General features: G+C 57.9%; 44 protein-coding genes and 2 pseudogenes (1 of these 46 running past the window's edge). 19 read left to right on the top strand and 27 right to left on the bottom strand.

Translation table 11 applies throughout. The features are described 5' to 3' along the window. Nucleotides 1-83, top strand: the end of a protein-coding gene (gene hemN, locus GGD62_RS27645; RefSeq protein WP_183711263.1) for an oxygen-independent coproporphyrinogen III oxidase. Its footprint begins 1255 nt before the window's first position; only the last 83 of its 1338 coding nucleotides appear in the window; its start codon lies off the left edge, out of view; the stop codon is at nucleotides 81-83. A 406-nt stretch (nucleotides 84-489) separates the two neighbouring features. Here hemN and GGD62_RS27640 read toward each other — a convergent pair whose 3' ends face one another. Further along, nucleotides 490-1008: a hypothetical protein gene (locus tag GGD62_RS27640; RefSeq protein ID WP_183711261.1), complete on the bottom strand. Its 519-nt coding sequence runs from the start codon at nucleotides 1006-1008 to the stop codon at nucleotides 490-492. A gap of 669 nt (nucleotides 1009-1677) precedes the next feature. Next, a complete protein-coding gene (locus tag GGD62_RS27635; RefSeq protein ID WP_183711259.1) occupies nucleotides 1678-1860 on the bottom strand; it encodes a hypothetical protein in 183 nt (60 codons plus the stop codon). A 478-nt stretch (nucleotides 1861-2338) separates the two neighbouring features. Between GGD62_RS27635 and GGD62_RS27630 the strand changes: the two genes are divergently transcribed. Both GGD62_RS27630 and GGD62_RS27625 read left to right on the top strand, forming a co-directional pair. Next, a complete protein-coding gene (locus GGD62_RS27630; RefSeq protein ID WP_246800314.1) occupies nucleotides 2339-3742 on the top strand; it encodes a carbohydrate porin in 1404 nt (467 codons plus the stop codon). Between the two features lie 313 nt (nucleotides 3743-4055). Next, nucleotides 4056-6182, top strand: a complete 2127-nt coding sequence (locus tag GGD62_RS27625) for a hypothetical protein (RefSeq protein ID WP_183711255.1) — start codon at nucleotides 4056-4058, stop codon at nucleotides 6180-6182. Between the two features lie 1203 nt (nucleotides 6183-7385). Here the strand turns inward: GGD62_RS27625 and nolL are convergent. Continuing rightward, entirely contained in the window at nucleotides 7386-8489 is a 1104-nt protein-coding gene (gene nolL / locus GGD62_RS27620; protein WP_183711252.1) for a nodulation factor fucose acetyltransferase NolL, read from the bottom strand. A gap of 670 nt (nucleotides 8490-9159) precedes the next feature. Between nolL and GGD62_RS27615 the strand changes: the two are divergent. Next, a pseudogene (locus GGD62_RS27615) lies at nucleotides 9160-10099 on the top strand (IS630 family transposase). A 105-nt stretch (nucleotides 10100-10204) separates the two neighbouring features. Here GGD62_RS27615 and GGD62_RS27610 read toward each other — a convergent pair. After that, nucleotides 10205-12115, bottom strand: a complete 1911-nt coding sequence (locus GGD62_RS27610; RefSeq protein WP_246800313.1) for a hypothetical protein — start codon at nucleotides 12113-12115, stop codon at nucleotides 10205-10207. A gap of 1008 nt (nucleotides 12116-13123) precedes the next feature. Continuing rightward, nucleotides 13124-14845, bottom strand: coding sequence for an NEL-type E3 ubiquitin ligase domain-containing protein (locus tag GGD62_RS27605; protein ID WP_210317950.1), 1722 nt, complete (start codon nucleotides 14843-14845; stop codon nucleotides 13124-13126). Nucleotides 14846-15529: 684 nt separating this feature from the next. Here GGD62_RS27605 and GGD62_RS27600 point away from each other — a divergent pair. Further along, nucleotides 15530-17356, top strand: a complete 1827-nt coding sequence (locus GGD62_RS27600; RefSeq protein WP_183711250.1) for an NEL-type E3 ubiquitin ligase domain-containing protein — start codon at nucleotides 15530-15532, stop codon at nucleotides 17354-17356. A gap of 717 nt (nucleotides 17357-18073) precedes the next feature. Here GGD62_RS27600 and GGD62_RS27595 read toward each other — a convergent pair. After that, nucleotides 18074-18352: a hypothetical protein gene (locus GGD62_RS27595; RefSeq protein ID WP_183711248.1), complete on the bottom strand. Its 279-nt coding sequence runs from the start codon at nucleotides 18350-18352 to the stop codon at nucleotides 18074-18076. Between GGD62_RS27595 and GGD62_RS27590 the strand changes: the two genes are divergently transcribed. Beyond that, complete coding sequence (locus GGD62_RS27590) at nucleotides 18336-18596, top strand: hypothetical protein (protein ID WP_183711246.1); 261 nt, start codon at nucleotides 18336-18338, stop codon at nucleotides 18594-18596. The two genes, GGD62_RS27595 and GGD62_RS27590, sit on opposite strands and share 17 nt — an antisense overlap. Before the next feature lie 560 nt (nucleotides 18597-19156). Next, complete coding sequence (locus GGD62_RS27585; protein WP_183711244.1) at nucleotides 19157-19780, top strand: J domain-containing protein; 624 nt, start codon at nucleotides 19157-19159, stop codon at nucleotides 19778-19780. Between the two features lie 263 nt (nucleotides 19781-20043). On the opposite strand, the gene GGD62_RS27580 is transcribed toward GGD62_RS27585, so the two are convergent. The 4 genes from GGD62_RS27580 to GGD62_RS27565 all read right to left on the bottom strand — a co-directional run bounded on the left by GGD62_RS27580 (nucleotide 20044) and on the right by GGD62_RS27565 (nucleotide 24232). Continuing rightward, nucleotides 20044-21045 carry a pectinesterase family protein gene (locus GGD62_RS27580; protein ID WP_183711242.1) on the bottom strand — a complete coding sequence of 334 codons (1002 nt, stop codon included), beginning with the start codon at nucleotides 21043-21045 and terminating at the stop codon, nucleotides 20044-20046. A 255-nt stretch (nucleotides 21046-21300) separates the two neighbouring features. Next, nucleotides 21301-22599, bottom strand: a complete 1299-nt coding sequence (locus GGD62_RS27575; protein WP_183711240.1) for a glycoside hydrolase family 28 protein — start codon at nucleotides 22597-22599, stop codon at nucleotides 21301-21303. A 477-nt stretch (nucleotides 22600-23076) separates the two neighbouring features. Further along, nucleotides 23077-23277, bottom strand: coding sequence for a hypothetical protein (locus tag GGD62_RS27570; RefSeq protein WP_183711238.1), 201 nt, complete (start codon nucleotides 23275-23277; stop codon nucleotides 23077-23079). A 655-nt stretch (nucleotides 23278-23932) separates the two neighbouring features. Next, a complete protein-coding gene (locus GGD62_RS27565; RefSeq protein WP_183711236.1) occupies nucleotides 23933-24232 on the bottom strand; it encodes a hypothetical protein in 300 nt (99 codons plus the stop codon). A gap of 834 nt (nucleotides 24233-25066) precedes the next feature. Between GGD62_RS27565 and GGD62_RS27555 the strand changes: the two genes are divergently transcribed. Then, on the top strand, nucleotides 25067-25549 hold the full coding sequence (locus tag GGD62_RS27555) for a hypothetical protein (protein WP_183711382.1): 483 nt from the start codon (nucleotides 25067-25069) through the stop codon (nucleotides 25547-25549). Between the two features lie 746 nt (nucleotides 25550-26295). Continuing rightward, on the top strand, nucleotides 26296-27996 hold the full coding sequence (locus GGD62_RS27550) for an outer membrane beta-barrel protein (RefSeq protein ID WP_183711232.1): 1701 nt from the start codon (nucleotides 26296-26298) through the stop codon (nucleotides 27994-27996). 385 nt (nucleotides 27997-28381) lie between these two features. On the opposite strand, the gene GGD62_RS27545 is transcribed toward GGD62_RS27550, so the two are convergent. The 10 genes from GGD62_RS27545 to GGD62_RS27520 all read right to left on the bottom strand — a co-directional run bounded on the left by GGD62_RS27545 (nucleotide 28382) and on the right by GGD62_RS27520 (nucleotide 37150). Further along, nucleotides 28382-28750: a hypothetical protein gene (locus tag GGD62_RS27545; protein WP_183711230.1), complete on the bottom strand. Its 369-nt coding sequence runs from the start codon at nucleotides 28748-28750 to the stop codon at nucleotides 28382-28384. Between the two features lie 465 nt (nucleotides 28751-29215). Beyond that, on the bottom strand, nucleotides 29216-29422 hold the full coding sequence (locus GGD62_RS27540) for a cold-shock protein (protein WP_183711228.1): 207 nt from the start codon (nucleotides 29420-29422) through the stop codon (nucleotides 29216-29218). 216 nt (nucleotides 29423-29638) lie between these two features. Further along, a complete protein-coding gene (locus tag GGD62_RS27535) occupies nucleotides 29639-29932 on the bottom strand; it encodes a hypothetical protein (RefSeq protein ID WP_183711226.1) in 294 nt (97 codons plus the stop codon). 204 nt (nucleotides 29933-30136) lie between these two features. Then, entirely contained in the window at nucleotides 30137-30700 is a 564-nt protein-coding gene (locus GGD62_RS40990) for a prolyl oligopeptidase family serine peptidase (protein WP_283813332.1), read from the bottom strand. Next, nucleotides 30642-31094: a prolyl oligopeptidase family serine peptidase gene (locus tag GGD62_RS41560; protein ID WP_283813331.1), complete on the bottom strand. Its 453-nt coding sequence runs from the start codon at nucleotides 31092-31094 to the stop codon at nucleotides 30642-30644. Before GGD62_RS41560 ends, GGD62_RS40990 begins: the two co-directional genes overlap by 59 nt. A gap of 199 nt (nucleotides 31095-31293) precedes the next feature. Continuing rightward, complete coding sequence (locus tag GGD62_RS40985) at nucleotides 31294-31761, bottom strand: hypothetical protein (RefSeq protein ID WP_246800312.1); 468 nt, start codon at nucleotides 31759-31761, stop codon at nucleotides 31294-31296. 29 nt (nucleotides 31762-31790) lie between these two features. Continuing rightward, a complete protein-coding gene (locus tag GGD62_RS40980; RefSeq protein WP_246800311.1) occupies nucleotides 31791-32102 on the bottom strand; it encodes a hypothetical protein in 312 nt (103 codons plus the stop codon). Between the two features lie 1152 nt (nucleotides 32103-33254). Continuing rightward, the gene (locus GGD62_RS27525) at nucleotides 33255-35111 is read right to left on the bottom strand and encodes a trehalose-6-phosphate synthase (RefSeq protein ID WP_246800310.1); all 1857 of its coding nucleotides are present in this window, start codon (nucleotides 35109-35111) and stop codon (nucleotides 33255-33257) included. Nucleotides 35112-36525: 1414 nt separating this feature from the next. Beyond that, nucleotides 36526-36717: a hypothetical protein gene (locus GGD62_RS41900; RefSeq protein ID WP_409333969.1), complete on the bottom strand. Its 192-nt coding sequence runs from the start codon at nucleotides 36715-36717 to the stop codon at nucleotides 36526-36528. 220 nt (nucleotides 36718-36937) lie between these two features. Further along, complete coding sequence (locus tag GGD62_RS27520) at nucleotides 36938-37150, bottom strand: response regulator transcription factor (protein WP_018321443.1); 213 nt, start codon at nucleotides 37148-37150, stop codon at nucleotides 36938-36940. A 601-nt stretch (nucleotides 37151-37751) separates the two neighbouring features. Between GGD62_RS27520 and aepX the strand changes: the two genes are divergently transcribed. After that, complete coding sequence (gene aepX, locus GGD62_RS27515; RefSeq protein WP_183711358.1) at nucleotides 37752-38609, top strand: phosphoenolpyruvate mutase; 858 nt, start codon at nucleotides 37752-37754, stop codon at nucleotides 38607-38609. Nucleotides 38610-38923: 314 nt separating this feature from the next. Then, a complete protein-coding gene (locus GGD62_RS27510; RefSeq protein ID WP_183711356.1) occupies nucleotides 38924-39715 on the top strand; it encodes a phosphocholine cytidylyltransferase family protein in 792 nt (263 codons plus the stop codon). A 254-nt stretch (nucleotides 39716-39969) separates the two neighbouring features. On the opposite strand, the gene phnF is transcribed toward GGD62_RS27510, so the two are convergent. Continuing rightward, the gene (gene phnF, locus GGD62_RS27505; RefSeq protein ID WP_183711224.1) at nucleotides 39970-40770 is read right to left on the bottom strand and encodes a phosphonate metabolism transcriptional regulator PhnF; all 801 of its coding nucleotides are present in this window, start codon (nucleotides 40768-40770) and stop codon (nucleotides 39970-39972) included. A gap of 16 nt (nucleotides 40771-40786) precedes the next feature. Continuing rightward, nucleotides 40787-42286 carry an alkaline phosphatase family protein gene (locus GGD62_RS27500; protein WP_183711222.1) on the bottom strand — a complete coding sequence of 500 codons (1500 nt, stop codon included), beginning with the start codon at nucleotides 42284-42286 and terminating at the stop codon, nucleotides 40787-40789. Nucleotides 42287-42477: 191 nt separating this feature from the next. Here GGD62_RS27500 and GGD62_RS27495 point away from each other — a divergent pair, with 191 nt between their 5' ends. From GGD62_RS27495 to GGD62_RS27470, 6 genes are read left to right on the top strand one after another with little or no spacing between them, the layout of a single operon-like run. Next, nucleotides 42478-44088 (top strand): ABC transporter substrate-binding protein, encoded by a 1611-nt coding sequence (locus GGD62_RS27495; RefSeq protein WP_183711220.1) that lies wholly within the window; start codon nucleotides 42478-42480, stop codon nucleotides 44086-44088. 54 nt (nucleotides 44089-44142) lie between these two features. Beyond that, on the top strand, nucleotides 44143-45165 hold the full coding sequence (locus GGD62_RS27490; RefSeq protein ID WP_183711218.1) for an ABC transporter ATP-binding protein: 1023 nt from the start codon (nucleotides 44143-44145) through the stop codon (nucleotides 45163-45165). Beyond that, nucleotides 45162-46064 carry an ABC transporter ATP-binding protein gene (locus tag GGD62_RS27485; protein WP_183711216.1) on the top strand — a complete coding sequence of 301 codons (903 nt, stop codon included), beginning with the start codon at nucleotides 45162-45164 and terminating at the stop codon, nucleotides 46062-46064. The genes GGD62_RS27490 and GGD62_RS27485 overlap by 4 nt, the downstream gene beginning before the upstream one ends. Before the next feature lie 3 nt (nucleotides 46065-46067). Next, on the top strand, nucleotides 46068-47003 hold the full coding sequence (locus GGD62_RS27480) for an ABC transporter permease (protein ID WP_183711214.1): 936 nt from the start codon (nucleotides 46068-46070) through the stop codon (nucleotides 47001-47003). After that, nucleotides 47004-47906, top strand: coding sequence for an ABC transporter permease (locus tag GGD62_RS27475; RefSeq protein WP_183711212.1), 903 nt, complete (start codon nucleotides 47004-47006; stop codon nucleotides 47904-47906). Between the two features lie 9 nt (nucleotides 47907-47915). Then, nucleotides 47916-48647, top strand: coding sequence for a peptidase C39 family protein (locus GGD62_RS27470; RefSeq protein ID WP_183711210.1), 732 nt, complete (start codon nucleotides 47916-47918; stop codon nucleotides 48645-48647). A gap of 399 nt (nucleotides 48648-49046) precedes the next feature. On the opposite strand, the gene asnB is transcribed toward GGD62_RS27470, so the two are convergent. From asnB to GGD62_RS27450, 4 genes are all read right to left on the bottom strand, one after another. Next, the gene (asnB, locus tag GGD62_RS27465) at nucleotides 49047-50939 is read right to left on the bottom strand and encodes an asparagine synthase (glutamine-hydrolyzing) (protein WP_183711208.1); all 1893 of its coding nucleotides are present in this window, start codon (nucleotides 50937-50939) and stop codon (nucleotides 49047-49049) included. Nucleotides 50940-51184: 245 nt separating this feature from the next. Then, the gene (locus GGD62_RS27460; RefSeq protein ID WP_183711206.1) at nucleotides 51185-51970 is read right to left on the bottom strand and encodes a formyltransferase family protein; all 786 of its coding nucleotides are present in this window, start codon (nucleotides 51968-51970) and stop codon (nucleotides 51185-51187) included. A 29-nt stretch (nucleotides 51971-51999) separates the two neighbouring features. Continuing rightward, nucleotides 52000-52611, bottom strand: a complete 612-nt coding sequence (locus GGD62_RS27455) for a CDP-alcohol phosphatidyltransferase family protein (RefSeq protein ID WP_057030381.1) — start codon at nucleotides 52609-52611, stop codon at nucleotides 52000-52002. Nucleotides 52612-53168: 557 nt separating this feature from the next. Beyond that, on the bottom strand, nucleotides 53169-54383 hold the full coding sequence (locus GGD62_RS27450) for an MFS transporter (RefSeq protein ID WP_183711205.1): 1215 nt from the start codon (nucleotides 54381-54383) through the stop codon (nucleotides 53169-53171). A gap of 801 nt (nucleotides 54384-55184) precedes the next feature. Between GGD62_RS27450 and GGD62_RS27445 the strand changes: the two genes are divergently transcribed. Beyond that, complete coding sequence (locus GGD62_RS27445; protein ID WP_183711204.1) at nucleotides 55185-55556, top strand: hypothetical protein; 372 nt, start codon at nucleotides 55185-55187, stop codon at nucleotides 55554-55556. A 226-nt stretch (nucleotides 55557-55782) separates the two neighbouring features. Here the strand turns inward: GGD62_RS27445 and GGD62_RS27440 are convergent, their stop codons facing one another. After that, nucleotides 55783-56289 carry a hypothetical protein gene (locus GGD62_RS27440; RefSeq protein WP_183711203.1) on the bottom strand — a complete coding sequence of 169 codons (507 nt, stop codon included), beginning with the start codon at nucleotides 56287-56289 and terminating at the stop codon, nucleotides 55783-55785. 790 nt (nucleotides 56290-57079) lie between these two features. Between GGD62_RS27440 and GGD62_RS27435 the strand changes: the two are divergent. Further along, nucleotides 57080-57576: pseudogene (locus GGD62_RS27435) on the top strand (transposase); the annotation flags it as partial. Nucleotides 57577-57671: the final 95 nt, after the last annotated feature.

The following is a 57671-nucleotide window of genomic DNA, read 5'->3' as shown; positions in this document are numbered from 1 at the left end:
GGGTCAAGCAGGAACACCGGTTTGTCATTCGCGCCGTTGCTGCCGCGTTCGACACTTATCTCGACCGCATCCCTATTAACTAAGCCACGCATGTGAGCAGATCCCAAAGCTCTAAGATCTTTGTGAGGCAGCGATCGGAAGAAGCGCCTCGGGACAGGCAGATTTCGAAGAAGCAGCGGCGGTGTGATGACACGAGCCTCCAGGTATAGTCTCAGAACTGGCGAGGGCTGATTAAAAAGGGAGCTGATCGCAAGGAGAGGCGCAGCGCGCTCAGCCGCTCAGGGCCACGCCTCGATCATCCAGAAAGTGCTCTGCCCCACCTTCCCTGGAGTGCTCTCGATGATAGTGACGGCCTCAGTGACATGCCGCTGGAGACGACGGCGCCCGCACAAGCTTCGGGTATTTGACGACCGGTGCAGCTTTGCGAAGCTACGGTCGACCTCATCGAGCACAGTTGGAGACTCGACCACGCCTGCAGCGTCTCAGACCTCAAGGCTCGGCTGCCTTCGGTCCGGCGATCACTGGCGCGCCTCCGACGGAAACAGGTGCCTGTGGTTTGGACCGCCCGAAGCGTTTCCTGACGACGCTCGAAACCGCCCGGGCTGGCGCCGAAGGAGGCTCGGAAGCAGCAGAAGGGACAGGTGTTAAACTCTGCAGCGAATCGATCCGCGAAGTCAGCATGGTGATCTGATCGAGGATCCCTTTGAGGTCGTCCCGCTGGGCATTGATCCGGCTGTTGAGTAATGCGATCTCATCGCCAGTTTTCCGCTGTGCCCAGTTTATCTCAAACAAGGCTGCTCTGTCCTCCAGTGAGAGGCTCATCGTTGAAGCGACGTCCCGGGCTTCCGGCGTCTCGACAAACGCTTCAAAGTTAGCCCAAAGCCAGACGCCAGCAGCACACGAGCTGACGAGGACAAGCGGGAGCACCAAAACCGGGAGAATTCGTCTTGACGGCCCGCGCAAGAGCGGCCGCAAGTCTGAAGCGGCCGCTTGATCGATCAAGTCCATTTTCCCTCGCCTAAGATCCCATCTAGCAGGCTTGTTTTGTCGACGCCATAGGCCGCGATGCTCACGCGCTCCAGGAGCTGCGAGCGTCGACGATAATCAATCTTGCCGAGCTTCCCGATCGGCTGCCCTGCTCCTATGAAACGCTACTTCTTGAGGAACGCAACGCGACAATTTGCGCGCGTTCTCCATGATAGCGTCACCAGCGAGCAATGGTATTCATCTTCGCCGGCGATGGCGCAGCATTTTTTCGCCATTCAGAAGAACCCTGGAGATTTTCTTACCCACGGCACGAATGCACACCGTTCACTCATTCCTGCAGTGTGTTCGATCGAGCCCCCCTCACGGCTTGCCGAGACCAGCAACTTCCTCTGGGACTCGCCACGTAAGCGCAACGGCTGATCGGCCGAGCAGCAATTGCCGATCGGACAGGCAAACACTGCAGCTGGTCAACTACCAATTCCGGCAGATTGTTCGAGATGACGGGCACGTGGCAAGCGTGACCAACGAAAGCCGCGCACGTCAAGGATTCGGATGCAAGACAGATTTTGCGGCGCTGACGGCAGCCAGCAACTGCTCGCCGATACCCGCCAAAGCTGCTCGATGGCCGATTCCTCCGGTCTCCTGGGCCGTCACGTTGGATGTTGTGGTGAGGTTGCCGCGCGCGCAACTTCAAGCCTGGCGATTGTCTCGTGTTTCGCTGACAACGATACCGCTAAAGCGCTTCGCGAATCCAAGCCTCTTGCATGGCGAGCCTTGCTTTCCGGTAGCTGCCGTTTCGTCCAGAATGCCGCCTTCGATGCAGATGCGCGACACCGCCAGACCCGCCTGACCCACAGTGAGCAGGGCGGACATTCGCAATGTTTGTGGCCAGGAAAGCATGCCCTCGCGCGCTCATCGTGAGCATTTGCCGAGGCAGTGCCCTTCTCTGGCTCTCGGCGCACCGGCGTTATGCACCAGCAGAGTTTCGGACCAGATCATCATCGCGCTGGGGGCTGAGAGGTTCAGCAAGCCTGAGTGGTCCTCTTCGGATGGATCGCGTTCTGGCTCGTCCCCCTCGCCCTCGGACGCGAAAACGTCGGGAGCTCACTCTGGGCCAATCAGGCGCAGTTCAACCTATTCATGGCCAGCAGACATGGACCCGAAGTACGCCATGCGTGATTGCCTTCTTACGACGACCTCGCCTCGGACATACTCGGCTACGGCAGCGCTTTCTTTCAATTTCAGACCCAGGGGAACTCAATCTGCGCTTGTTATCGCATTTTCGCTAGCGGCTTGTCTGGTCGGCAATTCCGTACTGGGACAAACCGCGGGCGGACTTGATCCCAGTTCTATGGATCAGGCCAGCAAAAGAGGAAAGACCTCCGATCGGGCCGCAAGGCTCCGGATCGACCTGATCCGTCAGGCAATCCGCCCTCCTGCTCCGGCGCCAGCAGCAGGTCCCGGAGTGCCTTTTGAGAAGCGCGGCAATGCGGGCAGGGGTGCCCAGAAGAGACCGCAAAAGACGATCGATCCCTTCGAAAGGTACGACAAGCTGCGTGAAAAAGGGTTGTGGTTCAACATACCTGGCCCTGCCGACACGATTGATCAGGACAATGACGGCGTTAGATCGGCGCTGGCAGACGTCGGCATCGGCTACATCGGCTGGACGCACAACAGCTTTGTAAACAACCAGCTGCCGAATGCGGCCAGAAGCACTATCGCAAACCAGCTTTATATGGGCCAGAACCCGACCTTCGCGTCGGCAAACTTCATGATCGTCACCTACGATCTCAGCCGGTTTGGCATTGCCGACGGACAGATTGTCGTAGGAGCCGAGCAGCAATACTGGACGTGGGATCGACCGGGACCAGATCGAGCGGGAATCAATACGCTCGCCTACTACCAGACTTTCTTCGACAGGACGCTAGAACTCAAACTTGGCTACCTCAGAAACCAAAATGAGTTCACCGGCACATTATTTGGAGGGATTACAGGATCGAACATGTCTGCCTTGTTCCAGGCAGGGATGAGCACCAATGCTGCGCCGACGCCGGCGGTTAACTTGAAGTACAATTTTGACGATCGCTTTTACAACAAGGTCTCCGTCCAGCGCTCAATCAGTCCAGATGGTGCCTATGCCCACATAACCGAGAATCCCACCGGCTTGAACTGGAGCACGGCCAATGCGGGCATCCTTCTCGTCGACGAAGCCGGCTACAAGAGCAAGGCTGCTGCAGGCGTACCCGACACGTGGCTACGGGCGGGCGCTGGTTTGAACAGTAGCCGCTACACGAATTTGGCGGATCCCAAGCAACAAAGGGAGAGCGGGAATAATTTTCACTACATCGCTGCGGACAGGCAGCTCTGGCAGATTGACGCGAGTGGGACGCCGTCTCGCGGCATCTATGGCGGCTTCTCCATCATGGGAGCTCCGCCTGTCCTCAACAAGATCAGCCAATATTACGAGCTTCGTCTCTATGCGAAAGGGCCCTTTGATAGCCGGCCCAGTGATCTGATTGCACTCGTTGCTAGCAAGACGAGCTGGAGCAAATTTGCGGTGGATGCTGCCCTGGCTAAAGGCCAGCTTGCGCATCGTGATACCACGGCAATCACCGGAACATATACCGCCCATCTTGCTCCGGGGATATATGCAGGCGTGGGATTATCATACGTTCATAACCCCACAAGCATCACGCACACGCCTCAAACTGAACACGCGCTCAATCTGTTGGTATCTACGTTGATATTCTTCTGATCATCGCAAACGCCATTTTGGTTCCATCATCTCGTGCCGCATGGGACTTGAGCTTCGCGATCTCGTTGAAGGGACCGGCGCCAGACGAGCCCGTTGGGATTGCGCCAGCTGTAAGAGCTTATGGACAAAAGATGTCCTTGGATCCCAGGCAGGGTGAGGCGGATTGTTCAGGAGAGCCTGGTCCCGAACGCGGTCATTTCCGAGGTTGGCCACCGCGATTAACTCTCCGCCGCGGAACCATAGCCAGGTCAGGTTCTCGAAAGCTTGCCCGACTAGGCAGACCTGTTCAGGTGATCCTGGAGGTGAGGTTAGTGTGGACCCGCAAGATCTTGATCCGTTTAACGTGCCAGCTTGTTCGCAAGTGCAGCACGCCGTCTCGCAAGAGCCGCAGACAAGCCAGGCCGGGCAAGATGGCTTTGAGCAGCACTTGGCTGAGGCAAGGCAGGCCCAACCCGCGCCCGTCGGCGCTGGACGCTCCTATCCACATCTATCTACAGAAGACCGGGACCTTATCGACAGGGCGGTTGCTCAATATACGGCTCAGAAGAACCCACAACCGAACACGGTCAAGCTTTATACTCAGGCACTTCGTCGACTGGCGAATGATCTCCGCGCCCGTGGCCAAACGACTGATCTAAGGGACCACCAGTCCCTGGTTAATCACCTGGATACTTACTTTCCGAAAGACGCCCTCATGAAGACAGGCGTAAGCGTGCTTCGTGCGTATCATGATTCCGGCCATTTGGTTTCTCGCGGGCGACCGCGCGCGCTCCCCTCGGCGAAAGACGCATCTAACGATGGCCAGCAATCCCCGGATGAAGCGATGGATCCAAGTGCCCGGAGCAATCTTCTGGCAAGCGAGGAGGCCCCCATCAATCATGAACATGACGCAACTCAATCGAGAGCAGCGAAAAGACAGAGGACGCTGAACGATCTGGAAGAAGTTCTGGTATATCGGAAACCGAGCGCAAGCGCCGCCTCAGGAGGAAGTGGCGGAGCAATGCCGGTCGCCTCAACGGGCGTCATAATCCGGGGGCAGTGGGACAGGCGGCCTCTTTATCCCGAGGATGCTGCCGATATCTTCAGGCTTGAGGAGGCGCTTATTGAGGGCGGGACGGCCGCCGTTACGGCGAAGCAGCATGCAGGTTCTCTTATTGGCTATAGCCGTTGGCTCTTCGCAAACAACAAGCCAAGCATTGTTGCTCGGCTAGACGGCAAATCGCTGAGCGATGGCAGTGACGTGCGCGAGTTCAGCGGTTCCTCTAATAGCAACAGACTCGTTAAAGCATTAGAGCATCTGCGGACCTTTCGGTCGACGGGCGTAGTCGTGCCCATCGTGCGTCCAGGGCGCACTCGCGCTAAGCTCAATCCTCCCAACGTGCCTCCAATCAATCCCGAAACCGCGTCACTGACGGACCCGATACGCATCGACGGCGCCGCTGCGCAGCACCGCGCGTTGCAGGAAGCTGAGCGGCAAGAGGAGCATCAGGACTTGCAGGAAAATCTACCCGTCCCGTTGGCGTCGGCTCTCCTCCAAGGACAGGTCGCGGTCGATCCAGAGCAGCTTCCTCAGGAGCAGCTTCGCCGCGGACTGGACCATCTTGATGACGAAGCAATCCCTTTGCCAGTTCCCGTCCGTTCAGAGGAGGAGCTTCAACGACTGGAAAAGAACTTGCACGACGAACTTCAGGGACGATTGGAGGATCATGCAGCTCCTTCGTTCTTCATTGATCCGGAGGAGTTTACTTTCGATCCAGACCAGTTCTCTCAAGTGGAGTTTCGGCGGCTGCTGGAGGATGAAGACGCACAGGAGGTTACCGAGGGGCGAGATGATCAACCCGCCACCTCGGCGTTCGTCCAAGAGCAAGTCGCATCCGATTCGGAGCAGCTACCTCAGGCAGATCTTCGACGAGTACTGGATCATCTCGATGATCAACCCAGCGACTCGCCAGTCTCCGTCCCTCCAGAGGAGCTGCGGCAACTGGAAAAGGACTTGCACGACGCGCTTCACGGACTACGGGATGATCACTTCGCTCCTCCTGTTTCCATTGATTCAGAAGAATTTACGTTCGATCCAGGGCGGTCCCCTCCAGAGGAGCTTTGGCAACTGCTTGATGATGGGTCCGCAGAGCAGCTACAGGAAAGGCACGATGATCAATTCGCCTCGCCGTCTCTTATCCAGGAGCAAGTCGCATTCGATTCAGAGCAGCTTCTTCAGGGGGAGCTTCGGCGAGTACTGGATCTTGTCGATAATCAACACGTCCCAGTCTCCGTGCCTTCCGAGGAGCTCCAGCAACTGGAAAAGGACTTACATGACGAGCTTCACGGACGAGGGGATAATCACCTTGCCGCTCCAGCGTCTATTGATCCAGAAGACTTTGCTTTGGATCTGGAGCAATTCCCTCCAAGTGAGCTTCGGCGCATGCTTGATGATGAATAAGCAGAGGAGCTTTCAGAAAAGCCGAGATGATCAACCCGCCCCCGTCCGCTTTCGTGCAAGGGCACATCGCGATACGGGGTACCGCCAATTTATATCGCGAAGGACTCCAGCGAGCCTACCATGATTGATGGCAGCCTTGATCGACTACCTTCGTCTAAGCTGGTTGCCGATCTAGGAGAGACTCGAATGGCCAAACGCACGCATTCGTTGCACTAACAAGAAGGACGGAAAGAACCCTCACGAAAGGATCACACACGTCGGCGGACTAAACCCCGACGTAAACGCAGCGGAAGCGATCCATCGATCAGGCAATCAAAGACATCGAGAGCGGCGAATGGGAGTTCTATGTCGAAGAATACGGCCGCACGGTTGATGTGGTGTGAGCCACTCACGACGGACCCGACAATGTCCTTTCGCTACTAGTCGAGTGTCGCTGATGGATCGCCGGTCCGCACTGCGCTCTCAAGGGGGTCTGCCCGATAGGTAGGCCGAGCCCCTCCCAGATACCAGTCAGCGCCTTGCGAGCGTAAAGGCGGAATGCGCGGGATGCCCCCCGAACGCATCCTCGGGCAACCGCAAAAGGCGATTGCGTCGGCATTTGACGATGGCCCCAAGTTCATCTGGTCAGGGCGTAATATCCGCCCCAAGCGCCTCATCTCGGCGGGCGAACGCTTGTCCCGTTTATGATCACCATCCACTTCGACCAAAGTGGAAGTTAGCGGCAACGTGATTCGGCGCTTTGTCGGCCCTGAAAAGCGCTGTCCCTACCACGCGCCGCTAACTTGGCTGGGCTGCCTTGCCATAACAAAGCTACCACCTCGCCTTCCCAGGAGTGTCGTCAAGCTCCACGGGCTGCGAATTGTAGCGCCAAGAGCGCACGTGGGATGCCTACCAGGATTGGTGGCTGGCCTTCACTTCATGAGGAGCGCGATAAAGTGAGGTTTGGCCGCAGAAGATCGGCACAAGCACATCAAATCGGCACAAGCACATCAAGATGACACCGTGCTTGCGAGCAGGTCGGCTGACTTCGCCCCAGCCTCATGCTCCTTCAATACGCGATAATCTGTCTTCCGTGAACCTGGCGCGCTTCATTTGTCCGTCCTTCTTCGGGCCGTCCCCTAACTCCTTCCGGAGCAAATACTCAGTCGCAGGTCAAATCTACGATGGCCTGCGAGAGCCTTTCTGACCAGACTTCGGTTACAGCTACTTATCGGCAGGGCTGGTTCGACAAACGAAGGAGCGGGGTGGCACTCCGAGCATGAGCTGGGACAGATAAGGAATGTCGCGCACGGTCCAGCGAACCGCAAGCGCGACGGCAACAATCATTGCCCCGAGAAATGTAGCCGCGGCCGCCCTCGTTGTGGGGCTCCACAATTCTCCATACTGTATCGAATCCATTAGACGGAATACCGTACCCTGGATCAAGTACAGCACCAGCGTGCTCGGTCCCAGTTTCGCGGCGATAAAGCGGACCACCCGATTTGAGCGGCCAATATTCCATGTTCGAAGTAGGATCTCAATCATCACCGCTGAGGCAGCTGCTGAGCCAAGAAACATCAGAAGCACATTCTTTGCGGACTGCAAATCCTGGACCAAAGCAAGATTGTTGTAGACATAAGTGTCATTGCGCCAGATCAGAAAGCAAATCATCGCCACCATTGAGGCAGACATAATCAAGAACGGCCCCTGAGAGCGCACTATGCTCGTCCACCGCTCCGACTGCGCAAATGCGAGTCCCAAGCAGAAAAACGGGTACGTATACTTTATGAGAGGGAATATGGAAAAGGTCAGAGGTGCGAGGACGACCAGAATGACCGATACCAAGAAGACCCAGGACGAGGAATGATTGAAGATCGAAATAGTTTTGGCGAGAAGAAAGCAAATGAACGCGGCCCAGACGAACCAGTATGTGCCGGCGAAATCATTCAGGAACTGCAAAACGCTGTCTGCTGCGCCCGCCGGTCGGGGAAACACGGTCAACTTTAATGTCTCCAGGAGAGAGCACCAAAACAGCATAGGCAACAGGAGCTGCATCGCACGATCGCAGATGGCTTTCGTGAAGGGCTTTCCCGTTAGCGCTCGGCAGGAAAGATAACCGCTTATCGCCATAAAGAGAGGCATGTGGAACATGTAGATCCATTTGAAACTTGCCGAATCCCAAAACCCTTCATTTCGGTAGAGGATATATTGGATCAGGTGGCCGACGATCACTAAAATAATGAGCACTCCTTTGGTGAAGTCCAAAGCGAGATCGCGATCGTGCGCTGTCTCAGGCATGACCTTTCCTGTTACATGATGTATCAACATCTCGCCACGCTTTTCCAATTAGCCGAATACATAGCTCGCGACAAATCGACCTGTCCGATGACGGCGGAGACAATCGCCGCTCGAGTCTGCACTCCAATAGCTGACTGTGCGATAAAGACCCAAAGGAAAGGGGAAACGAGCTATACGATGGTTTATCGATTTCTTTCCCACCAACCACTGAGCGGAGGAGCTGTTTGAAAGTCATCGCGAGGAGTCATTCCATAGCGTAATAACTGAACTGCGCATGAAGGCTTAAGCGTATGCACGCTGCGAAGTAACACGCCCGCCGAGGATTTTGGCCCATCGTTACGAAAAGAATTCGTCAGCAAACCTTTGTCTGGTAGCCATGTTCTTGGTGCTTGTTCCGTCGGCTGCACTCCGCGCTGTGCTCCCTCGAGGACAAACGCGCTCGATCTGCAGGGCTCGCTGAGCGAAGGTTTTCACGACAAGAATTGGCGATTTTTTGTGAAAGGATCAGGGATGCAGAAGGCATCTTAGGGCATGCACAAAATTCGTAGGATCCAATGAGCCTGCCTGGTTCTACAACGAGGAAGCTGCACGGTTCAGTCCGTGACCTAAAGCGGGATGGGGTTAGGTTGAATCGATTTGGGGATTCCCAAATCAGCTTGTTTCTGATTCACCATGCTGGCTGGATTGGAGGCCAGCATGGATGGGCAAGCCTTATTCTCTGGATCTCCGCAAGCGTGTCGTGGCCGCGATTGAAGGCGGGATGTCCCGCAATCAGGCAGACCAAGCAGTTTGGGGTGGCGATCAGCACAGCCGTTGGCTGGATGCAGCGGGTCGAGGAGACCGGCAGCGTTGAGCCAGGCCAGATGGGCGGTCATAAACCGATGGCGGTCTCGGGAGACCATGCGGTCTGGCTATCGCGACGGATCAAGGACGGCGATTTCACCATACGCGGGCTCGTTGCCGAGCTTGCCGGACGTGGCCTGAAGGTCGACTACCACTCGGTGTGGGACTTCGTGCATGCCGAGAAGCTCAGCTTCAAAAAAAAGCGTGGCGGCTGGCGAACGCGATCGACCCGAGGTCGCGCGGCGGCGAGCCCAGTGGACAAAATATCAAGGTCGCGTCGAAGCTGAGCGGCTGGTCTTCATCGACGAGACCTGGACCAGGACCGATATGGCACCCTTGCGGGGATGGGCGCCGCGCGGGTGCGGGCTTCACGCCAAGGTTCCCCACGGCCGCTGGAAGACCATGACCTTTCTGGCGGCCTGCGCCATGACCGGATCGATGCGCCATGGTTCATCGAAGGGCCGATCGATGGCGTGAGCTTTCGCACCTACATCGAGAAGGTTCTCCTGCCCGTCCTTCGGCCCGGGGATATCGTCGTCTTGGATAACCTCGGCAGCCACAGGAGCAAAGCAGTTCGCCAGCTCATCCGTTCGGCTGGCGCCAAGCTGTTCTTCCTGCCAAAATATTCGCCCGACCTGAACCCGATCGAACAGGTCTTTGCCAAGCTCAAGCACCTGCTCCGCAAAGCTGCCGCGCGAACCGTCGACGCGGTCTGCGCCGCAATCGGCCACGCACTCGATGCCTTCACCTCCGAGGAATGCTCCAACTACCTCAAAAATTCAGGCTATCGGACCTAATGCCATCACGCTTTAGCAGCCGATCTCGCCTGCCAAAGCCGCGTATAGGAACGCCGCACGCGAGCTGCCCCGCCGAGAGACGGGGATTGCTGCCCTGCTGCCTCTTCAGCCACGTTCAGGAAAAATGCGAACGCGCTGGCGTCCCTCGCGTTCCACCAACTCGCCCCTGTAAGGCACACCGCGGATCTCGAAATAGGTCGGCCGCCCAGGCTGGGGCATGATGCGCTCGCCTTCCAAAACGCGCACGAGGTAAGACGGCAGGAATCGCTCCCTATGCTCCCAGCCGCCTCGGATAAGATAGCCAAGATCGACTGCACTTTCCTCGGTTTGCCTTGCGCTTACGATTGGCGGTGGGCGATGCAGCGACTGGGATGGTCCGGCCTCGTTCGTTCCACCGGCGCGCGGGTGATGAACCAGGCGAACATCCCTGCGACCGCCTGGTCCAAACGTAGCCGAATAGAGCTCACCGTTGATCGCAAACTGACTTGGTCCGAACTGGTTTGGCAGCAGATTGATATTGCCCAGGACATCGATCAACACGTCTGAAGCCGCCTGCGAGCCGTGGCGCCAGCCGGCGCCAACAATTGTGCCAATATCCCGTAGCTCCGGAGCCGCCGTCGGCAGTCCTGCGAACGACGATGCGGCTGCAAGCTCAGGTGCTGGCGCAGAGTGCGCATCGTCACGCAAGTGGTACGGCGTTGACGGGTCCAGATCGACGAAGGAATCGAGGCCGGCATAAATGTTTGACGATTGGGGCCGAACTGACGACGACGATGCGGGCTCTTGCATCTGTTGCCCAAGCCAGGCCCATGCGCCCTGGCTTGGGGTAGCTGGAGTCGCAGGAAGTTCGACTGGCAGATCAGCCTGGGCGGCCCAGTGCGGCGCTGGAACCGGTGACGCAGGATCGTGGATTTGCTCCCCGAGCCAGTCCCAAGCTCGGGTGCTTGGCGTCGCTGGCGTTGCAGGAAGCTGCTGTAATGAGGCAGCGTGTGCCCCCCGGTACGCTGGCATCGATGAGGCGGGCCCGTGCATTTGCTCGCCAAGCCATTCCCAGGCTCCCGCGCTCGGCGTTGCCGGCATTGCGGGAAGTTCCTGCGGCGAGTGAACCTGCCGAGCACCTTCCGCAGACGGTTGACCAGGGTCCTGAGGAGGCAGCAATCCGAGCGCCCTGTTCGCCTCCAGGATTTGCTCGTATTGGCCAAGCTTGACCAGATCAGCGTTGATCTTGCTGTCGTCGGTATCGTGCCTGTACTCCTCGACATCCTGAGCGAGCCCAGCGGTGGACAGTCGGCCGGCGATCGGTGGCCGGTCATGCGTCTGCAGCCACTCACTCAGCCTCGACATGCGGCGAGCTTGCCTGTCGATCGTCTTCGGGTCGATCCTGCCTGTCGCCTTTTCCGCCGCCGCCCACATGCCGATCAGGGTTGCGTCCGCGCCGTGAGGAGCCAGTCGGCGGACATCGGCCGCCAGGGCGTTTCCGGCACCGACCTCACGAAGCTTCTTCAAGGCGGCCTTGATGCGCCTGCCCCGGTCCTTTGCGTAGGTATCGACATCCTCATCGAGCTCAGCTTCCAGCTGGTGGTTTTCCACATCAGGATTTTCCAGCTGCGCGTTTTCCAATTCCCGGCGAATTCGATCCGCGATTGAGGGCCTGCCGGCCGCGCTCAGGCGCGCGCTCAAATGGCGCAAATCGGTTGCCGCATTCTTGATCGTGCCGTCGCTGAGGTTACCCGTCGCCTTGTTTCTGAAATCTTCGATGAGCTCCTCATCGGCGGCAGAGACCCCGCGCGTCCGGCCCGGTTGCCTTGCATAATCAATTCGTAGATTCGTCGGAAAAGAGGGCTCCGATTGCCCCGCCTCGCGCGAGGACTTTTCACTGCCGCTCCCTCCAAGGGCCTTGCCGATTCCGGACTTGAAGCGTGACCATAATCCGCGGCTTTTTCCGCCCTTGGTCGACGCAGCAGGCTCCGCGTCGGGAAAGGTATAGCGTGCGCTGCTGAACAGATCATCGCGCAAACTGGATTGCGGCACTTGCGCCAAAGCGGGAAGCTGAGAGCGAGGAATGTCTATGCTCCGGCGCGTCGGGCCTATTGAACTCTCCCTAAATGCGGAGTGTGGCGGCACCCGCATCGACCCACCTAGCTCATCCCGCCGGACTGCTCGTCCGCGTGCGGTAAGAGCCCGATCAGGCGACGTTGATTTGGTTTCATCAGAAGGATCGAGGTTCAAGCCCTCCAGCCGCCTTTCAAATTCACCCTGCTCGGAGGGATTATCCTCTCGCTGCCCATTTCGCCCCTGCAAGGCAGCGTACTCCCGCATCCAGGCTCCTGAATTCAAGAATGGGTCAACCGGATCCATCCTGCTCTCCTCATGTTTGTATTGGCAATGCAGCAATCCGCACGGCCGGCAGCAGATCATCTAGCGAGACACGATTCTCGATTGTTGTAGCTGCAACCTTTCGAAAAGCTGACGAGATCTGGACATTGCTGCGCGATTGACGGCCTCTCGTCCGGCCGACCGCTTGGCGACAGGACGGGTGCACTCCCGCTTTTCCGCACCTCTTCGCCGGGCCTATTCCAGTCGACGAGATATCAATGGATCGCCCTGTCGATCGTGAGAGGAATTCAAACATCACAGCGGGGATCACTCAGCCTCGACAAGGATTATCGCGCAGTCACAGATCAATTAAGTTCCGGCCACTCCGGCGACCTTTGTCTTGAACGTCAACCAAAGCGAGTTGGTTCGCTGCGGTCGCGCCTATGGAAGAACTCCTTTCACCGCCGCGCCACCTTGGTCTTATCAACAACTTTCAACTGGGAGCTCTCGCCCCGACGAGGCTTTCGAGCGGAGTACACCTCGCCTTGCGTCCCCAGCTTTCAAAGCTCGGCAACACCGAGAGGAACTGATCGACGCAGCGCGCCTTCGAAGCGCAAAAGCACCTTGTCAGCAATTGGCGGGACTGCAGCATCGATCTTTGGCTTCCGCCGCAGAGCAATGATAATATACCTGCGGCGGTTTGAGACTTCATAACTCGAGGCCGCCACGCGCGGCCAGCACGCGGTGCATGACCTCGCGTTTAATCTCGCTGGCGAGCTCGTTTCGGACTTGGGCTCCGAGCACCCGCTCCGCATCCGGATCGCCTAGAAGACCGTGCTGGGCCAGTCGCTGACCCAAGCGGGTTTGAAACTCCTCGCCCATGGCTTCGACGAGCCGTTCTTGCATCGCTTCATATTCATCAGGAGCGATTCGTCTCAGCACCGTCTCCCAGGGTTGCCAGCGGGTTGCCATGTAGTCGGTAAACTGGTTCGCTTCTTGCTCGCGAACCGAATCCAGAGCGCGCGCCGCATCGTCGGACGTCACGTGAGAAACCGTCAGAAAGCGCATGTCAGAGGCGACGTGGATCAGCTCCAGCGGCTCGCGCAGAAGATGTTGATAGGCCAAGTAGACTTCGACGTCGTCTAGGTTCGGGTGCAGGGTGAGGAGCGAGTTCACGCGGTCGCGCGCGATCCCATCCAGCGCGTCTAGGCGGAATGCAATGCGGCCGCGCTGGATCAGTTGGTCGAGCCTATCATCATACCCCCCCTCCTCCACGTCAGCATTGAGGCGCGCGGTCCGCATACCATTCCAATGCAGGGTAACACGATCCTCGCAACTGGCGTTGGCTTCGGAAGCCTGTGTGAAAAACTGTTCGCGCAATCTCGGATTGGCCGCCGCCTGCCGCAGATCATCAGCCACGGCTTGCCGAAACTCGGCACTTCCATAATTGACGGTCCCGCGTAGCCGATCTAGGAACCGGGCGTAGTCCTGGGCGCCAGGCTCATCCGCAAAGTGCAGCCATTCGGCCAGCGCCGCCGGATCGTCCCCCAGCCAGTGCGCGGCAGCCTCCGACAGAGGCAGCTGCCCAAGATGCGGTGCCGCAAGGCGAACGCGGACCTCGTCCGGGAATGGATTATCGCCGAATTCGACGTTCTCCAGCGGATAGCTCAAACTTCCCGGTAGGAGATGTTCTGGGAGGCTGGTGAGCCGGTTACCGCTGAGATTGATTGATTGAAGCCAGTTCGGAAGGGTTTCGGGCAGGTTGGCCAATTGGTTGCTGCTGACATCGAGTTCAACGAGACCCCATGGGAGGGACTCGGGAAGCTCGGTCAGCTGATTGTCACTGACCGACAGCACGGTGAGGCTGCTTGGAAGAGCCTCGGGCAAGCTACTCAGTCGGTTGTTGTTTGCGTTCAGGATCCCCAGCTCCGCTGGGAGGCTGTCTGGGAGACTGGTCAACCTGTTATCGCTTACCTCGAGGCAATAGAGGCTCGCCGGAAGAGCGTCCGGCAAACTGGTCAATTGGTTGTGGCTTATAAGAAGCTCGCGGAGACCAGGCGGAAGGCTTGCGGGCAGGCTACTTAGCTCATTGTGCATGGCGCCGAGGTTCAGTAGCCTCGGCGCAAGGGCGTCGGGCAAAGCGGTTAAAGACAGGGATGACAAATCGACCGAGTTCGAGCGCATGTTATCCGCAGCCCTGATTCGTGAGCGCCCCTGTCGCCTGTTCTCGGCTTCGCCCTGCCCCTCCTCGGCAACCCAGTCGTCCAGGATTCGCGCGCGCGCGGAGGCCGGGGTCCGATATCCTGTCAAGCTTTCGACCAAACTCGCCAGGGCACGGTTGAAGCCGCCGATGTAGCTTTCACGCTCCCCTTCTTCCAAAGTGTCCGGGCTGGAACCTGCGCTCCGCTGTGTCTGTCCTATGTCCACCATTTCTCTCCATCATCAGAAACTTAAGGAATACGCCTGCCGCCGCGCAATGCTGCGAAGCAGGAGTTTCGCGCTGGCGCAATAATCATTCGAGCGGGCGCACGTGCGACGCGTCGACCCACTCCTGGCCGAAGCGACAGCTTCACGCGATTGAGGCGAATGGATCGATGCGGCTGCAACGTTTCCTGCCGTTCCGTTGACCGGACAGATCTAGAGGAACCGCCAACGTGAAAGCGATCTGCCCCTATTACGGCCACCTGTCGATTAGCTGACGGGTCTCGCTGCAAAACACAGAGTTGCACGATTTGTTACCCGAGGAAAAGAGTTGCACCGATTGCCTTACCCACATGAAAGGACCGCTCCGGAGTTGAGCGTTCGAGCGACTGCCGCTCTTCCTTTTCACGCACTGGACCGAAAGAGGCTCCCTTGGCTGCCATTGAGATAACCCACCGTTGCCCCGCTGGGGCGCGATGTTAAGCCGCCGCTGCGTCGGTTAGATGCCGAAACGTATAGATGGGAGATAACTGCCCGCGACCGCGATGATTCGTTCGTACCGAAGTCATGTCGGTTTCGAAGCCATCGTACCCTTGCCGCGATAGGTCTGTCAGCTTGTCGAAAGATAGATGCCCTAAGCTCTGGACCGCGTTGTCACGGGCCGGGTTGGCTCGGTGTGGTAAGGAAAGTGGAATGGATCCTTTTGAGGCAGGACAGATTCAGCGCCGCGAAAGCATTTCTTCTGCATCTTCCGGACAAGACGCGGGGGAAGACGGGGGAGCGGCACAGTGGGATGAAGTCGTCACGGGCTTCGCATCGAACTCTGGGCATTCACCCCATGGGGCGGCTGAAGAAGACGAGGCGCTCGAAAATTGGCTTGCTGAACAGGACGTGGGTCCCCTCGAGGACCGGGAAGAAGCGGCAAGGCGGATGAATGCGCTGGGTGAAGACGCCATACTGGATCTCGAGTCGCTGTCCCTTACCAGTCTGCCCAGACTTCCAAGCCAAATCGTTGTGCTCTATGTGCCCTTCAACCGGCTTACGAATTTGCCTGACGAACTTCCTGCTTCGCTCCAGCGTCTCAATGTCAGTGGCAATCACCTGAGCAGCCTGCCCGCGCTGCCAAGCGGGCTCAGAGGCCTCGACGTAAACTCCAACCGGTTGGAGAGTCTCCCTACCGTGCTGCCTGCCGGGCTCCAGTTTCTCTGCGCCAACCACAATCGGTTGCCGAACCTGCCCGAAGGCCTCCCTTCTTCACTGCGATTTCTCCACGCCAGCCACAATCATCTCACAAATCTGCCAGAGCTCCTTCCTGCTACGCTCGAGTTTCTCGATGTCAGCGAAAACCAGCTGACGGAGCTGCCTGAGGCTCTCCCCGCTTCGCTCGAGTTTCTCGACGCAAGCCTAAACCAGTTGACTAGTTTGCCCGAGGACCTACTGACGGGGTTGGGCGCCGGCATCACCATAGTGCTGACTGAAAATCCGCTATCCGAGCACGTGCTGACGGACCTGAATACAGTCCTAAGCGCGGAGAGTTATGCCGGTCCGACCGTCCACCTTTCGCGCGACGACGAAAGTGAAGCGTCCGGGACAGACGATGAGCAGGCGGAAGCTCTCGCTGAAACGGTTGCAGAATGGCTCAAGAGCGATCCACGGGAGGGCGATCGGGAGGTGCTCGCCGCTTGGCAGAACTTTGCAGAAGAGCCGGGCGCCCGGGAGTACGGGCTCTTCCTCGGCAAGCTGTTCAATTCCGTCAACTCTAGCAATGAAGGATTTCGGCAATCGGTGGCCAATGATCTGCGGCAGGCGGCAAAAGTTCCGCAATTGCGTGCGCAGTACTTTCAACTGGCGTGGGATGCCAACCAAAGCTGCGAGGATCGTAGAACTTTGACGTGGAACGGCATGCAGACCGCGCGCCTCATCGCAGAAGTCGAGAACGGCTTCTATGACCACAAGGCACGGCTTGCCGATCTCGTCGATTTGGGGCGTGTCATGTTCCGCATGGACGCGCTCGAGGCGATTGCGCGCGAGAAGGCTCACTCTCTCGGCTCGGCTGACGATGTCGAAGACATCGAGGATATTGAGATCTTCCTTGCCTATCAGAACAAGCTGCGCGAGCGGCTGGGCCTGCAACACGTCGCGCCGGAGATGCGCTTCTTTGAGGTCTCCGGCGTCACCGACGCCGACGTTGACCGCGCAGAGACATCCGTAAGGACCAGGGAGGCGGTTGAATTTGGCGACTACTTGGCAATGGACTGGCAGCCTTGGGACGATGTGGTGCGTCGCATCGCACCTGAAGACCACGCCAAGGCGCAGGACCAGCTCATTGATGCAATGGGGAGGGAGTTCGACAGCAGATTGGAGCAACAGCTCGCCGACCAAGGATTGACCGGGGCTGAAGCTGACCTGGTTGAAGATGCTAAGCGAGCGTTGGGCCCCGCAATTCGCAAAGAGATCGCCCGTGAGATCAAGGGGGCTCTTAGAGACAAGGTGCTCAATGAGCACGGCCTCACCCTGTGAAGCGGCCTTTGCCGTAGAATCTGTTTTTCTGTCGCAGTTCCTCTGGTGGAGAAGCCAGCGTTGCTCCTGTTTATTATGGTGCCACTAGATGATGGTCAGCTAGACGCTTGGAGCAGACTGGCTGCTAACTCTCTACCGAGGTTCCTAAGCCCACTACCTGGATCGTCAGCGATACCCACTCTCAATGCGGAGCACACCAGTAGACGTTTATCGGCCAGGCCTGCAATTCCGGAGAAAACTCAAGCCGGCTTATTCGCGCGCGTTTCGATCTCCGCGCAGCGGCGCATCAATGGGTCAAACGTGTCCGGCACATCTAACAACAACCCGTCATCAATCATGTACCAGTAATCCTGCTCCAAGACGGTTCAGGACTCTCTTTCGGGAACAAGCTTCAATGAACCGCCGACGGCCACGCGATAATCGATGACCCATCCCGTAGCGTCCTTTGCTGAGAAAACCACGACTTGTGTTCTGCGACAATCCCAGCCAGCTTCCGGCAGACCCTTCTCTGCTATAGCTGTCTGCGGCCTTCTCCCAATGCGAGCCGGCATCCGATGACGAGACGGTGCAGGCAGACGTGCAGGCAATGGGGCACTTGTACATAAACGGGCAGGAAGGCCCCGGGGAACGCTGCGCGCGGGTCTTCCGGATGCAAAGCAGTTGTTTGGACGGGTTGCCAGCCGGAATCGCCTCGCAAGCCGATAGCTGCGTCATGCTCTAAAGGGCGACGGCGCGACAGGCAAACGCGACACCTTCGGTCAAGGCGACCTTCTGGTCTCTATTGGGCAGGGCTACCGGCGGCAACGATGATTTGCGCGGGCAAAGCCGCGGAGGAGGTGCGCAGGCTGGAGGAGAGTTTGGATCGATCATGGGCTTCGACTTAATGACGAAGGCTGCAACTCCGACAGCAGGCGGGTTGTACTCATGCACGATGTCTGAAATGCTCTCCTGCCCATCCTCAAGGACGGATATTCGCTGAGTGATCGACACGATCATTTCGTCTCGCTTGTTTTGGTCATGCATTCCAGTACCCGACGACGGCGTAATCGAGATCCAGTTTCTGATTCACGGTGCATTTCCCGTCGTCGCCAAAGGCGCGAGGGCTCGAAAGCAGTTGTCCAAAGGCGACATCGCCGCGCTGGGTGACGCTTCGGCACACGATGCTCTGAGGCAATTGGTGATAAACTGGTGTTGCATGGGCTGCACCGATCCGCGCCGCAAACGAATTGCCTCGACATAACCATTTAGAGCTGCATCCGGGACGTGGACAAGCGCCTTGCCAAGCACCTCCTACGTTCCGGCTGCCGTGCCAGCGCCAGCATCAACCCGCTCCAACAGCGAATCGATCGAGACTTTACTGATTAGGCTGGTGAGCAGGGGCTTCGTCAGCGGCTGGCGGTTGCTGTGACTTGCGTTGATCCGTGAACGAGTGGCTCCGAATGCCTTTGAAATCGAGACAATGCGCTTTCTGTTACGCTACGCAAGACGGAAGACGCCGCTCGCCTTCGTCGTTGCGCAGATTACCGCCGAGCAGTGCCTTCGCTTGGCCTTTGAGAGTACTCACCCGGTCCCGTTCAAGACCTCCATGTGCAGAACCCGACATTGCCATTGAGGCAATCTGAAAACGTAAAGAGATGATGGTCTGAACAAGTTCGCCGTCTTGGCATGTCGATTGCTAGGAAGTGGCTGCTACATCATGCCACTAACGCGACGGCCGAGTCAGACCCAACTTTGGTCCAAACCAATTCTCGAGCATAGAAGCGGCCCTGTTAACTGCCGCTCCGCCAACGGAGCTCGGTCATGCCCATCGACACATCCAAAATCTTCGCGTCCATTCGCATCAACAAGCAGGAAGCGCAGGAGCGCCTGACCGCGGCGCTATGCGAATGGCCTGGTTGCCAAAACAAGGCTACCCATCCCGCGCCCAAAGGCCGCGACAATGCGCGCGACTATTGGCATTTCTGCATCGACCATGTTCGCGAATACAATCAGTCCTACAATTTCTTCTCGGGGATGGACGCGGAAGCGGTCGCGCGCTACCAGAACGACGCGCTGACCGGCCATCGTCCGACCTGGAAGATGGGTGAGAACATCAGCGCCCGCAAAATGACCGGCAGCACTGCCACTTACGAGGACGACTGGCATGCCCTCTGCATGCTCGTCGAGGTGAACGGACGCGCCGGTGCCCGCCCCCGCGCGAAGGCCAAGCCTGAGGCGCGCAAGATTTTAAATGCCGAGCGGAAAGCGTTGCAGGTGATGGGCCTGAATTCCAATGCGACGCTCGGCGATATCAAGGCGAAGTACAAGGCGATGGTCAAGCAGCACCATCCCGACGCCAATGGCGGTGACCGCTCCACGGAGGATCGCCTGGTCGAGATCATCAAGGCCTACCATTACCTGAAGACGGTGGTGCGCGAGAGCTAGCCCGGACATCTCAGTGGGCCTCAACGGCGCATCAGCAGTGGAAGACGGAACCACCCAGACATTATTCGCTTTGCTCTGGTTAGCTGGCAGTTTGACTTTTCTGGCCAACGCTTTCGGCCGAGCATGGCGAACAACCGACATGATGAGCGGTTCGTCTCATTCCGCCCAGCGATCAGGAACAACAGTGAGGCGTGACAGCACGCGCCGCCGTCTATCCGCTCTCCTCCGTCATTTATCCAAGGAGCACCGTCGTTTCCTCACCGTCAGTGTTGCTTTGTGTTCCCTCGATGTCGTTCCCTGGGCAGCCAATCTGTGGTACCTCCGAAGAACACTCTTAGCGACCATCTCGAGGCCTCGCTATCGGTCAGTTGATGGGAGTGAGATTCGCGGCCTGAGGGGTTAGCCCCGGCGCCGAAGGATCTATATTCGGCATAATAGCTCGTGCTCAAGGAGTTGGTCTTGCCGGGAGCCCATTCTCGCCAGCCTTCCGCAACGACCTGCGCATCTATCTTTGTCGACAGGAAGACCACTGTGGCGTAGGGCCGCCAAGGGCGGCCAAGCGCGATATCGCGCGCGGCAGGGTCGGCGCTTAGGCTGCAATGATCAAAAACATAGCCGCTGTCCTCATCGGGAGCTGCCTTGCTCTGTGCGGTAAAGACGACCGCTTGATTAGCAATGCCGTGCAACTCACATTGCCGGAACCAGGCCTTGGCGTTGCCAAATACGAAATCGACATGCCCTTCGATGTAGCAGTTCGAGAAGTATTGGCGTGACATTCTGCCGTTTGGACCCTTGCCGGCAAACAGCGTGTCCTGGGCGCCGAGCAGACGGACGCGCGTGACGACGTCCTTGTCTCCGGTAAGGGACAGTGCAACCGCTTGCGAGGGTGGATTGGCCGGATTGAGGGCGTAGTCGTTCTGTATGGTCAGATTCTCGAGCCGGAAGTCATCGCCAGTGGCACTCAGCGTCGCCGAGCGGGCGGTTCCTCCTACATTGATCGCGCCGTCGCCGTACACAATGACGGTATCCTCCGGATTGCTACCAGTCCCTGAGAGATGAATACCGGATTTTGAGATTTTGACCTTCTCGCGATAGACGCCCGGCGCGATCCGGACATTTCCGCCTTCCGCCGGCAACGCGTCGATGGCTTGCTGCACGGAGTGATAGTCTGCATTTGCGGCATGAGACACCCATAGTGGCTGAGCGTGCGCTGCCGAGATGCAGAAACATCCGGCCAGAAGCGCAGACGGCACGAAAATTCGCATGTGATCTCACTCTTCGTCGAGTTCGCGGCACGTTCGACGCAGTCGATATAAGGTACCGCCGCGGGATAGCCGCCGTGCATGGTCAAGCACATTTTTCGCGCGGAATCAGAACCTGCACGTCACCTTCACATTCCGGCCCTGCAGACCGTCGGACAATTGCACCCAACTCGGGGCATGAGGCTGACCTTCTTCAACACCGGTAATCTTGCCCTAGATGCGGAACTCAGTACCCGAGTTCGGCACCGGGTGGACTGCTTACCGATTGCCGTCGCGGAATGCCCTGGAACATACCTCCGATCCGCGCAGCAGCGGTTTTGCAGCTCGTCCGGGCAGCGGCGGTGATACGTCAGAATGGTTTGCGGTGACGTTCGCATGTTCAACTTGCCAAGTCGCGGAATTGGCAAATCGGACATCTTCGAGTGTCACGTCAAGTGCATGCCCCTCGTCTACGCCGCGCATCAGCAACACACCGGTGTCGCCATGCACATGACGGAGAACGATTTGCCGATAGACCGGTATCCTTGTGCCTTGTGCGCGCGGATCATACTTTGTATCGAAAGCCACGGGCCACCTGTTGCCCCTCAGGCACACGTACTCATAAGTCACGCTCTCGACCAGACCGCCTCGACTGACATCGCTCTTGATGCGCAGGCCAGACGTCGTACCATCCAGCGTCAGATTACGCACCAATATGTCTCTGGCCCCGGAATTCACCTCACTGCCGATCGACATGCCATGCCCCCAGCCGAAATAATTATCAATGATCGAGATATGGCTGCTTGAGCCATTATCGCCGGCCTTGACTGCGACGTTGTCGTCACCCGTACGGATCAAGCTGTGGGTGATGGTCACATCCTGACTCGCGCCAAGATCGATGCCGTCGGTGTTGCGGGCGTCCGCCGGTGAATCGATCGTGAGGCCCCAAAACGTGGCACCTTCGACCCGGCTCATCGCGATATGAAAATTGGGAGCGTTGCGCAAGGTGACACCAGAGAACGTGATGTCCTGCGCATGATCGATCTGGATCAAGCGCGGGGCGTTCTGGTTGCCGCCCTGGGCTTGGGCGCGGCGGGCTAGCTGCCACCAGCTTTCCGCGCCGCCGCCAATAATTGCTCCGCCTTGACCATCGATGATGCCTTCTCCGTAGATGCCGCCGCCACGCGTTTTAGAAAAGCTGATGAATGGCCGGCAACCGTCGCCCTTTTCCGCGATGCGACCACATTGTCCGAGGCCCTTGTCGTAAGCAGCAGGTTCGGGAATGGCGATCAGCGTCGCACCGCGTCCGATCCATAACGTCACGCCCGATTTCATCTCCAGTGGGCCTGAGTGAAACTCGCCGCGCCCGAGATAAACTGCAGCCCCAGCGGGGCAATTTTCAATGGCGTCCTGTAGGCTGAGTGTATCGTTCTTACCGGAAGGCACAGGGCGATCGCAGACCGTATGAGGTGCAACAGGTTCGGTGATAGTCCGGCGGTCTTGCGCCTTTGCGGCGGGGCAGACAACCATGGAGGTGAGTATGGACAATAGGGCCCAGTTGGGAAAACGCTTTGTCATCGACCTGCTCGTGCTTTGTCACGCGCATTTTGCCGCGTGCCTTGTTTAGTATTGAGCGCTGGCTCGATCGAGCCGCCGCGCGCGTCACTGGCCCGCGCAAGATGACATTTATAAGACGCAGCAGAGGCCTCGGCCGTGCGATCGCGCCGTAGCACCTTGCCTATGCGCGAAAAATACGAAGCGTTGTGCGATAGTCCAAAATCCAAACAGCTTCTCAGCGCTCTTACAGTGTTTACGCGCCCAAACGGTCCCGATTTGCGGCATCTCAACTGCGCGTCAATCCGCACGATCCGTCGCATCGACGTTCGATCAAAGACCCGCACTACAAGAACTGACAGCAGCGCCCAGGGTCACCCGATACCGAAGCTGCCGTTCAGCCAGGAAGGCGCGCCGCGAGATGTGTAGCGACACGTCGTTGGACGAACGGGGGCCGGATCGGCTTTTACGGCGGCAAGATCGAGATCGAGCCCCTGCGGGTTAGGGACATGGACTGTTCATCGCCTCTGGCGCTAAACTTTGTCGACGGCGATCCGCTGCGGGATGGGCCACGAGCGCTGCATCCAATTGCTGCTCAAAGGCATCTTGTTCCGCCTGGTTCGGTTGCTGATCGTCTGCAACAGCATGCTGTACCGATGCCGGAAGTGCTGCATTGGATATTTCGGAATTGTGTGAGTCCATGCCAGCCTCCCGTCGAGGATCAGGTTATTCCTTATTCGGAGAAGCTTTCGAGAAGCTGACGAGGCTACGCCGGCACCGGATCGCACTCGCACCGGGACCCCTCTTCCTGGGTTCTCACGAACTTGGGTGACTGCCGTTACCCACCCTCTTTCGCATCGCATTGTGATCGCTTGCGGACATAATTACCCAGTTCTCGTCATCATCCATGCGATGCCGGATGAGGCATGGTCGGCTTCCGCGGGCAGGACCGCCCGTGACTCACATGCTTGGCCCACGGCCATAGCGGACCATCGTGTCATTGAACGCGCCCTCTCCAGACAGGTCTACCGGCAACTTGAGCGCCTTGAAGACGGACAAAACGAGCGAACTGGGTGGCTCAAGGCGGAGAGCTCTTTGACATTCGATTCAGGACATCTACTTGAGCAGCTCCCGAAACAGGAAACTCTAGCCAAAGACGCGGCGATACGTCCCATATGTGGTGCTACTCTGCGCGCATCCCCTGGCCAACGCACCGCGATCAACCAAAAGCCGAGCCTATCGGCTGGGCCGCACCAGTTGTCCAGTTCGCCCGCCGGGCTCGCAACACCATGGGTCTCGAGATCTTCGCCACCCCCGTGACAAAACCTGTCGCCGTTAACGTGCGCGGCGCGAGCTTTCAGCGGTCCCATGATCGAGGCGAAAACGCCACGGCCGCATCCTGGTCAACAGGATCATCGACGCTTCGCGATTTGGGCGGTCCTAGGTTACGTATTGAATTGTTTGCCGCAGAGTTGCGCTGGCGTTCATCTCTCGGCGACGAGACCGTTCGACGCTCAAGCCTCCGCTCCAGATCCGCCAATCCTGCCTTACATTCGGCGACAACCGATTGGGCGCGAAGCAGCTTGACCTTGAGCTCGTCCTGTTGCCTGAGTTTTTTCTCACGATCCCAATCGCCGTGCATCAGCTCATTGACCATCTGCAGAGCACCGACTGAAGGCCGCCGCTGAGCTTCACGGACCCAGGCTCGGCATCTCGCAGATTCCCGCACTCGAGCCACCGGCCAAAAGTGACGCAAACAATCGTCCTGAGGTATAGCGCCTTTTGCCCTGGTGTGTGGACCATCTTGTTGAGGACCACCATTCGTTGCGAGCCCCTTACACGACAATCGGGTTCTGCCCGGCAGACCGGAGCGTGTTTCGAGGATGGCAGAGTTCGGGGCGCAGGCGCACGGTTTGGAATGCGCATCAGGAGACCTTCGATCAAGCGGGCAAGTTTCATCTGAACACCAAGTGGTTTCGTCACATCTTCGAGCAACCGGCATGCCAATGCCTCTTGAGCGTTTCCTTATAAAGAAACGATGTCGGTTTTCCCGCAGCACGTAGTTGCAGGCGGTGCTTTTGTCGCGCTTGAAACAAACGACGTCTTGAACGAGACAGCCAAAGCCGCAGCCACGACGGCCCATAGCAGCGCTGACTATGGCAGCGGTCAATATAGAGAGAAGATTTTCCGGACGTCGGCCAGAATGCTCTCACAATCTTGGAGTGGTGCGTTGTTGTGTGAGAACATGCTATCGGTGGCCATGGCGCCGATGATGCGAACGCGACCGCAGCGATGTGTCAGCGAGGTCCAAGGATAGCTGAAGCGCGCAATCCGGGCAGTGTGTTCATGAGGAAGGCAGCAGAAAAAACTCCCGCATAGCGGCCTCGTCGGTCGGTGAAATGGGTAGCTGGCCGTCAAACTCATCGACGGACTCGCCGCAACTGCAACACTTGCCACCCCGATCGCGCTCACGCAGGTTGGACATATCGCGATGATGGCGACGGATTTGGCCTGGATCGACCATATCGGCAATGAGGCAGTGGGCAGCCGCGATTGCCGGCATGATCTCGCCGCTCGGCTTGTCGTTCGCGGCCGGTGTGATCTCCGCCGTGGGTCCGCTCCGCGGCCCAAGTATGTGGTGCGGCGGACGGTGCTTTTGGTACGGCGCTCGGTGCGCATTGGGCTATGGGTTGCAATCCTTCTGTGGGTGCCGATCATGGTTTTGCCGCTGCAGGGCGAGCAAATTGTGCTTGCGCTCGGCCACGAACCGGCCATCGCGCGGCTAGCTCAACAACGTCTGTTCGGGCTGGCCTGGCGCGTCTTGCCGGCATTGTGGTTCCTGGCGATCCGCAGTTTCATGGCGGCAATGGCGGCGCGCACTGCCTCAGCGCCATTTCGGGACGAGTGCAGGTCCGCTGTTCACGCGAGCGTCCTGTTCATGGCGATCTCCTCACGTTCGGCGAATGAGAGGTAGCGTCCTGATAGAGGTTTTGACGATTGCGATAAATGTGTCGGGGTCATACCGCCCGCTCGTGCAGTTGGCAGACAATATTGTGTAACCTTCGGTCCTGACTTCTCTCGCAATGAGCCAGATCTACGCTCACTGACCATGCTGATTTATGTTTTCGCCATCTGCATTCGGACTGCGCAGCAGGCGACATGCCGCTCGCGCGGCCCCAATTGCAGGGCGACTCGTTGAGCCGGATCTTTCTTCACGACCGTTACTCTTTATCGGATGGCACCAGGAGAGCCGTCCTCATTAAACCGGCCTACAGCCGCCGCACCGAACGAATATGAGCTCGCCTGCGGATCACTTCTTAAGCCTGCGGGTAGAGCCTTCTCTTTCATGATCGAGTGTCCCCCGGAAACCTCGTCCAATAAGCTCAGTGCGGCGCTTTCGCCTCCCTGCGCTGCTTCTCAACGGACGGCAATTTTAACCAGGTCTGCTGCGACCGTGCCTCTCATCCGGACAGGTCGACTGTCAGCCTTGAGACCAATGTCGGGAAGTTGACGCGAGACACTCTTGGGAATTCTGCGAAATACACGAATTCAGTTCGGCACACGGTTTGCTTCATTCGGGAAATCATCACCAATCGTAGTGCGGTGATCTTCGGGACGGACCTGGCGAGCGCTATCGCGTGTTTGGTCTGTCTGACGATTTGTCGTGCGGCAATACTTGAGGAGGCGGGTCGTGAACCAGGAAGTGCAGGACAAACTTTGATGCGATCGAGAACTATTTTTTGTGGTGCGACAACAATTGCGCTCGTCGCAAGCAGCGCAGCCAAGCCGGCGGACCTTGAGCCACAACTTAAACTGCCACAGGCGGTCTGGAACTGGTCTGGAGGCTATATTGGGGGGCACGCCGGCGGTGGGTACGGCCGCACCTCCTTCAGCAATCCACACGGTCCATCAATCTATGGCGGCATCGTCGATACCCCGGCTTTCCTTGCAGGTGGCCAGATCGGTTACAACTGGCAGAACAACAGCTGGGTGTTTGGCATCGAGCTGGATGCGAGCGGTGCGGTCTCCGAGGGCACAAATACATGCCTCGCCGCTTCGGGCTTGGTTGTGAGTGCAAATTGCAAGGCAGGTCCGAGCCTCTTTGCCACCGGGACCGGTCGCGTCGGTTACGCCTTTGGCGCGCTCGGACACACGCTGGCCTATCTCAAGGCAGGCCTAGCCTGGCAAAACAATCGGGGCGATGTCGTCAACAACTTTGAAGGCCGCGGCTTGCCACAGGAGAAAACCCATTTCGACTATGGTCGGGTCGGTGGCATCATCGGGTTGGGCGTCGAGCAAGCCCTAGCGCCTGCATGGTCGGTGAACGTGGAATATGACTATCTGCATTTTGATGGGCCGAGTGTCGCGACGGCCTCGACAGTGCGGTTGCCTCCGTTTGCGATTCTGCCGGCGGACACAACGAGCCTGACCAGCAACTATCACATCGGAAAGATTGGCCTGAACTATCACTTTGGTGCGGACCCAAAGGCACAATGGTCCGGCGCACCGCTGTATGCGAAATCAGCCCGCAGCGTACGACCCATTTTCTACGCGCCCGGCTGGTCCTTCGAAGGCGGCTCGCGGCTCTGGCTGAGCCGGGGACGATTCCAGTGGGATCATAGCGCACTTCGGTATGGCTGGCCTGAAGACCCCAGCGTACTGGTATCGAGGCTCACTTATCATGGACTGGACGGACTTTCCGGGGAGTTATTCGGCCGTGTCGACAGCCCGTGGGGAGTGTTCCTGAAGAGCAATCTGGGTATCGGGGGCTTCAACAAAGGGAAGATGAACGATGAAGATTGGCTGCCACACAAGGGGCGGTCGTACCAGAACACCATTTCACGTCAGTCGAACGGAAGGTTCACATATTACACGGCCGACGTCGGTTACGATTTCCTGCGCGACACGAATTATACGATCGGGGGATTTCTAGGGTGGACGTACTACGGCCAGAGCTCGGACACGATCGGTTGTGTCGAGTTCGTTAATCCGCGGAATCGATGTCTTAAGCCGGGTGACAACAGGATCGTTGGCAGCGAGGATACGCAATGGAATGCGCCTCGAATCGGCTTGAGCGCCGAAACCATGCTGAGCGAGCGTTGGCGTCTGAACGCTGATGTCGCTTACCTGCCGTGGACCTATTTCATCGGGCGGGATAATCACCTCCTGCGCGACGAGACCACCTTCATTGAACAACGCGGCAGTGGTGGTGGCGGAGTCCAGATTGAGGGCGTGTTGTCCTACTTCCTCACCCAGAACATCAGCGTCGGGGTCGGAGGCCGCTATTGGGCCATGTGGACCAAAAAACGGGGCGACTCACTGTGCAGCAGCAGCGGCTGCATTGGTGATCCGTCCGTATTTGGGAAGTACAGCATGGAGCGCTGGGGTACGTTCTTCCAGGCCTCTTATAAGTTCGATTAAAAGGTCTACCAAACCAAGCCCCAGATTCCTCTCGACTCATCCGAAGCCGGCTCGTGAGTAAAGACATCGGCGCCAGAATTGTGCGCCGATGCCATTGGGTATGGCGTGACCATACCCAGCATCGAGCGTAAGAGTGGAAACCCGATCTTGATCAACAGCATGGGCACGCGAGCGCAACAGCGCCTGCGCTCGCCCCAAAGACCATCGCGTGCTGCGATACCTCACAGGCGCAGCACAGTGACAGCTGATCAAATCTGATTACGACCTCATCTAGCGACGATTGCGCGCACGCTTTCTCAGCTCGGAAAGACAATCATTCCGGGCCCATCAACAATCGCTGTCGATTTGATCGATGCCCTCTGAGAACAATAAAACTTTACCTGAGTTAAGTGCCGCGCGCGCTTCGCAGCCGGGGTGGCGGTCGAGGCGACTGCTGCGTCACGCCGTGCGTCGATTGGACCTGCCGTTCCAGCGTCGCCGCGGGCTCTGACGGCGACTGCGCAGGAATAAGCAATTTTGCAGCATCAGCGACTTCGCTGGCGAGAAATAGATGGTTGATCAGGGCCTCTCTTTGACCGGCGACGGCCTTTGCGGTCGCAGACAGGAATTGCCGCCCGTCTTGCGCAATTTCCCAGCCGAGAGCATCGCGAAGTTCAACCGAAAAGCTATTCAGATCTGGCGCGTGTACGGCCAACTGCTCCATGCGATCGGCCCAGTCATGGGCGGCCCGCGATTTGACCTCATCGCGCCTCATCAAACCAATCCGGCTTTGTTTACACGGGCCCTCGAAGGTTCACGCCATCAGCGTAGCAGAAATACGCCTGCAGCCGCAGCACAGCCGGCCAGTATGGTCGATAACGGACGAACCCGGTTTTGCGAGCACCTTCATGAACTACATGCATCACGCCTGGACAGGGGAGCACCAGCCGGCGGCGTGCACATGCCCGCATTTGGTCGCGAGCGTACGATTCGGACCGTTTGTGGCCCGCGGGCAGGAATATCTTGCCACGCTCACACTGCGACCGGGTTGCAACTCCTGTAACTCTGACGGCAGTGACCCGTCGACGGCCTCAGGAGACCAAGGCTGTCATGCGGCTTGTGAGACTCATGGCTGGAAGCGACGGTCGAAAGGCCGAACGCCCGGCGCGCCGTGACAAGGCATCGCCGGACAGGTACGAGAAACACGCTTTGAGAGAGCAGTTTCCGAAGACGAGTCGGATCAGCCAACTCGGAGATCCTCGGCGGACATCTTACCCGAACGCCCGGCCATGAGCTGATAACTTACCCGGGCCCCCTCTTCGAGAGTGGTGTAACCGGCCTTTTCGACGGCACTGATGTGCACGAAGACATCGGGACCTCCGTCCTCAGGACTGATGAACCCATAACCTTTGGTCGAGTTGAACCACTTCACAATACCCATTGCCACGGCGGCATCTCCATAGTGAACCGTTGTGATCTAGCGAAGAGTCTCCCGGCCATCAAGACGGTCGGCAAGAGACACCCAGCGTCGCTGCGCTGGTCACGTGCTCATACTTTTATCGCATGGTCTAGCTACGGCCGCATCCTGCAAGCGACGAAAATCCTGACGCCGACGACAGTTTCGTCTCAAGGCTTCAGCCCAGATGACGTTTTGACCTTCGCTTCACCCGTCGCGCGCCCCCGGCATACAGAAGAGTTGCGGCGCCTCGAACATGCCGCTCTCATCCAGAGCCGGCGGATGGCTTTCATTGACGTTGGACAACAGGGCGGCCTTGAACTCCTTTGCGCGGCCTGGAGTAGGATTACCGCGCATGCCTGCATTGAAGCGACCTGACATGCTTCTCAAGCACGAAGAGCTCGCAAGGTTACGCTTTGGCTGTTCATCTTTGATGTCAACCGCACGTCGCGCCCTGTCGAACGAACCGGTTCTGCCGAGACAATCCTCAAGGAAGCGCATTTGGCAAATTATCCGCTCGTCATGTTGTATTTGGGAAGACAGCAGACCCGCTTGGCAACGGAGCCTGTTCAAACCGGAAACTTGCCTGTGAGAAACTTCGCGCGCTGCCGGCGGCTCAACAGCCTCTTGCCTTGGGTTCGATGAATTCAGCTGAGCAACGTGAAGACGTTGAGATAACCAATGGTCCTCAGCCCGTCCCCTAACTTACTCAGAACAAAGCCGCCTCCATGCATAGGTGTATTCAAGGGCGAGTTTACGCGCATATTCCATGAGATTGGCCGCGGCACGGTGTCCCCCGTTGATGTTCTCGTAATAGAAGTAAGGCTGGCCCAGCGCGGCGAGCTTCGCGGCAGCCTTGCGGCCGTGCGCTGGATGTGCGCGGTCGTCCTTGGTGGAGGTAAGAATTAAGGGAACGGGATAGGTCTTGCCCGTCACCAGCTTCAGGCAGGGCGAGTAGCCTTCGATCCACGCACGCTGCTCAGCAATGGCGGGGTCACCGTACTCGCCGATCCAGGAGGCGCCCGCGCCCAGTTTGGTGTATCGAAGCATGTCAAGCAGCGGCGCATCGATGATCGCCGCGTTGAAGAGCTCGGGACGTTGGGTGATCGCGGCGCCAACGAGCAGGGCGCCCTGGCTGCCGCCAATCGCGCCCAGGCGGCGCGGACTTGTAAGCTTCCCGCGGATCAGGTCCTCCGCAACGGCAATGAAATCAATCCCATGACATCTGCTTCGTTGCCGCCTGGGCCGCTTGATGCCATTGTGGGCCAAACTCGCCGCCCCCGCGCAGGTTCGCAACGACATAGGCATTGCCCTGTTCGAGCCATAGCCGCCCCTCCAGTCCCAGATGAGAGGGCAGAAGCGGAACATGGAAGCCGCCATAGCGATGGAGAAGCATCGGGATCGTGCCGTCAAACCTTGCGTTCTTGGGCCGCACCAGAAAATAGGGAATTGACGTGCCATCACGCGAAGTGGCTTCGAGCTGCTCCACGACATGATTGGACGCATCGAAGGCAGACGGTGTCTTCTTCAATTCCTCCATCCTTTTGCTTCCGGCATCAAAATACCAGACGGAGGTTGGTCTGAGATAGCTCGAGACCGTGAATATGACCCGGTCCGGTTCATCGTAGGTGGCTGACAGGCTGACATTTGTATGTTCCGGCATCGGGATCGGCGTCGCCGACCAAGCTCCCTGATCGTACTTATAATCAAACGCTCTACTCTGAACGTCTCAAGGATCGTCAGGATCAACAAGTTCCTTGTGCCAGTGAACTCGAGCAGGGCCTGGCGGGGCCCAGGTTGGAAGACAAGCGAGGCTTTGGCGCGCCGCGGATCCTGCTTCCATTCGTCGAGGTCATACGAGATCATCGAGCCGGCCTGAAGCGGATGTCCTCGGACGGCGTCCAGTCCTCCTCAAGTTTCACAAGCAGGCGGCCGCATGCGAGCGTGGCGATCTCGGCCTTCTTCGGCAGATTAAGTTTGACGGGCCGATCGGGGCGGAAGACCACATACTCGGACTCCAAAGAGCTGATCATGCGGGCCGCGCCGATCGCAGGAACATGACCCTCGCTGTCACGAAGCACGAAGGACAGCGTCTGAGCGCCGGTGGGCTCGCCACGAAAGATCTCGCGAGCCTCACTGAGCGGCTGAGCGCGTTTGAGCTCCTTCACCACAAATGGGGAGCCGGCTTGCGTCAAAGTCCCCTCACCCCAGTCCCGTGCAACAAGGAGTGTGTCACCATCGACCCAGCCGACGTCCTGCTTGCCCTCGGGGAGATAAAAGCCCTCCGCAACGAAGGTCTTGGCGTCCCGGTCGAACTCTCGTATGGACACGGCATCCTTGCCGCCATCGGAAAGACTAATCAGGCAGAGGCGCTCTTCAGGCGGAAGGCATCTTGCAAGACCCAATTTCTGTTCTCGGCGGCAGCCAAGGCGTCCAAGTCGAGAATGGTTTCCCACTTTGGGTCTTGGCTACGATCGCTCTCACCGGTGGAGCGCCGCCAGACGCCGCGCACCTGGTTCTCGTCTTGCCGGGCATGCTCCAAACCGTGCCCTTCCAATGGAATAACCGGGGCCTGCAGGATGGAGAGCGCCTGTTCGTAGAACTGCTGATAGCGAGGATCTGACTGGAGCACCCCGAGCGTCTTCTCGTTCTCGGCGCGAACCCAAGCCAATGCGCCTGGCCCTTCGATCTCCTCGAGCCAAGGAATGTGTCATCAGTCACCGCCGCATCCGTTCGCTCCTGTGAAATGGCCGTAGAGGTGAAGCAGGCAATCGAAAGCAACGTGGCGGAGAGGAGTGATTCCTTCATGGAGCTGCTCCGGCTGAGGTCGAGCGGCCACGCTCGCGGGCCCTCGCGCGTCAAGCATAAGCGGCGGAAAGCACGCTGGCGCGTGACACAGCGCCGCTTGCGCTATGTTGCGGGCCATTCGATGCAAGCTGCGTGCGGGCTAAAGAGCCACAAGTTTCAACCGCTTCGGCTGCAGCACGATGTCCGCTTCCCAGCACTGGTTGCCAAGCGGACACCGACAACGTGTCGGCCGGACAATCCGTCAGACGGCACCGGTCTCTTCGGTTTCAGCGGCCAAGAACGGATGCCCCCGCCTGTGTAGATCCCTTCGAGCGGGTTCATTTGGCAGACTTGTCGACGGGGTCATCATGACAAAGAGCAGCGCCTTTCCCAGGGGATTGCACTCAAGACGATGAGGGCTGAAGCAAGGACTACGACTCTTAGTGGCAACGTGTCTTGAGGTCGAGGCTGTAACCAAACGGGTTCAAGCGCCGGGTCCGGTTCTATCTTTCGATAAGATGACGAAACGAAGCTGTCATCAGCAGTTCTTTTGGTCGCTAGGGTCAGGCTCAAACAATGCTGACCCTACCGGCGGCAACGGGCGCACGAGCCCGTGGTCCTTCATTCGTGCCACGCTAAGGACGAAGGGGGCGCGATGTAGATCGAGAATGCCCGCTGCTGGCGGAGCAGCTTGGCAGGCGCGAGGCGAGTGCGAGCCACTCTGTGCTAACGGTGCTTGCGGGCCTGCATTGCAACGGGCAGCCTTTCCGGCGCGGAACGACCAAAAGCTCGCTGATGCGGACGCCACTTGCATAAGCATCGTTTACGGGTTCGGAACAACGCGTTGGCTGCACACCGCCCGTTCCATTATGGATCACTCGCGTGATACCTTGATGCAGCTCGTTCAACATTCCCGGTCATCACCCAGGCTTGCGCAACCTGCAAGAGCCGCGTCAACGCTAAAGATCTGTATCGTTCCTCTGTGCCGCTGCAGAACAGCGTCATCTGCCGTGCTCTGCTCCTCGCCTGCTCAATCCTACCCGACACCGGGCTCTTGTTCGGGACGACCGCTGAGCGAAGCTGTGGCTATCGGCAGCTCCCAGAGTCTGCCCTGTGTGTGCATCAGTCGGGCCTCTAGCGCTTCATAGGCCTTCTTCTCGTCTGCACCGGCAGCCTCTTTCAGGGCGACATCCGCGGGGTCGATCTCGTTATAGGTGGCCAGCGCCTCGGCATGGTTCCGGTACAGCGGCATCAGAGCCTCGTTGGTCCAGCCGCGACCGAGAATAAGGCACTGATCAGCCGGAACGGTGACACGGCTTTTGTCCAGCTCCCGCACGTAGTCTGCCGACCAGTCGTGGATGGTATAGGATTCAATCTTGTCCATCATCGACCGCCAGCGCTTGACACGCTCCTCACGCGGCATGTTGGCCGCTCTTGAAATGGCGTCTGCGATTTCTTCGGGATGGTTCGGATCCACCAGCAGCGCCTCGTCCGCATTGAAGTCTTCAGCCGCCCCAGCAAACTTCGATAATACCAGAACGCCCGGATCCTTCGGATCCTGGGCAGCAACATATTCTTTCGCTACCAGATTCATGCCGTCCCGGAGCGGCGTGACGACGCCTACATGTGCCGCCCGGTAAAGACGCGCGAGTGCAGCCTGGCTGAACGGGTCATTGGTGTAGTGGATCGGCCTCCACTCGTCTGTGCCATGCTCGGCATTGACGTGGTTGATCGCATTCTCCACGTCCTCCTTGTAATTCTGATACTCTTCGACGTCGGTGCGTGAGGACGGCGCGATCTGCAACAGCGAGATGCTGCCCGGCTCGGCCGCTAGGAGCTGGTTAAACCCTTCGACCCGTTTGTCGATGCCCTTCGTGTAGTCGAGCCGGTCTACGCCGATCGCAAACTTGGCGCCCTCGAAGTTTCGCAATAATGACGAGATTTTTTCCTGCTCTGCGGGCGCGAGCTCTGCTGCAAGATACTCTGCGAACTGCTTGGGATCGATACCGATTGGGAACTTTTGAAGTCGGGTCTGGCCACGTTCCGTGGTCACAACGCCATCCTTGCTCTCCAGCCCGAAATGGGTTCGCAGGCAGGCCAGGAAATTGTTTAGATCCCGGTTCGTCTGAAAGCCGAGCAGATCGTACTTCAGCATCGATTTCATTAGTTCGCAATGGTTGGGTACGCACTCTATCATGTCGGGCGCAGGCCATGGCGTATGGAGGAAAAAGCCGGTTGGCCGCTCAATGCCGAGGTCACGCAGATCAGCCCCAAGCGGGAGCAGATGATAATCATGCACCCAGAAAGCGTCGCGATCTCGTACGTCGAAAGCCGCGCGCGCGATGAAGTCGTTGATCCTTCGATAGCTGCCATAATCCGCTTCCGAGCCCGACATCCGGTCCGGCAGGGAATGCAATGCTGGCCACAGCGTTGAATTCGAATAACCTCGATAGTAGCCAGGATGGTCTGCGGCGGGCAGATCGAGCCTGGCGACGTGGCCCGCACCAGTTGGCACCAGTGGCAGGGGCCGCTCGATGCCATCGCCGCGGGTCTCCGAAGAGCCTATCCAAACCGCGCCGGAACGTTCCACCACCGGTTCGAGCGCCGCGGCGAGCCCGCCGGTCTGGGGTTTATTGGGGTCGAAGGGTGCAATGCGGTTCGAAATGACGACAAGCTTCAAATCGGGTTGCTGGTTGACGGCATCATCGCGATCCTCCACCTCGTCCGATACACTAGGATCGGAAGGACCTGCACTAGCTTGTTGCTCATGCGGTCTCTCGTTCAGGTGCTGGTCAAAGTCCGCCTGGCCTATGGTTTCATCTTGCCCAGTGGCCGCTGATGTGCTGCCGGAGTCTAAGGTTGGCGTATCGAGCGCATCTTGGATTCGAACCATCTCGCAACTCCGTTTGACGATGTTTACGTTTGGTGCAGTCGCAGATCAGCCCCGAGATATCTCCACTTCCCCAGGATGATAGGTCTAGCTTTCGGAAAGCTGACCGGCCTAGCAAAATGGTGGGATTGCTGCATCCATCCAGGACTTCGAGGCGGTCATGGCGGAGGAGATGTCGGATTAAGGCAAGACGACGTTTGGCTTCATCGACTTGATGAGTACACGCCGAGCGTTGTTGCCATAGACGGCGACGCACAATGGGCCTCGACGCTAGGAAGACTCGGGCGCTGTGGCGAGGTCACCGTCATGATCGGCACCATTAGAATGGCGTCAGCGCGCATTGACGAGTCTATGGAGTGGTCAGTCCTCTGGATGTCGCAGATCTTGTTCGCCAACATCGGCCGCCCGCTCCGGCCTTCCGACGTTACGATATAGACGGCCATCATAGGGATCCTGGCGCGGTCCGCCCCCGGCGCATTAGCGCGCATCCGAATACAAGGTAGTAACCTGCAGAGACGCTTCTTCTATCAAACTGCCGCGGCTCACAGCCTTCGCTCTATCAGGTTGTCGCCCTGCGCGGTGATACGGTCCGCTTCCATGACATGCCCCTGTTCATACCGTCAGGAGGATACCTCCGATATGGTCGGCGCAATGCTCTGCCGGCCGCGCTAACAATGCGGCGCCGTGGTGCGCCCTCGCCAGCGGGCGAGTAGCTGGCTGGCCTCAATCAAGATCCCGTTTCCGCAACGAATTTATCACGCGGCACGGCTCGATTGCGCCTCGGCTTCGCTTTGGCTCACATCTTTGTCGAATAACGAAGGCCCGGACCTCTCATCCGAAAGGCCGACTTTGCGGCTTCGCTCCTTGCCCGCCGCAGAGGCCCGGCGGCAAGGCCCCTCATCCCTACTTTGATAGTGCTATGCGACAACCCCATCAAGTTTGGCCTTTGTCACGGAAGATTTCGTCGTATATTTCACCCTCGAGGATTTCCTGCGCGGAGTGGTCATCTCGCGACGAAATATGTCTCCCGCTGGGAGGTGGTTATGCAGTACGACCGGATACGCCTGTTCCATCCGGCACGCGTTTCATTCAGCCAGCATAGCGCACAACTCAACGAACTGGTCGGTTTCATCTGCATTGGGCTATCTTGAGGTGGAATGCGTTCGCGGGCCTAACGCCATCTCATTCGCAGCGATACTCAGAGACACCCGCATCGCGACGTCCGCCGCAAACATATTCAGCTCATGGCTCGAATCCGCTAGACCATCGAAGAACGCACCCTTCGCATTGGTGTTCCGGAAAAACGCAGTTCATTGAGCTAGCTAAGCTTCGTGAGGATCGCCCGAACATGGTTGAGCACGCAGAGCGCTAGAGTATCGTGCAACGTCCACCAGCAGCTGCGCTTTTGGAAATCCGTTTACGGACTATTATTGCCGCCTTCCTGCCCGGCCCACACCGTGTACGCCGCTGATACCACGACTTCAGCACCAAAGCCGCTACGATCACCACACATCAATTTGCGACACGTGTACAACCGCCGCGTCCGCAGCAGGGGGACGGGACGACCACAACGTTGACATTGGGATCCGACGGGCCATCGAGCTTTCAACAGCGTTGTGCGCCGATGATCTCACCTCGCCCAGTGGTCCGCGGCGCCCCGCAGTGCCGATATGCGACGAAATCGAAGCACCTCCTTGTTCATAGTAACAGCGGCTGTATTATGGCTATACAGCTGCGGACGCGTAATTTGTTCGCATTCCGCCGGAGCACCCCACAGTCGCCCCTTACATTTCGCTAAATCTGCATCAGCGGCAACGGAACCGCGGCCGTTACTCAATAAGACGCAGACGCCGCGCCTTGACGACGCACTGGGTACGGCTGGTCGTTTCTAGCTTTCGCATCGCATTCTTGACGTGAAAGTTGACGGTGTTCTCGCTCACTTTCAGGATGACTCCGATGGCCCAGGATGACTTCCCCTCCTCGACCCATCGCAAGCACTGTCTTTCACGTTCCGACAGCACAACCTCTTGAACATCCGCCATGATTTTCTCCTGGAGTCGAGGAGAGGCATCAGCAAATGCCATACCACTCACTGGCGCCCGTAAACTATCAGCGAAGCAGGACAAGTTCTTCGGCGATTTCCGCTCCATTCGCGCGAGGCTGCCGTCCTACTGCAGCCCTATCGACGGGGCTTTCGACATTGTCGTGAATCCGACAGCAGCATTACGACAATCGTGGCTCGATATTTGCGTCGAAATCTATGTGAGCCGGATATCACCGTTTCACCAAGCACTCCTCCTCCGCCAAGGAGTGGGCGGATTCTCTCTGGGGGCCGTAGCGCCTGGCTCGCGGACCAAGGTCAGTCATCTGCATCCAAAGCCCTTTTTTTCCTGCCTTTGGGAACGACGCTAAAAAATCATAGCGAAAGCTTTACGTTCGGCGCGAAACATATGGCGATCATGCAAGCCTTTGCGTCCCAATAAACTACCAATGCTGGTCATTGATCGGCATCACGCCGAAGCGATATGAGCAGTGACGTTGGCGCCAATCGAGGACGGCTTCCAGGATTTAGGCATGCAGCATCAACCACAAGCCGTTCGGCCTACCGCAGGTCGTCAATGCGCACAGCAGTCGCCAGTCGAAATGCTTCGCGCCCAGGTCAGCTCGAATGCTGAGCTCTCGTTTCTGATGGAAGCGCATGATGGCCTGTCCGCCACAATCGCCCAGCGCTCGGGATTTAAGGGGCTCTGGGCGTCGGGCCTGTCGATTGCCAGCTCGCTGGGCTACCGTGATGCCAATGAAGCTTCATGGACCCAGCTCGTCCAGAGCGTCGAACGCATAGTGGACTCAACCGAGCTACCTGTGCTCGTTGACGGTGACGGCGGCTTCGGCAATTTCAACAATGCTCGCCTCCTCGCACGCAAACTTCATCAGGCTGGCGCGGCGGGCGTCTCGCTTGAGGACAGCTGCTTTCCGAAGCTGAACTCGCTCATTGGTGAACGGCATCCGCTCGCCGCTATCGATGAATTCTCCGGTCGTCTGCGGGCTGTAAAGGATGCAGTCGCCGACAATCTTGTTCTCGTGGCCAGGATCGAAGCGCTGATCGCCGGGCACGGATTGAACGAAGCTATCTTGCGTGCTCACGCTTATGCCGACGCGGGAGCCGATGCAATCTTGATTCACTCGCGAAAGAGTACCGCGGACGAGATGCTTTCGTTCGTCACCGAGTGGCGGAACCGGCTCCCTGTCGTCATTGTCCCGACGACGTACTTTCGAACGCCAGTCTCTGCCTATCGCGATGCGCGCATCTCCACAGTCGTCTGGGCCAATCACTCCATGCGAGCTGCGGCAGCTGCAATGCGGCGAATCTGCGACAGCATCGCAGCTCAAGAGAGCGTTGCGAGCATTGAATCTCATATCGCGCCGCTAAGTGAGATATTCGAGCTCCTGAGGTATGACGAACTCGCCGTGGCCGAAAAGCAGTATCTCCAGCCCAGCTAGTCCATGTCAGCGGCTTGGCACCTAGAGCTTCCTTTCCTCAAAACCGCCCAATGCGCCCCCCTGGCCTCTCGTCCGTCTCGCTCCAGTGTCACCCAGCAAGGCCGCGACCTAACATCCTGGACAGCTCCGGACATGGCTAAACATCTGTTCCTGCCGCTTAAGGAAGCTCACACAGCAGGTGCATGCGTTGATGACAATTCACACATACCCGCTTCAATGTCTGGGGTGGTCGGACAAGTCTGCGGCACGTAACTCCGAACACAGGTGTTCGCGATGCTTGCGGAGCGACACTCGGGATGAAGAAGGCCAATGAAATGCCTCTGAATGCTCCCAAGCATGCTCTCATTCTCGCCGCTGGAGTGGGCTCTCGACTGCGGCCGCTAACGGATCTAAACCCGAAACCTCTCGTCCAAATCCATGGCACTCCCATCCTGCACAACGCGCTACATAATCTTGGGCGTGCCGGCGTGGAACAGGTGACGATTGTTGTCGGGTATCGCAAAGAGGCGATCCAAGACGCCTGCGGCAGCCGCTTTGGCAGTGTTGCAATCAAATACGTCGAATCCCCCGTTTACGACCGTACCGGGAGCGCCTATTCGCTCTGGCTGGCGCGTGACGCGCTCGTTTCCGGGGGCCACTTTCTTCTTGAGGGCGACGTCTTCTTCGAGGAAAATGTATTGCGGCAGCTGCTCATCAGTGAAGAGCCCGACGCGGCTGCTGTCGCTCCCTTCGATGATCTGATGCAGGGATCAGCGGTCCTGTTGTCCGATCTTGGCTTCATTTCAGAATTTCGTTTGAAACAAACAGCGAGAAATCTCATCGCGGAAGGCCCTCCCCTTTACAAGACGATGAATCTATTGCGGCTGTCCGCGTCTACTCTGCGGACAGAGGTTATTCCGGCCCTAGATGATATGATCAGGGCCGGAGCTACCAAGGCCTACACCGAGGAGCTTCTTTCCTATCTCGTGGAAACACGAGGACTGCAGCTTGCTGCGGTGAGATGCGATGATCTCAGATGGTACGAGATCGATGACGCGGAAGATCTGCGTATCGCTGAGCGCATCTTCGCAGAAGCCGATACCTTTGGTACAACCGCCCAGGGCTGAAGTTTACGACGGTCACGGAAAGTTTTCCCTCACGCCTGTTCAGAGCATTCGCGGCTGGCTCTGATGCCGGCCGCGTAACAAGGCCTAGTACCCGCAAACTCGACTGGGACCGCAACCAACGCGGCCGGCTATTGCCTCAGCAGAACGGGACCGGTTTGTCGCGGCATGCAGTGTGAAACACACATCTCAAGCGAGCGCGGTAACGAAACAGTTGTTTGGCCGGCGGCCGCCGTGACCACCTTGATGCGCGGTACCTAGACCTTGAAGGAAGCAGATGACTTCGATTTGCTCGCGCGCGCTTTTCCGGATCGAGGCTTTCCTGCAAGCGATTGCTCCGCGGAACTTATCTCTTTGAAGTCGAACCTGAAGCTGATTCTTGGTGCGCAAAGTACATTCTCGCCAAATTTGATTGGAATACGTCCGGAGCAATCAAGGCTCTCTTTGACGAAGACCGGCGCCGAAGTGGACATTTCAAGCAGGCGCGCCTCCTTGGCGGAGGGCAGACGCGCACTTATCGTCACCCATTGCTGCGAGTAGTCGTCAATTCCGATGCGCCTGAGAGCTGTCGAGATCGAGTTGGCGCCAGAGAATTTATCCAGCAGTCCAGGGGTGCGTTTCGCCGGAAAGTAGCTATGCGCAATGACGATTGGGATGTCGTCCTGATAACTCAGCGTGTCGATGCGCAGCACGTCGTCACGGGCCTGCAAGTCGAGGTAGCCGGCGAGCCGCTCGTCTGCCGGTATGGTTGCAGCAGACAGGATCTTGCGACGTGCCAATCTGCCTTGCGAGATCAGATTATCGGTCAGCCGAGTTTGAGCGGAGAGAAGATAGGGTGTTGGATGTTCGACAACGAAGGTGCCTCTCCCCTGCTCGACACGAAGCAATCCTTCCTGCTCAAGTGCCCGAATGGCGTATCTTACGGTGTGCCGGTTGACACCATATTCGAGAGCAAGCTCCACGTCGTTCGGAAGTTTTTCGCCTGGCCGAAATCGGCTCGAGGCAATAGCTTCTTCGATGTTCGACCGAACAAACTCCCAGCGCTTTCCTTGATACATATGTCAAATGGTCCCCTCAGGCTTTCGACTGGATCGGATTAGCGTCAGGTTTAGCATTCTTGGGTTCCACCAGCGGGGTTACGGCCGCTCCTCTCAGATAAAGACGTTGTCTGTAAAGCTCCCGGAAGACAGTTGCCCGGCGCGCTGAAGAGGCAATTGAGACGCTCGCATCTTCGACATCATACTGACCTGAGTCCTCGCGATCTTGCAAAGCTTCATCGATGATACGGCCGTGCACGGTCGACGGTAGCGGCAGCCCCAAGCTGGAAAGGATCGTCGGTACCAGATCAACGATACTGGTTGGGGCAGCAACAACTCCGCTTCTAAAGGCATTGCCAGCAAGGATGCATAATGAAGACAGCTCCTGCGCCGAAAGCCCTCCGTGCATGCCAACGCCGATCGGATAGGTCCCGTCGTAGTACACGGCATCGGGCGAAGCGATCCGATTGGCCGCGCGGCAATCGGCGAGAACAAACGACAGATCCGCGCTTCGTTGGTGTTCGGCCATGACAGCAGAAAGCGGGAGGGTGTTGGCGATGAGCGGAGCGCCTTCGGAAGCCTTACGTGAGAAAGCCACGCCAAACCATGGCTCCTCGGACAGGCACTGATACATCTCTGTCAGAAGATCACCCTCTCTGTCCCGGGCCCAAATGTTGACAACCCGTTGAGCGGTGATTGCGGCGTCTACCTCGGGCGTGAGCTCGTATCCGACCTTGAATCCCGACCGCTGCAAGTGTTTCAATACGGAGACCTTTTCTCCGATGATGGCGTGTCCATGATCGGATGCAGCAATAAGCTGTACTCCTTCCCGCTCTCCTTTCTCGCTCCACCAAGCGAAAATGCGCCCGAATTGCCGATCGACCTCATGGAGCACCTCACGGGCCGTAGGATGCCGAAGTCCGAACATGTGATATGTAATGTCCGGCTCCGAAAGCCATAGGAGGCTGACCTCCGGAGGTGCTTCTTTCTTCAGAAACGAAAAGAATAGATCGACGACACGCTCAATGGTAGCACGCGCCGGCTGCTCGTCGGGAGGGAGCATCGGAAACGACGGCGCAATCCGGCGAACGATCCCATTGCCACTGAACTTTGATGGGTCATGAACCCAGAACGCCGGCGCACCTGTCTGCCAACTCCCCCAGCTCGAAAGTCCAAACGAGCCTTGCGACTGAGATCCGATCGACAGCATCGCCCTTCCATGAGCCGCCAAAACTTCGCCGATCGTCGTGGCGGTGAGGACGCCGCCGCGTTCGCCGCCGAGCGTCAGGAGCGCCGAGAGCGAAGATCCGTCGATCGACCGACCGTTTGCTAAAAAGCGGTTGCCGATGATTCCATGCGCCGAGCTATGTCCGCCCGTGGCCAGCGCGGCCGACGAAACCCGCGTCTCACTGGGAAAGGATGAGGTATGGCGGGCCAGTCGAAGCCCGATTTTGGACAGCTCGACGAGATTCGGCGTGACTGCCTGGTGTAGCTGGTCAGGGCGGAGGCCATCCAGCACGACAATTACAAATTTCATTCGGGCACCTTCCAGCTCCGATTCCCGGGGCTCAACCTACGAGGGTGGCGGCCCCCTGTCGAGAGCTACCTAGGCACCTAGGCCTGTCATGATGGTGTCACATGGTGTGAATTATATCTCGCACTACGCGAACCGCCCTCAGAAAACATTGTGCGAGTCCGGCCGGCCCGAGCGCGAGTACGCGAAGCTGCATGGTCCAGAAGCTCCGCATTCTCGATAAGTATATCCAACTAAAGGGATCTGTGATGAATACCTGTAGCCGACGCGAGGTTCTCAGATTGGTCGGTGGGCTCTGCTTGCTTCCATCGACCTCTGTCTTTGCCCAAGACGCTGGCCGAACCTCACTGCGGATTGCAATGCAGGACCTGCGGACCGAGCTCGATCCGCTCCATCCCCGTGCTACGGCGCTCGTGAGCTTCCGGGTGCTCGAGAGTATCTACGACAAGCTCTTCGCAATCGACTATCAACGGGGCGGGCAGCTTCGGCCGATGTTGGCCGAAAGCATCGAGACTCTCGACAGCACCACGTATCGCGTGTCTCTCCGGAAAGAGGTTCGATTCCACGATGGTGAAGAATTAACCGCAGAGGACGTCGCATTCACCTTCGGTGCGGAGCGTATGCTGGCAAAGGACAGTCCAGGTTTTGGCGTTGGCCAGATCAGCTTCCCGTCGATGAGCGCGGTGCGGGCAACCGGTCGACATACTGTCGAGTTTAGCACCAAGGTGCCCGACCCTGTTTTTGTCAAACGCCTGACCTCATATGGGGCTGGCATCGTCTCAAAGGCGGCCTTTCTGAAGGCGGCAACATTCGATCAATGGGCTAGGGCTCCCATAGCGGCGGGGCCATACCGGGTCGTTGAGGCCGTCGAAAACCGTTACATCCGCCTCGAGGCGCACGAGGGGTACTGGGGTGGGACGCCGCCGCTGAAGGGGATCGAGTTTCGGATGGTGCGGGAGCCGGCGGCACGCGTCGCGGGCCTTCGGGCTGGCGACTTCGATATCATCACAACCGTAGCGCCGGATCAGTTCGATATCCTCGCTGCGGACAAGCGTTTGGACGTGGTTGGAGGCGACACGATGTCCTTCCGCACGCTAGTCTATGATTCGACCACCAACGAGGTGCTGCGGAATCCGAGCATCAGGCGCGCCATGAATCTGGCGATCGACAGGCAAACCATTGCCAACAGTATTTGGCGCAAGCGCATAAGTGTGCCGTCTTCCCATCAACACCCTGCTTACGGTGATCTCTACAATCCTGACCGGCCAATCCCGCGGTACAATCCGGAAGAGGCGAAGCGGCTCCTTGCCGAAGCCGGTTATAATGGGGCAGCAATTCCCTTCAAAACGGTCGGCAATTATTACACGGCCGAGCTGATCGAAACTCAAGCCATCGCGGCAATGTGGAGGGCTGTCGGCCTGAACGTCGATATCCAAATGAAAGAGAATTGGTCCCAAGTCGAAGACCGCCTGGGCCGCGGTGTGAACAACTCGTCTGATGGGACATACTACCCCGACCCCACAGCATCGTTCGTCTCGCGCTGGGGGTCCCAAAGCAATTTTCAGAGGGGTGGGTATTGGCGGAACGACAGATTCAACGTGCTGGAGAAGACCTTGCTGACCGCGCAGGACGCCGTCGAAAGGCGAGTCGCGTATCAAGAGATGCTCGACATATTCGACGAGATTGATCCACCAGGAACGGTGCTGCATTCGCTTGGCGAGTTCTTCGGAAAGCGCGCCAACATCAAGTGGACACCGACGCAAACCGGTCTGATGGATTTTCGGCTAGGCGCAATCAGCGCCTAGCTGAGAACGCCTTGGGGCTAGACGCAGAAGACTTTTGTCTGCTCGGAAGGTGGAATGATGGACCAAACCACTTCGCATGCGCTTGAAGCGCCTTATGTCCAAATCTTTGAGCATGGGAATGCCGGGCGCCCGGCCATCACAGCTGGCGACCCGCCGCTTCTCAGCATTACCGGATTGACCGTCGTTCTTGCGGACCGACCCGAGACGCGCCTCCTGGACGCCGTTCAGTTCGACCTGCGGAAAGGTGAGTTTTTCGCGCTTGTCGGCGAAAGCGGCAGCGGAAAGAGCGTCCTGTGTTCGACCATCATGGGCGTAGCAAGTTCCGAGCTGAGATGTTTAGGCGATATTCAGATCGAAGGCAGGCCTCTTAGCCATGTCGATCGGCGCCGGCGTGCAATGATCTACCAACAGCCAAGTCTATATCTTAACCCCGTCCGAAACATTGGATTCCAGCTTCGCGAGACTGTCCAGATGATCGGCGGCTTGAGCAAGCGAGAGGCGAGCGAAAGAGCTGTAGATCTACTTTGCGATGTGGGGATTGATGATCCAAAAGCGACAATGAGAAAATATCCGCACGAGATGTCTGGCGGAATGAATCAGCGCGTCATGATTGCTATGGCGCTCGCGATGAAGCCGAAGCTTCTGATCGCAGACGAGCCGACCTCGGCTCTCGACGTCACCACGCAAAAGCAGATCCTTGACCTGCTCGAACGGCTCCGCTCAGACATGGCAATCCTCTTTGTGACCCATGATTTGGGAATTGCCCTGCAGCGGTCGGACCGCATCGGCGTTCTCTACGCCGGCCAGTTGGTCGAAGTCGGGCGTGCCGATCTCGTCGCTCGAACTCCCCTCCACCCCTATACGCGCGCGCTATTCTCCGCTGTCCCACCACTATCAGGCCATCCGCGGCGTCTGCACAGCCCTGCAGGCAACCTCCCTGAACCTACTCAGCGCCAGGCCGGCTGCAATTTCGCATCTCGGTGCTCCGGAACGCTGGACACCTGCCGGCACTCAAGGCCCACCTTGCAGGGCATTCCACAACAAGTGGTGGCATGCCACAACTTGAGGGATGAATGACATTGCCAATCGAGCCTCCTCGCGTTCGTACAGCGCGCGCGTCCTGCGAACCCATTCTCGAGCTGCGCAATGTTGATTTTTGCTACCCGGCTGCTCGCCGCTCCGCTGGGGAGGTCCTTGGCGGCTCGAGGCTGAACAAAATCAACATGAGCATCCGTCCTGGGAAAGCCCATGGGCTGATCGGGGAGTCCGGCAGCGGCAAAAGCACAATTGCGAAGCTTCTGCTTGGGCTGACAGCGCCACAAGCGGGTCAGATTTTTTTTGAGAGCGAGCTGCTGACGCCGGATCGATTGGCTGCGTTCCGCCTCCGTGTCCAACCTGTCTTTCAGAACCCTCTCGACGCACTGAACCCAGCCTCCCCGATCGGCAAACAGATTGTCGCGCCCCTGCTTGTGAATTTCAAAATGAAGTCTTCCGATTGTCAGGCTCGGCTCGCTGCCGCAATTTCCGCCGTCGGCCTGTCGGGCGACATCCTTGGCAAGTTACCGCATCAGATAAGCGGCGGACAGGCGCAGCGGGTCAATATAGCGCGGGCGCTTATTCTCGATCCCGAGGTTCTGATTTGTGACGAGCCCGTCTCCGCGCTCGACATGACCGTTCAAGCTCAGATCTTGAACCTTCTGTCGGATCTGCGCGAGAGCCGGGGCCTGTCCCTCTTATTCGTCAGTCATGATATCAGATCCGTCGCTTATCTCTGCTCAGAGATCACTGTCCTAAAGGGCGGAAGTATCGTTGAGAGCGGTTCACGCGATCAGGTGCTGCTTGAGCCAAAGACGGATTACGTGAAGTCACTACTGGGCGCGGTGCCCTATTCTGAGTTCGGCCGTGAGATGGCGAGCCCCTCAACGCCCTGTTTGCACCCTGCAGAGCGTTGTCACTTGCCGGCGGAGAGGCGATAACCGATGAGGGGAAACGCCCAAAAGGTATTTGCGAGCAAAATTGCTCGCGCATTGGTCACGCTCGTTCTCATGGTGACGAGCGTATTCATCCTTATGCGCTGCGCAGGCGATCCGGTAACCGTCTTACTTGGGCCAGACGCGACCCCGGATATGCGCGCCGCATATTCAGGCGAATTGGGGCTCGACCGCCCGATCCTGGCACAATACCTAGCCTATCTCCATAACATCGTCCGGGGCAGCTTAGGCGTCTCTTACGTCTTTCGACAGGATGCACTCGGTGTCGTCCTCAGCCACCTTCCGTTGACGCTGATACTCACCTGCTCTGCTCTTACCTTGGCGGCGGTCACGGGAATTGCGGCAGGAATAGCTGGCGCGGTGTTTCCCTCGAGCTTCATCGGCCGTGCGTGCACGATCGGAGCCGTCGTGGGACTGTGCGTTCCCAGCTTCTTCCTGGCAATCGTCTTGATGCTGGTGTTCTCGATTCAGCTCAATTGGCTGCCGACCGGCGGCGCTGACAACTGGCGCAGTTTGGCTCTGCCGGCACTAACCATGGCGGCCGCAAGCTCCGCCGTGCTCGCCCGCTATACCCGCGTGGCCGTTCGTGAATCGCTGGATAGCCGGTATGTGTTGGCTGCGTTTGCGCGCGGCATTCCGTTCTCGCGGATATTGATCCACCACGTCCTGCCCAATGCGGCGGTGCCGATCCTGACCGTACTTGGCCTGCTCATCGGCGGAGCCGTAACTGGCTCGACGGTCGTCGAGACGGTCTTCTCATGGCCGGGTATCGGAAATCTCTTTGTCACGTCCGTCGGCAACAGAGATAGTCCAGTGGTGCAGGCAATTGTCCTGCTTGCTGGCACTGCGATGATCATGACCAACCTGGCCGTCGATCTCGGTTACACCTGGCTTGATCCGCGGTCGAACTCCTCGGAGACATAGATGAGTACCGCCTGGGCGCGCGAATGGACTTGGAACATCTTTCCTTCGAAACCCCGACGCGCTCCGCGTAGGCCACGCAAGGCAGGACTCTATGGTGCCTTAATATGGATTGCCGGATGTCTGTTGATTGCCGCACTGGCCCAGCTGATCTCGCCCTACCATCCAGCACAGATCTCCTTGGATGCTCGGCTTTCGCCGCCACTATTCTTCGGCGGCACGCTGGAACATTTGTTGGGCACTGACGAGCTCGGCCGCGACGTGCTGGCGCGCTTGATATATTCGATCCAGATCAGCATGCTCGTTGCGGTGGGCGGGACCTTCATTAGCACCCTGCTTGGCGTTTCGCTGGGCTTCCTCGCTGCCGAGCTTGGCGGACTAGTCGACGAGGGAGTCATGGCATTGGTCGATATGCAGGCTGCTGTGCCGTTCATGATGACCGCACTGCTTGTCATAACGATATTTGGCAATTCGCTGGCACTCTTTGTGTGTCTTGTGGGCTTGCATGGTTGGGAGCGCCACGCGCGGATCGCGAGGGGGCTTGCTTTGACGGCCCGCAATCGGCTCCATGTAACGGCCGCACGGACCTACAACGCTTCGCGGATCCATATCTACGCAAGGCATATTCTCCCAGCCTGTGCACCGACCATCGTGGTCGGCATGACTCTTGGGCTCACCGAGACGGTTCTCCTGGAAAGCACCCTGAGCTTTCTGGGACTGGGGATACAACCGCCGATGTCCAGCTTGGGCAATATGGTGGGATTCGGCAGAGACTATTTGATGACCGCATGGTGGATCGCGCTCGCGCCGGGGCTCGTCATCGCTGCGACAGCGATCGCCCTCATGACAATTAGCGAGGCGCTGCGCCAGATGAGACCTCGCTCGGCTTCCTTCACGTCGATCTGAGGAGACGTCATGTCGGGCCCGGACGTCGAAAGCTCACTGAATCAAATGGTCAGGAACGTTCCTCTGTACCGGCAAAAGAGGAAGTTCACTTGTGGACCATCTTCCCTGATGATGGTCATGTCCGCGCTGGACGAGCGATATCAACCGAATGAAACAGCTGAGCTCGAGATCTGGCGAGAGGCAACGACCATTCACGGCGGCTGCGGACCGGTTGGCCTGGCATTGGCCCTCAAACGCCGCGGCTTCGCAGCGCTTGTTGTCGTGAGCCATGATCGGCTTTTTCTTAAGTCTCGCGCTTCACAAGGCAGCGAGGTGGAGGTGATGCAGATCCTCCAGGAGCGAGATCTGGCCGAAGCAGACCAGCGAGGCATCCCTGTCCATCTTGGCACCTACAGCCTCGATGACCTGTCGAAATGGATGGCGGCGGGGTGGTACCCCATCGTAATGGTCAGCATTGAGTTCGAAGCTAACACGATCACTCATTGGGTGGTGGTGACCGGGACCGACGCCGATTACGTATTTTTCAACGATCCTCTCAAAGACCCCGGCGAGCCAGATGCTGCCACGAGCGTTGACCACCAGAGCTTTGCTAGCATGACCGAGTTCGGTCCCAGCCGGGAAAAGGCAGTCATTCTTGCGGGCCTTCCCAAAATGGCGAATGTCACGCTTCCGCTTCCCAGGATTCATGCCAGCCATCAACCTCGGCCTGACACACCGAACGTTTCTGATCCCGAACGCTGATGCATTCTGGCAGCCGGTAGCACGATCGGTGCGTCTCGAAGCGTGCCGTCGAGCGGCCTTCGGTCGGCAGCGCCGGTATGCACCGAGTTCGGCACCAGCAATAACCAGCCATCAGGGGGCCTGCCCTGCATTCTTACCGCGCGTCCGTCAAGCGAGCGTTTTCGGTGGGCGCGCGAACACGTCCAGGGCGCTATCATGGTCAAAATCCTTTACTGGCGTCCTAATGTGCTCGCGTAGTCCAGCGCAGTCCAAGCGCCCTCAGACTCGTGCGCACTGGATAGCACGATCCCGCATACACATTTTCGATCGGCCCTGGCATTCTCCCGCGCAGTACCGATCGGCACGAGGCTTTGCCGCTGATCGGATTGACTCCCCCACAGCATTTGATCCCGCAAAGATCTATGGAAAGAGTTCACGGAGGAAGATTTCTAGATTGCAGATCAGCCAGAGTTGTTTTCCGAATGTATCGTTTGCCGCTTGAGAGCGGCGTGCATACCACCGCCGGAGAGCGTCAACATCGAGATAATCAGCGATCGCGGGAGAGTCTTTGAAGATTAACTCCCGAAACGGCGCCGAGCTCTGGTCTGTCGCCCACTTACCCAGGGGCAACGGAAATCCGAGCTTCTTTCTCGTGATCACACTTGCGGGTAGACGATTACTGTAAAGCGTGCGCAGCGCGGCCTTAGAAACGTCGAGCGTCTCGCTAAATTTCTCAATAGGCATGAAGGCCGCCTGAAACCGGGCGAAGGCATGCCTCCAACGCAGATGTTCTGAGAACGGCATGCGCAGAGCCATTGCAACGATCCGATGGTCTGTGAAAGGCACGCGAGACTCCACACCCGCTGCCATCGTGGTATTATCGACCATTTCCAGCAGCGCCGGCAGATGATGCCGTACAAAGAATTGCCTTATGCGCTCGGCCGGAGTGGCGCCGCCTGAATGGTAGGCGCTGCTCATCCAATCGATCAGCTCCGCATCGTGAACAATGTCCCTTCTCCATGCTGATGTCCCCAGCTCCAGCTTCTCGACTTGGGGAAAGTAAGTGTACCGCGCAAGAAAGAGCTCGAATTCGCTCGCCTTGAACTTGGGAAGGCCGATATGGCGTCGCGCCGGGCGGCCAATGACGTCAGGCAAAGCGGCCAGCAGCGCCTGCCGACGAACATCGAAGGACAATCTGAAGATTCGGCTGTATCCAAGGAATATCTCGTCGGCACCTTCACCGGTAAGGAGGACCTTGTGAGATTGGCCGACTGCCAGCGCAAGCAAATACATCGCAGCTTCGTTGTGCATGCCGATTGGATGCCCACGTAATGCGGTAAGGCGTTTAACCACATCCAGGCTCGTTGCCCCAGGCAGCTGGACCAAGACGTGGGCGAGCTTGAGGGATTTCGCGACCTCGACAGCATAAGGGCTTTCATCGTACAAACCGTCGCATACGACTCCAGTGAAGCATGTCGGCTTTTGTGACGAGTGCCTTGAAAGCTCGAAAGCCAAGATACTGGAGTCGAGCCCTCCCGAAAGCAGCGCCGCGACTGGCGTGTGGGGCAGCAGATGTTCCACCACGGCGCTGCCGATCAACGTTTCGAGAGAACTGAAATCACCACTATCATCCGGGCGGGCAGGATCCCACCAACGCGTATGCTCGTGCGATTGAGCCGTGATCTTCAGCCAGGTGCCGGGTTGCAGCTTTCGAATATCTGCAAACAGGGTCCTCTCGCCGAAGACGGCACGGTAGGAGAGAAAGCTTGATAGTCCAACCGGATCGAGCTTCGAGCGGACGTTTGGCCAATTCAGAATGGCTGACGGCTGTGAGGCAAAGACAAGGCCATTATCCGCGAAAGCGTAATACAGCGGCTTAATACCGAACCTATCTCTGACGAGGAACGCTGTCGCCGCCTTTTTATCGTAGATTGCGAAAGCAAACATTCCCCGCAGACGTTTAACACTGTCAAGTCCCCAACAAGCAAATGCCTTGCAAAGTACTTCCGTATCCGACTCTGTGCGAAATTGGTATCCGCGCCGAAGCAAGTCCCGTCTTAAGTCACGGTAATTGTAGATCTCGCCGTTATACGTGACTGCTAGGCCGAGCTCCTCATCGAGGAACGGTTGATTTGACCGAGGATCCGGATCGATGATGGCCAGCCTTTGATGCGCAAAGGCAAAGGAAGGCGTCACGCAACTGCCACTCGCGTCTGGCCCCCGATGGGCCAGCGTCTGAGCGCAACGCGCGAGGTTCCGCTCGACAACTGACTTATCAGTAATCCGTCCGATGAATCCGCAAATCCCACACACAGCTAGCCTCCTCCGCGTGCTAAGCCGCCTCCCATGCGCTCGGGGCGCCGGCTCGCCGAGCACCGCTCGATAGACTGGATGCTACAAAAACAACGTCCAGAGCTAAGACAACCCTCACTCAATGAGCGGACAATTCGCAGGCAACTCTCTGGCTCTCCGCGGACCTTCTCGCAAAGCAGCGCGGTCGCAAATATTCCGGATTACCTGCCGCGATGCGCACCAAGTGAACTCTTTTCCCTAAGAGGCTAAGCACCCCTAGTGAGCGTCCGAACCTCGTTGGTCAGGACTCGTTCGACGAGCCACTTGGGAGGCTCAATACGTGGTGGAAAATATAGAGCACGGTAGAGGCGATCGAGTTCTTCGGCGCTGCGTGGAACGTCCGACGAATCCAAAAGTGCGGTCATCATGCGCATGGGATAGAAGCAAGGCTTGCGCTGGTCTTGAGCGATCAACTCGTCTTGGGAGCGCCGGGTAAATGAGCCGTCCAACAAACGCAGCCACACCTGGCAGAAGAGCGCGTAGCCATAAAGTTGCGCTCTGGTATCCAGAGAAAGCGCCGTCTCTGAAGGCAGCACGGGGAAGTGCAACTCGCCGATAATATCGCCCCTGTCCACTCGCTCCGACAAAAAGTGGACAGTCACTCCGAAGCTCTTCTCGCCATTGAGTATGGCATGCGTCCGCGCGAAACTGCCGCGATATTGAGGGAGTGGGCCGGGATGAAGATTAATGCCTCCTCCATCACAACGTGTAAGGATATGGGGCGGAAAAATCTTGTTCCACATGACGCTTACGAGAAACTTTCCGACAGGAGGAACATCGTCTATCGACTCGTAAAACGGTATTCCAAAGCGCTCTGCGACTTCCCAAAGCTCCTCACTGGTCTCATGCCGCCACCATGTTTTCTCGTGCCGGGAAGCACCGAGAATGCCCGCGATGTGGTCCTTGCCGCAGGTCTCGATGACAAACAGAAGACAGCGGGTCGCAAGTCCCCTGGTTCCGGCAAATACCACGCCGTTGGTTAAACTCGACATTTTTCGCCTTTATGACGTTGTAAGCACGACTATTGGCTCGCTCTACTCGTAATCAATAGCCCGGCGGACGCACTGGCCGTCACGCCGATGGTGAGCACATGCACAACAGTCCCTGAGGCTTTGATCTTGAACGGGGCGATGTGGAGCAACGATAGCGGTACAAAGACGGCAGGAAGAATGATGCTTAGCTCAAGCGGCGCGATAATGTGGTCTACTAACAAGATCGCCGCGAGCACTGGCAAAGCGTAAGAGAGTGGTAGACCGGTCGAATAACCGCGATCGTCCAGCCCGAAATAGTCAAAATATGCGAGGCGAAGAGCTCCGATCAATATCAGGAAAGCTGTGAACACCGCAGATGCTGGAGACGAGATGAAAGATGCGATGACAATTGCCGGGATGATTGATCCAAAAAGGAGATCCGAGAACGCATCGAGAGCTTTACCAATGGCTTTCGTGGCGGCTGTACGATTCTTGGTGCGCCTGGCAATTTCGCCATCCACGTCATCAGCGATGATCGCCCAGAGTCCAAGCGCTATTCCTGCCTCCTGGTGTCCTCTCGTTGCTAACGCAATCGCTGCTCCAGAACAAAGGATTCCCACGGCGGTAACGGCGTTTGCGCGGTCAGATAGGTATGCGATCATCAGACCTCGATGTTGTTGTCTCCAAGGACGATCGGAATCGCGGGCCTTGCCAACCGCAACTGCAACTTAAATTGGAATAGGTCCGAGTCGCCGCAAACTACCAGTTCTAGTAGGCACGCTTTATGGTTCCTCTAGCTAAGATGGCCGCTCTTCCCGTCAGGCGAGGCTGAGACGAGACGAATCCGAGCATCGGTTAACTTGGCCCCTCTCCTATACAGCCTGAAATTCAACCGCTGCAAAGGGGCCACCACGAAGGGCACTTGCTGAATCGTCCAGGGCAAAGACGCGAAATGCTGCCGAACGCCTCGGCGAATGGTGGTGTCAATCACACCGGCCAAATTTAACATACGAGGAGGTCTCGACGTGCCGCTCCGCAGCCTGCGGTCTGATCTTCGAGCGCGGCCACGACGCCTAGGTGCGCCAACGTTCGTCGCTCCAGTCGCCTCGCGCTGTTAATTGCGAATCCGAAGCCTCCACAGTACAACTCTGCTGGACACGGGCCGAACTCGGCGTGATGAGCTAAACTGCCAATCGATCTGAGGCGGAAACACACTCATTCAACGGCTTGGCTTTCGGTTCGATCGAGCGCTCACTAGTGCGAATGAAAGCGTGCTTCCTATTGCGCAGATGGTTAGTGATGCCAATGCGAAGGCTATACCATAGTTGTTTTGGATGATGCTGAAGAAGAATGGCGCAAACGACGCCGTAGACAATCGGAAAGTCGTGATCAACCCGACCCGTGTTCCATACCCGGTCGGCCCGAAGACTGAGAGTGGCACGCTTCCACGACAGATGCTGTTGAGACCAGAGCTAACCCCAGCGAAGGCAACGAAGATTGCAATTCCGACGAGAGAGTGAGGCGCCACTACGGTGACGAATGTCGCGGCCGAGAGCATAACGCATGAGAGTATGGTGAGTTGAATGGGGGATGTCCTCTCGGTAAACGAGGCTGCAAATAGCCGTACTGCGACCTGGGACGGGCCGAAGAGCGTGGAAACCAGGGCGGCCCCCTGCATGTCTAAACCGATCGACGAAAGGATTGGAATCATCCGGCCGAGAAGTGCTGAGAAAACAAAGGCCGTTAGCAAAAAGCCGGCCGTTATGAGGACGAGATCAAGCAGCTTGGAAGAGGATTGGCCTTGCCGGCCCCGGATCTTGTTCTGATCTCCAAGGCTTACGGAGGACCGGCCAAGAGCCACTTGGATTAATGGGAGAGCGGGGAGAACATTGCAGCCTCCGTAGATCCAACAGACTTGTCTCCAGGATATCGAGGTGAGCAATAACGAGGTCAACGGCCAAAACAACGTTGACGAGAAACCGACGATCAATGTCAAGAGAGCCATTTGCCGTCTTGCATGAACCGCATCTCGCTGCACCAAAAACACGAACGCAGCCTCATAGAAGAGAAAGGCCGACGCAAGTTGCATACCGAACAGGGCGATTGCAAAAACGACCGCATCCCAAGAAATTGCTGCAAGTCCCAGGCTCGCACCTCCAGCGAATGAGGCGACTCTCATTGTCTTGCCTGCGCCGTACCGGCCCATGAGGCGACCGGCAACCGGCGATATCAGCGCACTGGCAAGCAAAGCGAAGGAGAAACAAGCGAGTATCCACTCCTCTGTGACCGCGAGATCGCGGCAAGCCTCTTTGGCAATGGCCGCCACGCAATAATAAAGCGTGCCATAGCTTATGATACCTGCACTGCCCAGTGCCGCAACGATCAGCCCATCATCCTCCCGGACGGGTCGTGATCTTCTCGGTTCCGGGCGCATATGCCGAGTGCCTACCTAATGCGGATCAGAGGGCGTAAAATAGCCTCTGTACGCCCCCGATTTCGCCCGATCAGTTTTGTTTCAGACATGCGATGATGCGAACCGCGGGGCCGGCCGACCGTCGACCGCCGTTCGGGCCGGTTGTGACGCCTTGACCACGCACCTCGCCGGCAGGCCTCTATGTAACCTTGGTCTTGCCCAACCACACTATCAAACGGTCCAGCCTGCACTGCATTCCCGGCAGTCAAAGACGCAATCAGCTTGGCCAGCGCCAACGAAACTATGCGGGCATGGATTGGGCTGGCTTGCCGTCGAAGATGATCCGTCCTCAGCATCTGCAGTTTGCTAGGACTTACCTTTAAAGCACCGGCCGCTAGGGACGACTTCTACATTTTACACCACCGGTGTGATTTGTTCGGGTACGCTTAGCGCGCCAGCTCGCTTCCCCGAATTGCCGCCTAAAGGTAACGCCGCTGTACTTGGCTGCGGATGCACCCAAGTGAACAACGCCTGTCAGGCTGCCATCGCGAAGGGTCCCTTCGAACTCATAGTCTAAGCCCAATGTATCGCCGGGTAATTGTGAGAACAGCTTCAATTTCGATCCAATTATGTTGCCCCGGCAGTTGCCCGAGACCTCGGCGCCGACGTGCGTGCCCGCAATATTTTGGCGGTCCTGTCGCAGCATGAACGCATGGACAGCGCTGCCGTGAAGAAAATCGATATAGACCTGCCATGCTCCCGCCAGCTCCTCGAAAGCGCCGCTTGGAGTGCTGCTGGCGCTAACGGAGGTTCTGTAATGGCATGAACGATCGAACGGCCTACGATCTCGGCTTCGACTTTGGTCAGATTGGTCGGATCGACGACAATCCGTTGCGGGCGTTGCCAACAGTCGTGCAACACAATGCGTGGGCGAGCGCTGGCCAGCTTTTTGACGATCAGGTCGGCGTTCGCCGAGAATGTTTTAACCTCCCAAGAAACTGCTATTCGTGGATTACAGAATGCAGCGTCTGGTTCCATCTCTTCGACAGAGAGGCCAGGAACGCTCAAAAACTCGCGCTTCATTATCGAAATGCGCTCGCGCCATCTTTCCATCGCACGATCAGCCCCTCCCTTCACCCATTGCTCCAACGCGACGTAAGCGCCAATGATCTCGTCTTTTCCAACCTTCATTGACCGACCAAACGATTGGCCAAGAGGCCCATTCAGGTAGGCAGCTCGGCATAATCTTTCAGAGCCTAGTAAGAAGCCAGTAGATTGCGGTCCGCTGATATACTTGCCGCCTGAATGGATCAGTAGATCGGCTCCACTTTGAAGCCAAACGTTGGGGAATCTTGGGGCTGCTCCGGCCCCGTCTACAATCAGGGGAATTCCGAGTTGTTTGGAGCGCAGAGCAATTTGGTCAAAGGACAAGACCGACTTTGGAATATCTGAGGCAACAAGGCATATTGCTGCGATCTTCCCAACTGAAAGCTGATCCAGGTCTGCGGCACGGCCGATAGGACGCAACCCCACAACCGACCGCTCGAATTGCATGCTCGTAGGCCATTCGCTGATCAGCAGCCACAACCACCATTCTCTCGTCTCGTAACGGGAGCTTCAGCATCTTTTCTGGATCGTCACCAGCTACGCAAGCAGCAACCGCCTGACTTACTGCTGCTGCACTTCCAGCGGTCACGAGCCCCCATTCGGCACCGGTGAGCGCAGCCAATTTCCGTCCAACCGCTTCCGCCAGTTCATTCAGAACGACAAAGCCTTGACCCGAGGCTTCCATTGCGGCGAGACCGCGTTGGATTGCACCCGCCGTAGGAGGTGCGCACGCCGGTGCAATTAATGATCGGCTCAACGCCGAGATCCCGGAATACTTGACCTGCAGCGGAGCTGTCATGCGGCGCACGATCGCAATCATCTAAGCTCATTCAAGTACTGTCTAAGACTTGCGTTCAGAGCCGACGCCGGTCGCACTGCTGACGTCAAGAAAACAAGAGAAGCTCGAGCGCGTACAAACTCTGGACCCTGCTCTATCAGCATCGCCGACCAGCAAAGGAGGCTAGGGCAGTCTTCGCAACCTTTTTCCAAAGGTCGACAAGGACTCGCGCATAGCGTCGGAGCTTCGATCTATGCTCCGCATTAATAGCATGCGATTTGACGGACCACCGTTATTGGGCTTCCCCTCCTCCGCGCCACCCGTGACGGCAACCCGAAGCATGATTTCTGCTCGGCGCTCCTGCCGCGCCGCAAGCAAGAGCATCAAAACTCGTGCCACTTCGGTGATGCGCCGGACTCCCACTTAATTACTTCTCAATCCGTTCGACTCTGCGACACAATCAAAGTACGAGTGTGGCGAACCCAACAAACCTGACACAGCGTCGTATCGGTTTTCTTACCGTTAGCGAGCCTTTTCCCATTCCGATGATCGGAGCGTGAGTGCGTCATGTTGAGGCTTGTCAAGGTTGACGACAGATCGCGAATTCCTGGAACGTGAAGCAATCGGTCGCATCTCAACGATCGCCGACAAATCGCCATCGTTCGCCGACTTGGCCGTTGAGCGGCGTCAGCAACGTGCATCATGTCTTCGGCACTTCAGGCGCGGGGATAAAACTCTCGCTGCTACCGCTCGATCCGGCGTCCGAGTTGACCTTGCCCCACGGGCTTAATCCAGTTTGAAGTTCGTTCTGGCCCACGACAAGGACCAGAGCATGAAGCGCAGCCGCTTTTCGGAAGAGCAGATCATCGGGATTTTGAAGGAGCACGAGGCCGGCGTTTCGGTTGCCGACCTGTGCCGCAAGCACGGCGTCAGCGACGCCAGCATCTACAATGGAAGGCGAAGTTCGGCGGTATGGAGGTGTCGGAGGCTAAGCGGCTGAAGGCACTGGAGGATGAGAACACGCGGCTGAAGCGGCTGCTGGCGGATGCCATGCTCGACAATGTCGCGCTGAAGGACTTGCTGGGAAAGAAATGGTGACGCCCGCGGGGGAGCGGAAAGCTGTCGCCCATCTCATGGATGCCCAGGGGATGAGCGAACGGCGGGCGTGTAAAGCCATCGGCTTCTGCCGCATGACTGTGAGATACAAGACGATCCGGACGGACGATGGCGGCCTTCGCCAGCGCATGAAGGCGATCGCGCACGAGCGCCGCCACTTCGGCTATCGGCGCGTGCATGTCGTGCTCAAAGCGGGAGGGCTATAGGGTCAACCACATGGCCTAATCGCGCGCTCGAGGCTGAGGTAGAATGTTCTCCTCAGTGCAAACGAGGAGCATGTGATGACCCTTTATGTTGGTTTGGATGTA

The sequence above is a fragment of the Bradyrhizobium sp. ERR14 genome (assembly GCF_014198235.1).
Lineage (GTDB): Bacteria > Pseudomonadota > Alphaproteobacteria > Rhizobiales > Xanthobacteraceae > Bradyrhizobium.
This window is presented reverse-complemented; position numbering and strand designations above follow the sequence as displayed.

Excerpts from the sequence above, each read along its gene's own strand:
- GGD62_RS27640 (WP_183711261.1), bottom strand. The coding sequence starts at position 1,008 with ATGGACTTGATCGATCAAGCGGCCGCTTCAGACTTGCGGCCGCTCTTG.
- GGD62_RS27635 (WP_183711259.1), bottom strand. The coding sequence starts at position 1,860 with ATGTCCGCCCTGCTCACTGTGGGTCAGGCGGGTCTGGCGGTGTCGCGC.
- GGD62_RS27630 (WP_246800314.1), top strand. The coding sequence starts at position 2,339 with ATGGATCAGGCCAGCAAAAGAGGAAAGACCTCCGATCGGGCCGCAAGG.
- nolL (WP_183711252.1), bottom strand. The coding sequence starts at position 8,489 with ATGTTGATACATCATGTAACAGGAAAGGTCATGCCTGAGACAGCGCAC.
- GGD62_RS27605 (WP_210317950.1), bottom strand. The coding sequence starts at position 14,845 with ATGGTGGACATAGGACAGACACAGCGGAGCGCAGGTTCCAGCCCGGAC.
- GGD62_RS27600 (WP_183711250.1), top strand. The coding sequence starts at position 15,530 with ATGGATCCTTTTGAGGCAGGACAGATTCAGCGCCGCGAAAGCATTTCT.
- GGD62_RS27595 (WP_183711248.1), bottom strand. The coding sequence starts at position 18,352 with ATGATCGTGTCGATCACTCAGCGAATATCCGTCCTTGAGGATGGGCAG.
- GGD62_RS27585 (WP_183711244.1), top strand. The coding sequence starts at position 19,157 with ATGCCCATCGACACATCCAAAATCTTCGCGTCCATTCGCATCAACAAG.
- GGD62_RS27580 (WP_183711242.1), bottom strand. The coding sequence starts at position 21,045 with ATGCGAATTTTCGTGCCGTCTGCGCTTCTGGCCGGATGTTTCTGCATC.
- GGD62_RS27575 (WP_183711240.1), bottom strand. The coding sequence starts at position 22,599 with ATGACAAAGCGTTTTCCCAACTGGGCCCTATTGTCCATACTCACCTCC.
- GGD62_RS27570 (WP_183711238.1), bottom strand. The coding sequence starts at position 23,277 with ATGGACTCACACAATTCCGAAATATCCAATGCAGCACTTCCGGCATCG.
- GGD62_RS27565 (WP_183711236.1), bottom strand. The coding sequence starts at position 24,232 with ATGGTCAATGAGCTGATGCACGGCGATTGGGATCGTGAGAAAAAACTC.
- GGD62_RS27555 (WP_183711382.1), top strand. The coding sequence starts at position 25,067 with ATGATGGCGACGGATTTGGCCTGGATCGACCATATCGGCAATGAGGCA.
- GGD62_RS27550 (WP_183711232.1), top strand. The coding sequence starts at position 26,296 with ATGCGATCGAGAACTATTTTTTGTGGTGCGACAACAATTGCGCTCGTC.
- GGD62_RS27545 (WP_183711230.1), bottom strand. The coding sequence starts at position 28,750 with ATGAGGCGCGATGAGGTCAAATCGCGGGCCGCCCATGACTGGGCCGAT.
- GGD62_RS27535 (WP_183711226.1), bottom strand. The coding sequence starts at position 29,932 with ATGCGCTTCCTTGAGGATTGTCTCGGCAGAACCGGTTCGTTCGACAGG.
- GGD62_RS41560 (WP_283813331.1), bottom strand. The coding sequence starts at position 31,094 with ATGCCGGAACATACAAATGTCAGCCTGTCAGCCACCTACGATGAACCG.
- GGD62_RS27525 (WP_246800310.1), bottom strand. The coding sequence starts at position 35,111 with ATGGTTCGAATCCAAGATGCGCTCGATACGCCAACCTTAGACTCCGGC.
- GGD62_RS27520 (WP_018321443.1), bottom strand. The coding sequence starts at position 37,150 with ATGGCGGATGTTCAAGAGGTTGTGCTGTCGGAACGTGAAAGACAGTGC.
- aepX (WP_183711358.1), top strand. The coding sequence starts at position 37,752 with ATGCTTCGCGCCCAGGTCAGCTCGAATGCTGAGCTCTCGTTTCTGATG.
- GGD62_RS27510 (WP_183711356.1), top strand. The coding sequence starts at position 38,924 with ATGCCTCTGAATGCTCCCAAGCATGCTCTCATTCTCGCCGCTGGAGTG.
- phnF (WP_183711224.1), bottom strand. The coding sequence starts at position 40,770 with ATGTATCAAGGAAAGCGCTGGGAGTTTGTTCGGTCGAACATCGAAGAA.
- GGD62_RS27500 (WP_183711222.1), bottom strand. The coding sequence starts at position 42,286 with ATGAAATTTGTAATTGTCGTGCTGGATGGCCTCCGCCCTGACCAGCTA.
- GGD62_RS27495 (WP_183711220.1), top strand. The coding sequence starts at position 42,478 with ATGGTCCAGAAGCTCCGCATTCTCGATAAGTATATCCAACTAAAGGGA.
- GGD62_RS27490 (WP_183711218.1), top strand. The coding sequence starts at position 44,143 with ATGATGGACCAAACCACTTCGCATGCGCTTGAAGCGCCTTATGTCCAA.
- GGD62_RS27485 (WP_183711216.1), top strand. The coding sequence starts at position 45,162 with ATGACATTGCCAATCGAGCCTCCTCGCGTTCGTACAGCGCGCGCGTCC.
- GGD62_RS27480 (WP_183711214.1), top strand. The coding sequence starts at position 46,068 with ATGAGGGGAAACGCCCAAAAGGTATTTGCGAGCAAAATTGCTCGCGCA.
- GGD62_RS27475 (WP_183711212.1), top strand. The coding sequence starts at position 47,004 with ATGAGTACCGCCTGGGCGCGCGAATGGACTTGGAACATCTTTCCTTCG.
- GGD62_RS27470 (WP_183711210.1), top strand. The coding sequence starts at position 47,916 with ATGTCGGGCCCGGACGTCGAAAGCTCACTGAATCAAATGGTCAGGAAC.
- GGD62_RS27460 (WP_183711206.1), bottom strand. The coding sequence starts at position 51,970 with ATGTCGAGTTTAACCAACGGCGTGGTATTTGCCGGAACCAGGGGACTT.
- GGD62_RS27455 (WP_057030381.1), bottom strand. The coding sequence starts at position 52,611 with ATGATCGCATACCTATCTGACCGCGCAAACGCCGTTACCGCCGTGGGA.
- GGD62_RS27450 (WP_183711205.1), bottom strand. The coding sequence starts at position 54,383 with ATGCGCCCGGAACCGAGAAGATCACGACCCGTCCGGGAGGATGATGGG.
- GGD62_RS27445 (WP_183711204.1), top strand. The coding sequence starts at position 55,185 with ATGAACGATCGAACGGCCTACGATCTCGGCTTCGACTTTGGTCAGATT.
- GGD62_RS27440 (WP_183711203.1), bottom strand. The coding sequence starts at position 56,289 with ATGATTGCGATCGTGCGCCGCATGACAGCTCCGCTGCAGGTCAAGTAT.